This is a genomic window from Nocardiopsis sp. NRRL B-16309 (assembly GCF_001279585.1).
Taxonomy (GTDB): Bacteria; Actinomycetota; Actinomycetes; order Streptosporangiales; family Streptosporangiaceae; genus Nocardiopsis.
This window is the reverse complement of the sequence record NZ_LGEC01000004.1, coordinates 1-57,671: the sequence shown is the minus strand read 5'-3', so window position 1 is coordinate 57,671 and position 57,671 is coordinate 1. Positions and strand designations below refer to the sequence as shown.

Genomic DNA, 57,671 nt, shown 5'->3' with positions numbered 1-57,671 from the left:
TTTTACGGCCCCGGATATGACGCGTTGACGTCACAACCCGGTCACCGGGTGCGGAACGAGCTCTTTCGCCGCCACAGCAGCCAGAGCAGCACGAGCACCAGGCCCGCGCCGACCGACCGGACCAGCGTCGCACGGTCCATCGGCCAGCCGAGTGCCGCGGACCGCTCGGTGACCCGCACGGTGTCGCTCGCGCACGCCGCGGGCTCGGCGTCGCGGTCCAGCAGCAGGCAGGCCGTGCTCGTCAGGCGCTCGTCCACGGCCGCGTCCTCGGTGACGCGCACCCGCACGGTGTGGACGGACTCGCCGCCGGCGTGGACGCCGACCCCCCAGTTGGCGATGCCCTCCTCCACCATGCCGCCCTGGCCCACCTCCAGGACCTCCATCCCCTCCGGGACGTGCTGGGCCAGCAGGGCTCCCTCCACCGGCGCGTCGCCGTCGTTGGCCACGGTCGTGCGCAGGACCACCTCCTCCCCCGGGGCCGCCCCGTCCTGCCCCGACACCGACAGGCCCACCGGTGCCCCCTGCGCGTCGGCCGCGGCTCCGGTCGCGGCCAGGACCACCGCCCCGGCCGCGACCGCGCCGATCCACACCGGTACCGCACGGCACCGGGTCCCCCCGAGTACTCGCGCCATCACGCACCTCCTGTACGTCCACACTGTCAGGCCCTAGACAACTACGAGTGGCCGCACATGTGCCCCTGGTGACACACCTTCGGTCCGTGCCCGTCCACCGGCCCTGCTCCGGGACCGTCTCAGACCCGCCGCCCGGGGGTCTTAGACCGACCGCGCCGATCCGGGCGCCGGGGGCGGCCAGGACTGGGCATCCTCCCCATGCGCCGGGCGGGGTCTTAGACCGATCGTTGTACTCAGACGGCGGGGACACGGAGTCTCCGCCCACGGGGGAAGGCCCACCATGTACCACCCTGACCTGTTCGGCTCGAACGCCCAGTACGTCAGCCGCGAGCGCGTGCGCGAGGCGGAGCACGTCCGCGCGATCAAGCGGGCCCGCACCGAGGAGCGCGCCGCGCGCCGCGCCGCGAGGAAGGAGGAGCGGCGCCGCGGCCAGGAGGACGGCGCACCGGGCCCCGACGCCCGTGCACGCTTCGGCCGCGCCGCCTGACCCGGTGCGCTGGACAGCGGGAACCTCCGGCGCAGCGGCCCGCGGCCCGGCCGGTCCGCACGCCGGTTCGCCGCGGACCCGTCGGCACCCGGCCCCCGCGCTCGTGGACCCGCCCACCGCCGCGCACCGCACGCGACCGCAGGGGAGCCCCGCCGTGCTCGACCTCATGGACGACGTGTCCCTCCTCTCCGACACCGGCCCGTCGCTCGTCGGCCGCGCGGACGAACTGCGCCTTCTGGGCGAGCACGCCCACCGGGCCCGCACCGAGGCGTCGGGGACGATGATCATCGGAGGGGACGCGGGTGTCGGCAAGACCCGCCTGGTCGCGGAGTTCACCGCGACCAGGCCCGTCGGCACCGTCTTCGCCGGCGGCTGTCTGGAGCTGGGCGTGGACGGCCTGGCCTACGCCCCCTTCACCGCGGTCCTGCGCCAGGTCCTGCGCGAGCGCGGTCGCGAGGCGTTCGAGGCCGCCGCGCCCGGCGGCACCGGCGAGTTCGCCCGGCTGCTGCCCGAGCTCGGCGCGCTCCCGCGGGGCCGCCACGAGGCGCGCGGCCCGCTCTTCGGGCAGATCCTGCGGCTGATCCAGGCGGCCTCGGGCGGCGAGGGCGTCACCCTGGTGCTGGAGGACCTGCACTGGGCCGACGGCGCCACCCGCGACCTCCTCGTCCACCTGGTGCGCGACCTGGACCTGCCCGGCGTGCAGATCATCGCCACCTACCGCGCCGACGACCTGCACCGCGCCCACCCGCTGCGCCGCCTGCTGCCCGAGCTGGAGCGGCTGCCCGAGGTCACCCGGATGGGCCTGGCGCCGCTCACCCGCGACCAGGTCGCCGCGCAGGCCCGCGCCCTCACGGGCCACCCGCTGTCCGCCGCCCGGTTGGACGACCTCCACCTGCGCAGTGACGGCATCCCCCTGTTCGTCGAGGCCCTGGCCGCCGACGGCGGCGCGGACACCGACGCGGCGCCCGACCACTCCCGCGAACTGCTGCTCGGCTCGGCGCACCGGTTGGACGAGACCGCCGTGGCCGTCCTGCGCGCGGCCTCGGTGGGCGCGGTGTCCGACGTGGTCGAGCACGCGACCCTCGCCCGCGCCGCCGAGCTGCCCGAAGCCGGCCTGGACCGCGCGCTGCGCACCCTGGTCGAGGCCGGTCTGCTCCGGGTGAGCGGCACGGGCTACCGCTTCCGCCACGCGCTGCTGCGCGAGGCGGTCCACGACGGCCTGCTCCCCGGTCCGCACGCCCGCCTGCACCTGCGCTTCGCCCAGCTCATCGACGAATACCCCGACGCCGTCCCCGCCGACCGCAGGGCCGCCGAGCAGGCACACCACTTCCAGGCCGCGCACGACCTGCCCCGAGCACTCCAGGCCGCCTGGCGGGCGGCGGTCCGGGCCGGCGAGGCCCTGGCCCCCCACGAGGAGCTGGCGATGCTGGAGCGCGTCCTGGGCCTGTGGGACCGGGTCCCCGACGCCGACGAGCGCGTCGGCGGCCGGAGCCGCGCCGAGGTCCTGTCCGCGGGCGCCGCCGCCGCGCTGGAGGCGGGCCGCCCGCGCCGCGCCCGGGAGATGTGTGACGAGGGCCTGGCCGCGCTGGACGAGGGCCCGCGGGCCGACGACCACACCCTGGCAGTCCGGGCGACGCTGCTGAGCCGCCGCGGGCGGGCGCTCCCCAGCGAACTCGGCCGCACCTGAACGGGTGCGGGAAAAAACCTGAGGCGGTCCACGTGGTCAACGGCATAATGGCCCCTATGCCCCAACTTGTTCAGACCTGTCCCGTGTTCGTGGGACGCGAGCGACCGCTGCGGATCCTGGGCGAGCACGCCGAGCGCTCGCATACGGAGCTCTCCGGCATGGTCCTGGTCGGCGGTGACGCGGGGGTCGGCAAGAGCCGTCTGGTGGGAGAGTTCACCGCCGCCCTGGCCACGGGGGCGGTGTACACGGGCGGCTGCCTCCAGCTGGGCGTGGAGGGGCTCTCCTACGCACCCTTCACCGCGGTCCTGCGCCAGGTCCTGCGCGAGCGCGGACGGAAGGCCTTCGAGGCCGCGGCCCCGGGCGGCGTGGGCGAGTTCGCCCGGCTGCTGCCCGAGCTGGGCGAGGCGCCCGAGGACCGCCGGGAGAACCGGGGCATCCTCTTCGAGCAGGTCCTGCGCCTGTTCACCCAGGCCGCCCAGGACACGCCCCTGACCGTGGTGCTGGAGGACCTGCACTGGGCGGACGGCGCCACCCGCGACCTCCTGGTGTTCCTGGTGCGCAACCTGGACCTGCCCGGGATACTCGTCATCGGTACCTACCGCAGCGACGACCTGCACCGCACCCACCCCCTGCGGCGGCTTCTGCCGGAGCTGGAGCGGGCCCCCAACGTGCTGGGACTGCGCCTGGAGCCGCTCACGCGCGAGGAGGTGGGCCGCCAGGCCGCGGCCATCAGGGGCACGGAGCTGCCTCCGGAGAAGCTGGACGCGCTCTACCGCCGCACCGACGGCATCCCGCTGTTCGTGGAGTCCCTGGCGGCGGACGACGCCTGTGGCGGCGGCGAGAACCCCGACGTGCCCGAACAGTTCCGCGACCTGCTGCTGGAGCCGCTGCACCGGTTCGACGACACCGCGCTCTCGGTGCTGCGGGTGGCGTCGGTGGGCGCGGTCTCCGAGAGCATCGAGCACGAGATCCTCTACCACGCGGCGGGTCTGCCCGAACGCGAGCTGGAACACGCCCTGCACACGCTCGTGGACGCCAACGTGCTGCGGGCCGGCCGCACCGACTACCGGTTCCGGCACGCCCTGCTGCGCGACGCGGTGCACGAGGAGATCCTGCCGGGCCCGCACTCGCGGCTGCACCTGCGCTTCGCCCATCTCATCGACGAGTACCCCGACGCCGTCCCCGCCGACCGCAGGGCCGCCGAGCAGGCGCACCACTTCCTGGCGGCGCAGGACCTGCCGAGAGCGCTCCAGGCGGCGTGGTGGGCGGCGGCCCGGGCCGGCGACACCCTGGCCTTCAGCGAGGAGCTGGACATGCTGGAGCGGGTGCTGAACATGTGGGACCGGGTGCCCGACGCCGAGGAGCGGGTCCAGGGGCGCACGTGGGCCCAGGTGGTCAGCGCGGCCGCCGGGGCGGCGCTGGAGGCGGGCCGGTCCAAGCGGGCCCGGGAGCTGGCCGACGAGGCGCTGGCGACCCTGACCGGGGACGCCGACGACGACGACCACACCCTCACGGTACGCGCCGAACTGCTGCGCCGGCGGGGCCAGGCACGAGCCCAGCTGCTCAGCCGCGGCGGTGTCGAGGACCTGGTGCGCGCCCTGGAGCTGCATCCTCCGCACATGCCCGGGTACGGCCTGCTGCTGTCGATCCTGGCCAAGGAGAGCCTGCTGCACCGAATGGACCGCGAGCCGTCCCCGGACCAGCTCCAGCTGCGGGAACTGGCCGAGCGCGGACTGACCGCGCGCCGGCTGGCGGAGTCGGCCGTGGAGATCTCCGCCTCCGGACGCGGGGGCGACGTCTGCGCCGCCGCGGACGCCCGCATCACCCTGGGCGGGATCAGCATGGCCGAGGGCGACCTGGAGACCGGGCGCCCCCTGTTCCTGGAGGGAATCGCGCGCACGCGCCTGACCAACGACCCGAACCTGGAGGCGCGCGGGGTCGGCAACATGGCGCACTTCCTGCGCGAGCTGGGCCGGCACGAGGAGGGCCTGGTGGTGCTGGAGGACGCCCTGGAGCGGCACCGGGCCCTGGGATGGGCGTCCGTGCACAGCCACTTCAACCACCAGAACCGCGCCGAGATCCACTTCGAGCTGGGCGACCTGGCCACCGCCCGCGAGATCGTCGACGGGGTGCTGCGCACCCGCCCCTCGGACAAGCAGCGCGTGTACATCGCGAGTGTGCTGATGCGCGTCGCCGTGGCCCAGGGCGACACCGCGACCGCCCGGGACTGGGTCCGGCCCATGCTGGAGCAGGGGACCCTGCGTGCGCACCGGATGAACATCGTGCAGCTGGCGGCGCTGGGCATCCTGGACACCCGGCTGGCCGAGGACCGGCTGGACACCGCGCTGGAGCTGGCGCGGCGACTGCTGGAGGAGCTGGAGCTGGAGGCCGCCCCGGGGTACTCCTGGCCGATGGCCGACCTGATGTCGGAGGCCGTCCGGCGCGGGGCGGCGCCCGGGCGGGCGCCGGAGACCGCCGAGCAGGCGGCACGGGTGCGCGCCCTCACGGTGAAGGTCGCCGACCAGATGCCGGTCCACGGCCCCGTCCAGCACGCCCACCGCGCCGCAGTCACGGCGCGGACGGCGGAGGCGGAGGGCGCGGACCGGGCGGCTCTGCTGGAGTCCTGGTCGGCGGCGGTGCGGGCGTGGGAGCACACGCCCCTGCGGCTGCACCTGGCGGAGGCGCGCCTGCGGGCCGCGGAGGCGGCGGTCGCGGCGGGCGAGCGGGAGTGCGCCGCGGCGTGGACGCGCCAGGTGTTCGAGACGGCCTCCGCGTGCGGGGCGGCACCGCTGGCGGGCGCCGCCGCCGACCTGGCGCGCCGGCTGGGCACCGGGCTGGGTGAGGGCTCGGCTCCGCCGCCGTCCCCGGCCGGTCTGACCGCACGAGAGATGGAGGTCACGCGGCTGCTGGCGTCGGGGCGCACCAACGCCCAGATCGCGGCGGAGCTGTTCATCAGCCCCAAGACCGCGAGCGTGCACGTGTCCAACATCCTGGCGAAGCTGGAGGTGGCCAACCGCGCCGCCGCCGGGGCGCGCGCCCGCGAACTCGGCCTGGTCTGAGCGAACGGACCCCCGGTACCGGGCCCAGGCCCGGCGCCCGGGTCCGGCGCGCTCGACTAAACACTACATTTCTAGTACTTTGAGCGAAGCACTTCAATCGTAGTGGTCAATGGCCGCACAAGGAGGACCATGCGCACGCTCACCTACGTCGTCGCGGTGTCGCTGGACGGCTTCGTCTGCGCGCCCGACGGCTCCTTCGACTTCTTCCCGCACTCGCAGGAGTCGGGGGCCTACCACGCGCGCGAGATCCCCGAGCTGATCCCGACCCACGTCCGCGAGCGGCTCGGCGTCGACGCCCCCAACCGGAGGTTCGACACGATGATCCAGGGCCGGAGGTCGTACCAGGTCGCCCTGGACGAGGGCGTCACCAGCCCCTACGCGCACATGCGCCAGTACGTCCTCTCCCGGTCCCTGCCGCACGACACCGACCCGGACGTGACGGTCGTCGGCACCGACCCCCTCGCGCTGGTCCGCGCGCTCAAACGGGAGGAGGGCGCACTGGGCCTGTGCCTGGTCGGCGGCCCGACCGCCGCCGGGGTCCTGCTGCCGGAGATCGACGAACTGATGATCAAGCGGTACCCGGTGATCGCCGGAGCCGGGCGGCCGTTCTTCGACGGCGCCGCCTTCACCCCGGCCGCCTTCGAGCGCGTGCGCGGCACCGTCCTCGACGACGGAGCCGACTACACGCTCTTCCGCCGCACCGCGCCCGCGCCGGAGTGAGCACGGCCCGGCCCCCGCGGGGCGTCCCGGGGCCCCGAGCCCCCCGGTACGCCGGGCGTCGCCGCTCCCCTCCCCGTTAACCCCGCCCACCAGCGGGAACGCCTGTCATACGGGCGGCCGAGGAGGAGAGCGCGATGGCGGTCCCCACGGAGGGTCCCGGGACGGTTCTGCGCGAGGCGTCCCCGGACGCGGTGCTCCTGGACACCGACGGGGTCATCACCGACACCGCACGCGTGCACGCGGCCGCGTGGAAGCGCGTCTTCGACGACTTCCTGCGCCGCCGCGCCCGGGAGCGCGGCGAGGAGTTCCGCCCCTTCGACCCGGGCGCCGACTACCTGCTCCACGTGGACGGGCGGCCGCGCGCCGACGGCGTCCGCGCCTTCCTCGCCTCGCGCGGCATCGACCTGCCCGAGGAGGCCGCCGCGAACGCCGAGACCACCGGGGAGACCGGAGAGGCCGGAGAGTCCGGGGGCGCCGGGGACGCCGGGGAGGTCTCCGTCGCCGCGCTGGCCGACGCCAAGGACGCCGCGTTCCTCGCGGCACTGGACCGTGACGGCGTCACAGCCTTCCCCTCCACCGTGGCGCTGGTCCGCCGGCTGCGCCGGGACGGCATCGGCGTCGCGGCCGTCTCGGCGAGCCGCAACTGCGCCCGCGTCCTGGCCGCGGCGGGCGTGGACGCCCTCTTCGACGTGCGGGTGGACGGCGTGGACGCGGCACGCCTGGACCTGGCGGGCAAGCCGGCGCCCGACCTCTTCCTGGAGGCCGCTCGGCGCCTGGGGGCGCGGCCCGGGCGCACGGCGGTGGTCGAGGACTCCCTCGCCGGTGTCGAGGCGGGGCGCCGGGGCGGCTTCGCCCTGGTGGTGGGCGTGGACCGGGCAGGGCAGGCCGCCGCCCTCGCCGAGCGCGGCGCCGACGTCGTGGTCTCGGACCTGGCCGAGCTGGAACCCGCTCCGGAGGTGGGGCCGCGATGAGCCGGTGGAGGCTGGAATGGGACAGCCGTGGGCCCCGGACCGACGACGAGGGGCACCGCGAGGCGCTGTGCACCCTGGGCAACGGCCGCTTCGCCACGCGGGGGGCCGCACCGGAGGCGGCGGACGACGGCACGCACTATCCCGGAACCTACGTCGCGGGCTGCTACGACCGGCTGGTCTCGGTGGTGGACGGCCACGAGGTCGACAACGAGGACCTGGTGAACGTCCCCAACTGGCTGCCGTTCACCTTCCGCATCGGCCAGGGGCCGTGGTTCGGCTCCGGGGCCGCGGAGATGCCCGTCGAGAACGCCGAGGAGGGCCCGGCTCCCCCCGCCGTGCGCGGGCCGCGGTGGCAGCGCTGGGAACTGGACCTGCGCCGGGGCGTGCTCACCCGGGAACTGGAGGTGCGGGACGACCGGGGACGGCGGACACGCCTGGTCCAGCGGCGGTTCGTGTCGATGTCCGACCCCTCCCTGGCCGCCCTGGAGACCACCTTCGTGCCGCTGGACTGGAGCGGGGTGCTCACCGTGCGCTCGGCGCTGGACGGGCGGGTGGCCAACCGGGGGGTGGAACGCTACCGGGCCCTGCGCGGCGACCACCTGCGGGCAGCGGGCGCGGGATCCGACGGCGACGACGTCGCCTGGCTGCGCGCCGAGACGGCGACCTCGCGGATCCGGTTGGCACTGGCGGCGCGGACCACCTGCGGCAAACCCGCCGACAGCACCTTCACGCGTGACGGCGACGGAGCATGGATCGGCCACGACCTGCACCGCACGGTCACCGAGGGGGACGCGGTGACCTTCGCCAAGGTGGTGTCGGTGCGCACCTCGCGCGACGCCGCGATCGAGGAGCCCCTGGCCGCCGCGCTGCGCGACGTCGACCGCGCGGCCGACTTCGACACGCTGCTGGCCCAGCACGAGGCGGCCTGGCGGCGGATATGGGACACCTGCGCCATCGGCCTCACCGACGAGGACACCCAGCGCGTGCTCGACCTGCACGTGTTCCACCTGGTGCAGACCCTGTCACCGCACACGGCCGACCTGGACGCCGGAGCGCCCGCGCGAGGGCTCCACGGGGAGGCCTACCGCGGCCACGTGTTCTGGGACGAGCTGTTCATCTTCCCCTTCCTGAACATGAACTTCCCCGAGACCGCGCGGGCGCTGCTGCGCTACCGGTGGCGGCGGCTTCCGGCGGCGCGGGCGGCCGCGGCGGAGGCCGGGCTGCCCGGGGCGATGTTCCCCTGGCAGAGCGCCAGCGACGGGCGCGAGCAGACCCAGCGCCTCCACCTGAACCCGCGCTCGGGCCACTGGCTGGAGGACCGCTCGCACCGCCAGCGGCACGTGGGCATCGCCGTCGCGCACAACGTCTGGCAGTACTACCAGTACACGGGCGACCGGGAGTTCCTCTTCGGCCAGGGCGCCGAACTGCTCGTGGAGATCGCGCGCTTCCTCGCCGGGCTCGCCGAGTACGACAAGGCCCTGGACCGGTACGTGATCCGCGGTGTGATGGGTCCCGACGAGTACCACGACGGCTACGTCGGGCGCGCCGAACCGGGGCTGGACGACAACGCCTACACCAACGTGATGACGGTGTGGGTGCTGATGCGGGCGATGGAGACCCTGGACCTGCTGCCGGAGTCGCGGCGCAGGGAGCTGGAGGAGAGCACGGGGATGGCGCCGCACGAGATCGACCTGTTCGCCGACGTCAGCCGCAGGATGCGGGTGCCCTTCCACGACGGGGTGATCAGCCAGTTCGACGGCTACGGGGATCTGGAGGAACTGGACTGGGACCGCTACCGGGCCGCCTACGGCGACATCCGGCGCCTGGACCGGATCCTGGAGGCGGAGGGCGACACCTGCAACCGGTACAAGGCCTCCAAGCAGGCCGACGTGCTGATGCTGTTCTTCCTGCTGTCGGAGCAGGAGGTCGTCGACCTGCTGCTCCGCCTGGGCTACCCGTGCGAACCGGACATCCTCGCCGCCACCGCCGACTACTACCAGGAGCGGACCTCGCACGGATCGACCCTCAGCGAGGTGGTGCACACCTGGGTGCTCGCGCGCACCGACCTGTCGTCGGCCTGGCGGTTCTTCCGGCGGGCCCTGCGCGCCGACGTCGACGACCTGCACACGGGGACCACGGCCGAGGGCATCCACCTGGGCGCGATGTCGGGGACGGTGGACATCCTCACCCGCTGCTTCAGCGGGCTGGAGGCCGAGGCCGGGGCGCTGCGGCTGGCGCCCCGGCTGCCCGCCGAGCTGGACCGCCTGTCCTTCACCTTCCGCTACCACGGGAACTGGGACGTGCGGGTGGTGGTGACGACGGACCGGGTCCGGGTGGAGGTGCCGCCGTCCTCGGCACCCCCGATCCTGGTGGCGGTGGGCGGCCGGGAGACGGTGGTGGCGCCCGGGTCGGCCTGCGAGCTGGCCTACTGACGACCGGGGAAGACGGGTCAGACCGTCCAGCGGTTGGTGATGGGCACGCGCCGGTCGCGGCTGAGGTTGCGGGAGCTGATCTTGGTGCCCGGAGCGGACTGGCGGCGCTTGTACTCGGCGCGGTCGACCAGGCGGATGACGCGGCGCACCAGCTCGGGCTCGTACCCGGCGAAGACCAGCTCGGCCTCGCCCTTGTCGGTGCCGATGTAGGCGTCCAGGACGGCGTCGAGCAGCACGTAGTCGGGCAGCGAGTCGGAGTCCAGCTGATCCGGGGACAGTTCGGCGCTGGGCGGCTTGGTGATGGAGTTCTCCGGGATGGGCGGGATCCGGCCCTGGCGTGCCGCCTCGTCGTTGCGCCAGCGCGCGAGCTCCCACACGAGGGTCTTCCAGCAGTCCTTGATGGGCGCGAACCCGCCGACGGAGTCGCCGTAGAGGGTGGAGTAGCCGGTGGCGGCCTCGCTCTTGTTGCCGGTGGCCAGCACCAGGTGTCCCTCCTGGTTGGACAGGCCCATGAGCAGGGTGCCGCGCACGCGGGCCTGGAGGTTCTCCGCGGCCAGTCCGGTGAGCGGGGCGCCGGTGTCGGCGGCGGCCCGCTCGAAGGCCTCGACCATCGGGCCGATGGCGGCCGTGCGCGCGGAGAACCCCTGGCGTTCGGCCAGGTCCTCGGCGTCGCTGACCGAGTGCTCACTGGAGTGCTCGCTGGGCAGCAGGAGTCCGTGGACGCTGTCGGGCCCCAGGGCGTCGACGGCGATGGTGGCGGTCAGGGCGGAGTCGATGCCGCCGGAGACCGCCACGAGCACCGAGCGGAAGCCGTTCTTGACCACGTAGTCGCGCAGGCCCGTCACCAGGGCCTGGTACACCTCGCCGGTGTCGGAGAGCGGGTCCGGGCGGGGGGTGACCGTGTTCTCGTGCGGCGGGTAGGGGGCGACCGGGGCGGCGGTCAGCGTGCGGCGGACGATGCGCAGCCCGTCGGCCCGGTCGGGGTCCTCGGGGCGGTCGACGGCCTCGGGCAGTTCGAGGTCGGCGACCAGGAGCGTGTCGGTGAACTGGGGCGCGCGGGCCACGAGTTCGCCCTCGGCGTCGACCACCAGCGAGTCGCCCTCGAAGACCAGGTCGTCCTGGCCGCCGACCATGTTCACGTAGGCCAGGGCGGCGCCGATCTCACGGGCTCGCCGCTGGCACAGTTCGAGGCGCACGTCGTCCTTGTGGCGCTCGTAGGGCGAGCCGTTGAGCGAGACCAGGAGCCCGGCCCGGGCGGCGCGGGTGGCGGTGACGGGGCCGCCCTCCTGCCACAGGTCCTCGCAGACGGCCAGGGCGACGTCGATCCCGCGCACGCGCACGACGGGCAGGGTGTCGCCCGGGACGAAGTTGCGGAACTCGTCGAAGACGCCGTAGTTGGGCAGGTGGTGCTTGGCGGAGGTGATCGCCACACTGCCCTGGTGCAGGACGGCGACCGCGTTCTGCGGGGCGCCGGCGGGCAGGCCCGGCGAGGCGCCGGGCGCCGACTGGTCCTCCCGGCGCGAGAGGTAGCCGACGACGGTCGGGAGTTCGCCCAGGCCCGCCTCGGCGAGGTCGGCGGCCAGGCCGCGGGTGGCCTTGATGGAGGCCGACACGAAGGACTTGCGCAGGGCGAGGTCCTCCACGGGATAGCCGGTGACGACCATCTCCGGGAGCACGACGAGGTGCGCTCCGGCGTCCGCGGCCTCGCGGGCGGCAGCGACCACGAGCCGGCGGTTGCCGTCGAGGTCGCCGACGGTGGGATTGATCTGGGCGAGTGCGATTCTCAGCTGTGCCACGCCTCCGAGCCTAGCCAATGCGGGCACGCGCGGCGCGGCGCGGCGGAGGCGGCCGGGGCGCCTCGCGCACGGCGAGGACACGGCCAGGTGGACAGGGCCGGGGTGGGGCGCGGCATACTGCGGGTGCGGGCGGGAGACGCAGCGCACGGCTTGACTTGGGCCTGCGGAAATACTCCGGAAATATCCGCGGGGCAGACTGGGTCTGGGACACTGTGTCCGGCCTGGCTCCACGAGCGAGGATCCGGGTCCGGAACTGACCGGCATCGAGGAAGGTTGATCGTGAATCGACAGCAGGAATTCGTGCTCCGCACATTGGAGGAGCGCGACATCCGGTTCGTGAGGCTGTGGTTCACCGACGTGCTCGGGTACCTCAAGTCCGTGGCGGTGGCTCCCGCCGAACTGGAGGCGGCCTTCTCCGAGGGCATCGGTTTCGACGGCTCGGCGATCGAGGGCTTCGCCCGCGTGTACGAGGCCGACATGCTGGCCCAGCCGGATCCGTCGACGTTCCAGGTCCTGCCCTGGCGCAACGAGCCGCACGGCACCGCGCGCATGTACTGCGACATCCTGATGCCGGACGGCTCGCCCTCCCCGGCCGACCCCCGCCACGTGCTCAAGCGGCAGCTGAGCAAGGCCTCCGATCTGGGCTTCACGTTCTACACGCACCCGGAGATCGAGTTCTACCTGCTCAAGAAGATGCCGGAGCACGGGGAGTTCCCCGAGCCCAACGACTCGGGCGGCTACTTCGACCACACGCCGCACAACTCGGCGCACGACTTCCGGCGCAACGCGATCAACATGCTGGAGGCTATGGGCATCTCGGTGGAGTTCAGCCACCACGAGGGCGGCCCGGGCCAGCAGGAGATCGACCTGCGCTACGCGGACGCGCTGACCACGGCCGACAACATCATGACCTTCCGGCTCGTGATGAAGGAGGTGGCGATGGAGCAGGACGTCTACGCCACCTTCATGCCGAAGCCGTTCACGCAGTACCCGGGTTCGGGCATGCACACGCACCTGTCGCTGTTCGAGGGTGACCGCAACGCCTTCTACGAGCCGGGCGCGGACTTCCAGCTGTCCAAGGTGGGCCGCGGGTTCATCGCGGGCCTGCTGCGGCACGCGGACGAGATCACCGCCGTCACCAACCAGTGGGTGAACTCCTACAAGCGGCTGTGGGACGACCCGGCGGCCTCGGCCGGGATGGGCGGCGAGGCGCCCGCCTACATCTGCTGGGGCCACAACAACCGGTCGGCGCTGGTCCGGGTGCCGATGTACAAGCCGGGCAAGTCCAACTCCAGCCGGATCGAGATCCGCTCGATGGACACCGCCTGCAACCCGTACCTGGCCTACGCCGTGGTGCTGGCCGCGGGGCTGAAGGGCATCGAGGAGGGGTACGAGCTGCCCCCGGGTGCCGAGGACGACGTGTGGGCGCTCACCGACGCCGAGCGCCGCGCGCTGGGCATCCGCCCGCTGCCGCAGAGCCTGGACGAGGCGCTGCGGATCATGGAGAACAGCGAGCTGGTCGCCGAGACGCTGGGCGAGCACGTGTTCGACTTCTTCCTGCGCAACAAGAAGGCGGAGTGGAACTCCTACCGCCGCCAGGTGACGCCCTACGAGCTCCAGCGCTACCTACCGACGCTCTAGCCACCCCAGACCCGCACACGATGCCCCGCCGGTCGGTGACCGGCGGGGCCGCGTTCTGCCCTGTCAGCGCGCGAACCGTTTGAGCGCTTCGGTGTCCAGAGTGACTCCCTGCCCGGGAACCTGGACGGCCTCGCCATAGGGGTGTTCGCTGCGGTCCATGTACTGGCCGCGGAAGGGTCGGCTGTGGATCACGACGGCGTTGGCGTCCCGGTCCACCAGCAGGTACACGGGAATGCCGGTCGCGGCGTAGGCGGCGGGCTTCTCCACACGGTCACGGGCGTGGGTGTCGGCGTCCCAGGAGGTCACCTCGGCGACGGCGAGGACACCGTCGGGGTCGGCCCACTCACCCGCCTGGTCGAAATGGCCGACCGGAGCGAGGATCCCATCGGGTCGGGCACGCCCGTTGCGGTAGGTGTCGATCTTGAGCCCCAGTCCGCTGGTGATGAGGTCCAGATCAGGTCGATGCGCGATGAACTCGCGCATCAGCCATGTGAGGATGCCCGCGTGCGCCCCATCGGTCACCGTGTGGACCCAGACCTTCCCGTTGAACATCTCCATGCGAACGCGGTCGGCCTCGAACGCCTGCGCTGCGAGGCGCTCGAACAGATCGATGTCCATGGGCGGTTCTGTTGTACGCGGCGTGCGGTGTTCGGCGACGGTCATCGGACCCCCTGGACAGCGTTGGTGACGTTGAGGGAGTGGATGGCGGCTTCCCCGGGCACCTCCCCACCCCCGTCGAATCTGTTGGCCACTCTGAAGCCCACTCTAGCCTTCCCGAACGCCCAGGAGAGGGGGTACTCCACGGTGACAGCCAGTCGCGGCCCCGGCGGTGGATGGACCGCCGGAGCCGAACCGGTCTAGCGCCCTCCTCAGCCCGCCAGAGAGACCCTCAAGAGAGCGGACCACTCGCCAGCAGGGAAGGACAGGTGACCGGCCTCCCGGTTCTGGGTGTCGCGCACGTCCGCACCACGCGCGGTCTCCTTGACCTCGACACAGTGCGAACCGTTCTCGGAGTAGGTGGACTTGTGCCAGGTGTTCACAGCATCTCCCGGAGCAACAGGATCGTGTGGTCCACAGGAAGCGACTTGCTCAACGCATCCCGGACCTTCCTCTCCATTCTGACAGTTGACGAAGGCGTCTGGTGCATGATGTTGCCGTCTCCATGATCCGAAGACGCAACCGTCGACCCATCCTGCAACCGATACACCTGTACGGGCGCGACGGACGCAAGGTACAGAGACCCGTTGGGTATCAGGTGAATCATGGTGCGTCCGCGTTCGAGCATACGTAGAAGAGCTTGCGCCTGCTCCTTGCGGATTGTCTCCGGCATCCATTCGATCGCAAACTGAGGAAACACCGCAGTGATGAGAGGATTGTTCCTCTGAAGCAGGTTCTCGTATCGATTCACCCTCAACTGGGACAAACGCTCGATTTCATCATCGGACGCCGTCGGCCTTCCAGCCCGGAACACTTCACGAGCATAGGACAGGCACTGCACCAGTCCCGGGACGTTCGACACGGTCACCGTATCGATGGACAAGGCGTCATCCTCCATGTCCCCGATCGAGCGCATGAACGGCGGTAACACGGACCCCGACGTCTCCAGACGCCACTCCCGCATCAGTAGGCCGTTCCCACCCAGGATGTCACTCAACTGCTTGACCCGGTCCTGGCGCGGGCGAACCTGACCACTCTCCCACCTGGACAGGGTCGACGCGGCGACCCCTGACCCCAGTCTCTTCGCCAGCTGTCGTTGGGTGTAGCCATTCAGTTCGCGTGCTTTACGCAGAGATGTCCCAAAACCGTTTGCACCCATGGTGCACATGCAACCACGGAAATGCGCACCGGACCATAGCCATACGGAGAGATTCACCCTGCTGGCGCAACAGAGGGCACCCGGCGAATGCTGGGGGCATGGAAAAGCGAACGCAGCCGGCGGCTGCCAATCGGAACAGTCCCTTCTCCGAAGCCCGGGACGCCTTCCTCTCCTCCCGGGGACTCGTCTTCACCTGTGAGTGGCGGCGCTTCCCCTGGACGTTCGGCGCCGACGTCGAACCGGCCCTGATCGGTCCCTCCTACCTCGGACACGTGGCGATCGGCCTCAAGGACGGGTGGCGGTGGGGCTACCAGGACCGGGACGGCCGGTGGCGCTACGTCCAGCGGGACCGGCTCGACGTGCTGGTGGAGAGCGTCATCGAGGACCGGGCCGGATTCACGCCCCCGCTCCCCCGCCGCAGCCAACGGCGAGGTGGTGCGTGATCGGAACCGGCAACGGCAGACCACAGGGCGCCATCGGCCTCCCAGGGGCCGACGGCGCCCTGGTTCGTCACGCGGGGCACTCGGCGGCCGGGAGACCGGAGGAGCGCTACGGCACCGGCCCCGGGGCACGTCCCGAGCGGCCCGCCGAGGGCTCGCGCCACCGGTCGGGAAGCCGCCGTCACACCGCTCGGTCAGCCCGTGCTCTCCTCCGGTTTCGGCTCCGGCTCCGGCTCCCGGGGAGCACCCTCGTCGGACTGGTGGCGGCCGATCTCGCGCGGCATCCAGATCAGGACGACGACCAGCCCCACCACGGCGAAGCACAGCGACACCGTCGCCCCCAGGTGGAGTCCGTCGAGGAAGGACTCCTTGGCCGGTTCGACCAGGGCCCGCCCCTGCTCCCCCAGCCCCCTGGCCAGCGCCATGGTGGCCTCGACCGACTCACCGGCCTCGTGCAGCTCGGCGGGCGCGAGGTCGGGTGTCTCCTCGCTCTGCGCGACCCGTTCCAGCTCGGGCGTGATCCCGGCGCGGTACCGGAACGAGATCAGCGCGCCCAGGACCGCCACTCCCATCGCGGTCGCGACCTGGCGGACCGTGTTCTGCACGGCGGAGGCGGCCCCGGCCTTGCCGGGTGGGACGGAGGACATGATGGCGTCGGTCGCGGGCGTCAGGACGATCGCCATGGACGAGGCCTGGACGAAGGTCATGACGATGATGAGCACCAGCGGGGTCGCCACCTGGAGCTGGGTGAAGAAGGCGAAGGTCGCGCACACCCCCAGCACGCCCGCCGCCGCGACCCGGCGGGGCCCTGCCCACCGCACCAGCGTGGGGCTCAGGGGCGCCAGGATCATCTGCCCCGCGGCGGCGGGCAGCACCAGCAGCCCCGCCACGAACGGGGTGAACTCGCGCACGCTCTGCCAGTAGAAGCTGAGGAAGAAGATCAGCCCCGACATGCTGAAGAAGAGCACCATCATGACGGCGATGGAGACGCTGAACCTGGGGTTGCGGAAGAAACGTACGTCCAGGGAGGGGTCGGTGGTGCGCGATTCGTGGAGCAGGAAAAGTGTGATGACCACCACACCCGCGATCAGGGCGCCGTACACGTCCCAGTCGGCCAGCGACGCACGCTCGCCCGCGGTGATGATCCCGTAGATCAGCAGCACCAGCCCCGGCACGGACAGCAGGACCCCGACGACGTCCGGGCGCCCCGGGTTCGGGTCGCGCGACTCCGGGATCAGGAAGAACACCAGGGCCAGCCCGATCAGCACGAAGGGCACGTTGATCAGGAAGATCGATCCCCACCAGAAGTTCACCAGCAGCAGGCCGCCCGCCGACGGGCCGATCGCCAGCGCCAGACCGACCGATCCGGCCCAGATCCCGATGGCCCGGCCGCGCTGCTCGGGCGGGAACACGTTGGTGATGATCGACAGGGTCTGCGGCATCACCATCGACGCGCCGAATCCCATGACGGCACGGGCCAGGATCAGCTGCTCGGGGCTCTGCGCGTAGGCCGACAGGGCCGAGGCCGTCCCGAACACCACCAACCCCGCCACCAGCAGGCGTCGGCGCCCCCACCGGTCCCCCAGCACACCGAACGTGAACAGCAGCCCCGCGAACACGAGGGTGTAGGAGTTGATCGCCCAGGCGAGCTGGGACTGGCTCGCCCCCAGGCCGAGTTCGGGGTCGGAGAGCACCCTCAGGGCCACGTTGAGGATCGTGTTGTCGGCGACGATCACCAACAGGCAGATGATGAGCACCGCCAGTCCGCCCCACCTGCGCCGATACGCCGTCTGCCGATCCACGGACACCTCCGATGTGAGCTGGGGCTCCGCGCCCCGTGACCCTCAGGGCTATCGGGAATGCGGCGCCCGCGCAAACGGGTTGTATCCCAAGGAATTCGGCGTCGGGACGCCGTGCGATGATGCTGTCGTGCGGCGCGCCGCACACCCTTGGCCCCCCGTGGGCCCCTCGCGCCCGAGCGCGACCACTCGTCCATACGTCCGGAGACACCCCCGAGGTGCTTCGAGACAACGGAGGAACGCACACATGAACACCACAGCCAAGGCTTCCACCGGCGGGAACACCCTGTACGGCGGAGTGACCTCCCGACGCGTCACGGTCCGCGACCTGGCCGCCGCCAAGCGGCGCGGCGAGCGCTGGCCGATGCTCACCGCCTACGACGCCCTGACCGCCCGCGTCTTCGACGAGGCGGGTATCCCCGTCCTGCTGGTCGGCGACTCCGCGGCCAACGTCGTCTACGGCTACGACACCACCGTTCCCGTCACCATGGACGAGCTCGTCCCGCTGACGGCCGCCGTCGCGCGTTCCACCCAGCGCGCGCTGGTCGTGGCGGACCTGCCGTTCGGCTCCTACCAGGGCTCGCCCCAGCAGGCGCTGGAGGCGGCCAGCCGCTTCATGAAGGAGGGCCGGGCCCAGGCGGTCAAGCTGGAGGGCGGCCACACGGTGGCCCACCAGGTCGAACTGCTGGTCTCCGCGGGCATCCCGGTCATGGGCCACGTCGGCCTGACCCCGCAGTCGGTCAACACGCTGGGCGGCTACCGGGTCCAGGGACGCGGCGAGGCCGCGGCCGACCTGCTGAAGGACGCCAAGGAGCTGGAGCGCGCGGGCGCGTTCTCGCTCGTGCTGGAGTGCGTGCCCTCGGAGCTGGCGGCCGAGGTCACCGCGCAGCTGTCCATCCCCACGATCGGTATCGGCGCGGGCCCGTCCACGGACGCCCAGGTGCTGGTGTGGCAGGACATGGCGGGGCTCAGCCCCAAGGTGGCCAAGTTCGTCAAGGCCTACGCCAACCTCAACGAGACCCTGCGCGAGGCCGCGTCGAGCTTCGCCGACGACGTCGTGCAGGGCGCCTTCCCCGAGGAGCGCCACTCCTACTCGGCCTGATCCGGTCGCGGCCGCTCCCGGCCGCGCCACCGCGTCAGCACCGCCGGCCGGGTCCGTCCCGGCCGGCGGTGCCGTGTCTCCGGTGTCCCGTGCCCGACCCGACCGCGACCCGTGCCGGTGTCCCGTGCCCGACCGCGTCCCGTGCCCCAGGCGCCGACCGTCCCGCCCACGGACGCTCCGGCTCCGCCACGGAACGGACCCACCCCAGGACCCACCCGAGGCCCCATCCGAGGCCCCGCCCGAAGCCTCACCCGCGGACCGCCCCGGAGGCGGACGACAACCCGAACGGTACTCGGGAGTAGAGTCGCACCGTACCGAGCACCGACACGGGCCGGGGTCCGGCCCTCCGGGAGGACACATGCGCATCTCGATGCCGCTCCAGTACGCGGGCGAGCCCAAGGCCGCCGTCGACCTGGTCGCCGAGTTGGAGAAGGCCGGACTCGACACCGTGTGGGTCGCGGAGGTCTACGGCTTCGACAGCCCCACCCTGATGGGCTACATCGCCGCGCGCACCGAGACGGTGGCCATCGGCTCGGCCATCCTGCCGCTGTACAGCCGCACGCCCAGCCTGGTCGCGATGACCGCGGCGGGACTGGACGACCTCTCCGGCGGGCGCGCGATCCTCGGGCTGGGGGCCAGCGGACCGCAGGTCATCGAGGGCTGGCACGGCGTGCCCTACACCAAGCCGCTGACGCGCACCCGCGAGACCGTCGAGATCTGCCGCAAGATCTGGGCCCGGGAGGAGCGGCTGACCCACGACGGCTCGGTCTTCCAGCTGCCCCTGCCGCCCGAGCACGGCACGGGGCTGGGCAAGCCGCTCAAGCTCGTCAACCACCCGCGGCGCGCCGACATCCCGATCTACCTGGCCTCCCTCGGCGAGAAGAACGTGGCGATGACCGCGGAGATCGCCGACGGCTGGCTGCCGCACCTGTTCATCCCCGAGAAGGCGGAGAGCGTGTGGGGCGCGTCGCTCGCGGCGGGCAGGGCCAAGCGCGACCCGGCCCTGGGCGAGCTGGAGATCTCTGCGGGCGGGCTGCTCGCCATCGGCGAGGGCGAGGACACCAAGAAGCTGCTCGACTTCGTCCGTCCGATGATCGCCCTGTACGTGGGCGGCATGGGCGCCAAGGGCAAGAACTTCTACAACACCGTGGCCCGCAGGTACGGGTACGAGGAGGCCGCGGAGAAGATCCAGGACCTGTACCTGGACGGACGCAAGGATGAGGCGGCCGCGGCGGTGCCCGAGGAGTTCGTGGAACTGACCAACATGGTCGGCCCGGAGTCGTACGTGCGCGAGCGCGTCGAGGCCTTCCGCGCGGCCGGGGTCACACAACTCAACGTGACACCCGTGGGCGACAACCCGGCCAAGCTGGTGGAGAAGGTCAAGGGCTGGATCTCCTGACCCACCCGTCACACCAGGTCGCGTGCCCCGTGCTCCCGTGGGGCACGCGGCCTCGTGCGCGCCCAGAATTTTCTTTTCGGCGCGAAGGCGCAGCGCACCCCGACACCACTACTCTCCGTGCCCGAATCTCCACTCATTGCCCTGTTAACATGCGTTAAGTAACGTCCCGCCCCCGGACGAACACGGAGAACGCATGCCCCCTGCACCCCACCGACTCGGCGCGAGCACCCTCCTCACGGCGGCCGCCCTCGGCTCGGTCCTGCTCTCCCCCCTGCCCGCGGCCGCCGCCCCCGCGCAGCACTGCGTCGGCGACATCGACGGCGGCGGCCAGGAGTGCTTCGACAGCTACGAACAGGCGATCGGCGCGGCGCAGGACCGCGTCGGACGCACCCTGGCCGAACAGGAACGCGCACTGGCCGCGCGGGAACGCGCCCTGTCCGGCTCCGCGCCCGGCACCCTCGCCGCCGCGAGCGACTTCGACGTCATCATCGGCACCTACTTCGAACACGCGAACTACGGCGGCGCCACGTTCACCCTCTACGGGGACAACACCTGCCAGGGCGGTGACGACATCGAGTTCACCTACACCTTCCCCTCGGGGTGGCGGAACATCATCTCCTCCGCCCAGCCCTGGGCCCGGTGCTCGCTGTGGCTGCACGCGGGACCGGACGGGACCGGCGACCGCGACGGCCCCTACCGCGAGAACACCCCCGACATCGGTGGCTACATGAACGACCGGACCGTCTCCACCACGCTGGGCTGACGTCCGGCCCGCTTTCGACTCCCCGCCCCCGCCCGATGGGAGAACCGACATGAGACGCACGCACGCCGTGCTCACCGCCGCCGCGGTCGCCGTGGCGACCGCGGTCACCACGGCACCGACCCCCGCCCACGCCGGCCACGAGGACACGCCCACGGTGCGCGAGCTGCTGGAGCGCTGCAACGTGTCGACCGACCTGTGCGAGTTCCACCCGAGCGGACCGCCGGAGCTGTTCGCCACCGGCGCCCGCGTCGTGGGATCGGAGGTGTTCAACTGCACCTCGGGCCGCCAGAACATGGCCGTGCAGTGGTCCGACACCACCTCGCAGAGCAACAGCGTCGGCCTGGCCCTGACCACCGAGGCCGGATTCGGCGAGGTCTTCTCGGTGTCCTACGAACAGTCCTTCGAGCACACCTGGACGACCTCGCACACCGAGTCGCAGACCACCTTCGTCAACACCGGCCCGGGCGAGGTGGGCTGGGTCGAGCGCCGACCGCAGAGGCAGCGCGTCCACGGCACCTACGAGCTGCACTTCGGCAGCCGCCAGTGGGGCCACTACATCTGGTACGCGCCCTTCACCGCCGAGGGACCCGTCCCCGGCTCGCCGGACGAGGTGGTCACGCAGAACGTGCGGCCGATGACCGACGCGGAGGAGGCGGCATGCCCGTGATCCCCATCCGAAGCCGCACGGCGATGAGAGCCCTCGCGGCGGGAGCCGTGGCGGCGGCCCTGGCGCTGTCCCCCGCGCCGGCCGCGGCCGACCACGAGGACACCCCGACGGTCCGGGAACTGCTGGAGAGGTGCGGTGAGAGCACCGACCTGTGCGAGTTCCACCCCTCGGGTCCCCCGGAGTACTTCCAGAACACCGCGGAGCGGGTCGGTTCGCCGGTCTACAACTGCACCGACCACGAGCAGCTGTCCCAGGTGTCCTGGTCCAAGACCACGGGCGAGTCCAACAGCGTGAACCTGTCGATGACCGCCACCTTCGGCGCGATCTTCAAGCAGAGCTTCACGGTCTCCTACGGCCACGAGTGGAGTTCCTCGCACACGCAGACCCAGCGCACACAGATCACCGCGCAGCCGGGCGAGGTGGCCACCGTGTACTACGGGCCCCGGATGCAGCGGGTCCACGGCACCTACGAGCTGCACTTCGGCAGCCGCCAGTGGGGCCACTACATCTGGTACGCGCCCTTCACGGCCGAGGGGCCCGCGGACGACCAGGGCAGCACCGTCACCCAGTCCACGAGGCCGATGACGGACCAGGAGCGCGCCGCCTTCTGCGGCTGACGCGGACCTCCCGGGCGTGCCGCGCCCCCCGGTTCCCCGACCGGCGCGGCACCGCCCGGGACCCCGAGCCCGAGCCCCGTGACCCCGGGCCCGGGCTCGCCGGGCCCGGTAGCGGCCCGACGGCCGCACCGCCCATCACGGGCCCGGGCGACGGCTTCCGCGCGGACCCGGGCGACGGCTTCCGCGCGGACCGCGGGTCACAGACCCGTGATGCGCAGCCCCGCGTGGGTCTTGTAGCGGCGGTTGACCGCGATGAGGTTGGCGGTCAGCGCCTCGACCTGGTGGGCGTTGCGCAGCCGTCCGCCGAACACGCCCCGCACCCCGGGGATCAGGTCGGCCAGCGCGCGCACGACGTCGGTAGCCGCGCGGTCCTCGCCCAGCACCAGGACGTCGAGCTCGACCTCGGAGACCTCCGGGTCCAGCAGCACCACAGCCGACACGTGGTGGAACGCCGCGGTGACCCGGCTCCGGGGCAGGACCTCGGCGGCCTGCTGCGCGGCGCTGCCCTCCGGCACGTCCAGCGCGAAGGGTCCGCGCTTGTCGAAGCCCAGCGGGTTGACGCAGTCGACGACGATCTTGTCGGCGAGCTCGTCGGCCAGCCCCGCCAGCAGGTCGCGGTGGCCCTCCCACGGCACCGCGACGATGACGATGTCGCCCTCCGCGGCGGCCGCGGCGTTGTCCAGGCCCCGCACGTCGACGGGTGCGTCCTCGGCGTCGGCCAGCTCCTTGGCGACCGAGGCCGCGCGGTCGGCACTGCGCGACCCGATGATCACGGTCTGCCCGGCCAGGGCGAACCGGCGGGCGAGCCCGCGTCCCTGGTCGCCCGTACCGCCCAGGACGGCGATGGTCTGACCGGCGATGTCCACGCCCTCCGGCGTGCTCTGTTCACTCATGCACCGATCCTGTCAGAGCGCCCCCGCCGCGACCGCACCCAGGTCACCAGTCCTCCTTGTCCTGCTCCTCCCAGGCCGAGTTGCGCTCGGCCGCGGTGGTCAGGGCGCGGGAGGCCGCCTCCTCGCTGTCGTAGGGGCCCATGCGCTTTTTGTTGGGGCAGCCCGCGCCGTGTTCGACCCGCTGGTGCACGAGGCAGTACCACCAGCGGTCCTGGTCCGTTCTCTCGTCCATTCCGACCCCTCGTCAGTCGTCTCCGTCGTGGGGCACCTACCCGTGGTGGGACCGCCCTCACACCCGTGCGGGACCGGTGCTCGGCGAGGGCGTCCGGGGGGCGCCACGAACTACAATCGGATTTCATGACTACTCCGCTGGTTCCTGGGCGCATATCGCCCCAACGCTCGGTCCCCTCCCACATCGTCCGACCCGAGTACGTCGGTCAGAAGTACCCCGTGGAGGGTGTCCTGGGCGACGTGCAGACCCCGGAGACCATCGAGAAGCTCAGGGCCACCTCGCAGATCGCCGCACGGGCGCTGCAGGAGGTCGGCAAGAACGTCGAGCCCGGCGTGACCACGGACGAGCTGGACAGGATCGGCCACGAGTTCCTGCTCGACCACGGCGCCTACCCCAGCACGCTGGGGTACAAGGGCTATCCGAAGTCGCTGTGCTCCTCGCTCAACGAGGTCATCTGCCACGGCATCCCCGACGACACCGTCATCTCCGACGGCGACATCGTCAACATCGACATCACCGCCTTCAAGGACGGGGTGCACGGCGACACGAACGCCACCTTCCTGGCGGGGGACGTCACCGAGGAGCACCGGCTCCTGGTGGAGCGTACCCACGAGGCGACGATGCGCGCGATCAAGGCCTGCCGCCCGGGGCGGCGGATCAACGTGATCGGCCGGGTCATCGAGTCCTACGCCAAGCGGTTCGGCTACGGGGTCGTGCGCGACTTCACCGGCCACGGCGTGGGTCCGGAGTTCCACTCGGGCCTGGTGATCCCGCACTACGACGACCCGCGCGCGGACACCGTCATGGAGCCGGGGATGACCTTCACCATCGAGCCGATGATCACCCTCGGCGCGGTGGAGTACGACATGTGGGACGACGGCTGGACCGCCGTCACCGCCGACCGCCGCTGGACCGCGCAGTTCGAGCACACCCTGGTCATCACCGACTCCGGCGCGGAGATCCTCACCCTGCCCTGAGGCGGGCGCCCGCCCGCGGGCGGCCACGGGAACGGGTGGCGCCCCGCCCCGGACCGGCCTGCTCCGCCCCCGCACGCGCCACCGCGAACAGGTTCGCCGGGGCGGCGGCCACCGCCGCGGGCCGGGTCCGCGGCGCGAGGCGGTGCGGGTCCCGGCGGCGCGTGGGCCGACCGGCCCGTTGGGCGACCGCTCCGCCCTGTGGATAACCGGGGGGCGGGCGGCTAGGGTCACCGGATGAGGATCCTCATCTCCGCCGACATGGAGGGGGCCACGGGCGTCACCTGGCCCGCCGACGTCGAACCCGGCACCGAGCAGTGGCAGCGCTGCCGCACGATGTTCACCGGCGACGTGAACGCGGCCGTGACGGGCCTGTTCGAGGGCGGGGCCGACGAGGTCCTGGTCAACGAGGCGCACTCCACCATGCGCAACCTCCTCCTGGAGGACCTGCACCAGGACGCGACCATGATCACCGGGCGCCACAAGGACCTGTCCATGGTCGAGGGCGTCCAGACGGGCGACCGCGACGGAGTGGTCTTCCTCGGCTACCACTGCGGAGCCGGGGACGAGGGAGTGCTCGCCCACACCTACCTGCCCAACGCCCTCACCGGCGTGTGGCTGGACGGGGAGCCCGCGAGCGAGGGCCGGCTGAACGCCGCCGTGGTCGCCGAGTACGGCACGCCCGTGATCCTCGTCACCGGGGACGACCGGGCCTGCGAGGACGCGGCCGGCTACGCCCCCTTCGCGCGGACCGTCGCGGTCAAGGAGCACGTGAGCCGTTACGCCGCCCGCTGCCGGCCGCCCGCGCGCACCGCGGAGGACATCCGGGCCGGAGCGCGCGCCGCGATGCTGCTGGCCGGACGCCTGGAGCCCGCCGAGCCGCGTCCGCGCGCGGTGGAGGTGGAGGTCGACGCCGCCCACCTCGCCCAGGCCGCCGCGCTGGTGCCCGGGGTGACCCGCGTGGGCGCGCGGCGCGTCCGCTTCACCTCGCCCGACGCCTACGAGATGATCCGCTGCTTCAAGACCGTGACTACTCTCGTTTCACAGGCAATGGAAGCGCACTACGGGTAAGACTGGGGCGTGGGGGGTTCTCCCCGTTCTGGCACCCACTGACCGGAGAGCGAGGCCGCGCACGTGGTCCACACCGTCACGTCCCCCGAATCCGGTCTCCACGCGGCGGGGGAGGACGCGATCCGCCTGGCCCGCGAACTCGTGCGCCGGGACTCCACCAACCACGGCGGCGGCCAGGGCGACGAGCGCGCCGCCGCCGAGTACGCCGCGGAGGCGCTCGGCGAGGCCGGGCTGGACCCGCTCGTCCTGGAGTCGGCGCCCCGCCGCGCGAACGTGGTCGTGCGCGTGCCCGGCACCGACCCCTCCGCCTCGGCCCTGCTCGTGCACGGCCATCTGGACGTGGTCGCGGCCGACGCCGCCGACTGGACTCTGCCGCCCTTCGCCGGTGAGATCGCCGACTGTCCGGTCACGGGCGTCCCCGCCCTGTGGGGGCGCGGCACCGTGGACATGAAGAACACGGTCGCGATGGTCGCCGCCGTGGTGCGCCACTGGTCCCGCCACGGCCTGCGGCCGCGCCGCGACCTCGTCCTGGCGTTCGTCGCCGACGAGGAGGACAGCGCCGCCTACGGGGCCGACTGGCTGGCGCGCGAGCACGCCGACCTGTTCGAGGGCTGTTCCGTGGGGATCGGCGAGGGCGGCGGGGAGACCGTCCACGCGCGCGGAACCGACGGCCGCCCGGTCCGGCTCTACCCGGTGGGCGCCGCCGAGCGGGGCAGCGCCTGGCTGACGCTGCGTGCCCGCGGCACGGCCGGGCACGGGTCGCGCCCCCCGCGCGACAACGCCGTGGGGGCGCTCGCGGACGCGGTCGCCCGGGTCGGGCGGCACGCGTGGCCGTCGCACCTGACGCCGGTGACCCTCGACGCGATCGACGCGGTCGCCAAGGCCCTGGGGGTGGAACGCTCCCCCGGCGACACCGCCACGGACGAGGCCGTCGACGCCCTGGTCGCCCGGTTGGGGGAGGCCGCGCCGCTGATCGCTCCCGCGGTGCGCAACAGCGCCACGCCCACCATGCTCTCGGCGGGGTACAAGGTGAACGTGGTGCCCGGGGAGGCGACCGCGGGCGTGGACGGGCGCGTGCTGCCGGGCGCCGAGGCGGCCTTCGAGTCCACCATGGACGCGCTGACCGGTGGCCGCGTGGACTGGGAGTACGCGCACCGGTCGCCGGCGGTGTCGGCTCCCGTCGACGGCGCCGCGTTCGCGGCGATCGGCGCCGCCCTGCGCGCGCACGATCCCGACGCCCACGTGGTGCCGATGTGCCTGTCGGGAGGCACGGACGCCAAGGTCTTCTCCCGGTTGGGCATCGACTGCTACGGCTTCTCCCCGATGAGCCAGCCCGAGGGGCTGGACTACTCGGCGCTGCTGCACGGGGTGGACGAGCGGGTGCCGCTGGACGGGCTCAGGTTCGGGGTGCGCGTGCTGGACACGTTCCTGCGGAGCTGACCGGGGCGGCGCACGCCGGAACGGTGCGGACGCGAGGGGCGTCGAACGAGTGGGCCGACGAGGGAAGGACGACATGCGCGAGGCTGCACCGGAGGCGTCGGTCGGGGGCGGCGACGGACGACGGGCGAATCAGGCCGCGGCGGAGACCGCCACCGGAGTCGGCCAGCGACGGGCGGGCGGGACCGCGCCGGAGGCGTCCGCCGGGGTCGACGGACGACGGGCGGACAGGGCCGCGCCCGAGGCCGCCACCGGTATCGGCGGGCGACGCGCGGGCGGGTCGGCGGCCCCGGTCGGCGGCCCGCGCCGGGGCCCCGCCGGCCAGTCCGTCCCCGCGCGCGGGGTGCCCGCGCTGGTCCGCCCGCCCCGGCTGCGCACCGGGGACCGGGTGCGGCTGGTCACGCCGTGCAGCCCGGTCCCGGCCGCCCAGCTGGAGGCCTCGGTGGCGGTGCTGCGCGAGTGGGGCCTGCGCGTGGACCTGGCACCGCACGTGCGCGAGCGCCACCCGCGCCTGCCCTACCTGGCCGGGGAGGACGCCGTGCGCGCCGCCGACCTCCAGTCGGCCTGGTGCGACCCGGACGTGGCCGCGGTGTTCTGCGTGCGCGGCGGCGACGGCGCGCACCGGACCCTGGACCTGCTGGACTTCGACGCGATGCGGCGGGCCGAGCCCAAGGCGCTGATCGGGTTCAGCGACGTGACCGCGCTGCACGAGGCCTTCGCGGTCGAACTCGGGGTCGCGACGGTGCACGGACCGGTCGTGGGCACGCGCTACTTCGTGGGCGACCCGCGGGCCCAGCACGAGCTGCACACGACACTGTTCACCCCGGAGAAGCGGATGGTGCTGACGTCGCCGGGCGCGCACGCGCTGGTGCCCGGACGCGCCCGCGGCGTGACGTTCGGCGGGAACCTCAGCCTCCTCAACGACGGCCTCGCCACCCCCCACAGCCGCCTGTCCGCCGACCGCGGGCTCCTGGTGCTGGAGGACATCGGGGAGGACGTCGCCCGGATCGACCGGATGCTCACGCACCTGCTGCGCACCGGGTGGATGTCCGGGGTGTCGGGGATCGTGCTGGGCACGTGGACGGACTGCCCGCCCGACCTCGGCGTGATCGCCGACCTGATGCGCGAGCGCCTGGAGCCGCTCGGCGTCCCCGTGCTGTGGGGCCTGGAGTTCGGGCACTGCCCGGCCCAGCTCACGATCCCCCTGGGCGTGCCCGCCGAGCTCGACGCCGAGCGCGGCACTCTCGAACTGGCCGTGCCGGGCCTGGTGTGAGCGTGGCCGGGCGCGCACCGGTTCCCTCCCGGCCGCCCCCTTGACCTCGATCTTGCTTGAGGTTCCATCATCGGCGTATGGACGCGCACAGCACCACACTCCTGTTCCACAACACCATGCGGATCACCGACGGCCACCTGGAGGAGTTCCGGGCGGCCGTCCGGCGGGCCGTCGACTTCACCCGGGAGCACGGCCCCCAGCTGATGGTCGAGGTCTTCCTCGACGAGGAGCGCATGCTCGCGCACAGCTTCCAGCTCTACGCCGGCTCGGAGTCGGTCCTGCTGCACTGGAAGCTCTCCGACCCCTACATCCAGGGCGTGATGGAGCACTGCCGGGTACGGGCGTTCGAGGTGTACGGGGAGCCCTCCCAGGCGGTGCTGGACGGGCTCGGCCCGGCCCGCGCGGACTTCCCGGTGTCCGTCCACCCGCGCATGGCGGGCTTCACCCGGCCGCTGGGCACGCGCTGAGGCGGGAGCGGGACCGGCGGGACGGACACGGCCGCTCCAGGGCCCGCGGCCCCCACGACCGCCGGAACCGGTCCCGCGATCACCCGCCCGCCGGAGGAGGACCCGGTTAGACTCGTCGCATGGTTCGAGAACCGCTGACCCCCGAGCAGCTCGCCCGCGGCCACCAGCTGGGGCGACTGCTCCGCGAGGCCCGGGGCCGGCGCACGATGGTCGACGTCGCCCACCAGGCCGGAATCTCGGTCGAGACCCTGCGCAAGATCGAGGGCGGCCGCATCCCCACCCCCGCCTTCTTCACCGTCGCGGCGATCGCCGACGCCCTGGACCTGTCGCTGGACGACCTGCTGCGCCGCCTGCACGAGACTCCCGCCATCGCCGTCTGAGACCGCCGCCGTCGCCCAGCAGTGCCTCGGCGAGCAGGCCGTTCAGCGTCCCGGCGGGGGCGCGCGCCCGTGCCCGCGCCTGCGTGCGACCGTCGGCCAGGCACCACCGCCAGAGCCGCTCCAGGCGGTCGGCGTCGGGTTCGGCGTCCGGCCCGTCCAGCGTGATGACGGGCCAGTCCCACACCCGGCCCTGGGCCGCGACCTTGGCACCCCCGACGACGGGGTCCACCGCGACCGCCGGGACACCGTTGCGCAGCGCGAGGACCAGCCCGTGCAGACGCGTGGTCACCACCAGGTCCATCCGCCCCACGAGTGCGTCGAACTGGCCCGGCCGAGAGCAGTGCAGCCAGTCGACCGCGTCCAGCCGGGTGTCGAGCGGCACCCGGGCGCAGTCCTTGGCCACCAGCCAGCCCGCCAGGGCCCGGTGTGCGCGCGCGTGGGCGCCGCGGTCCCCGTACTCGGGCTGGCCGGGTGCCGCGGTCACCCCGACCACCGGCACCGGCGCGGGGGCCGGAGCGTCCGCGGCCAGGTCCCGGCTCGGCTCGATGCCCTGCCCGTCGCGGGCCAGGACCGTGTGGAAGCCGCGCAGCGCGGGATCGGCCCGGTCGACGGCGGACACCCCGACCGCGATCCTCGTGCAGTCCGCGAAGCGCCGGTGCAGGTCGGCGACCTGCTCCCCCGCCGCGGGCCCGCACACGAAGACCAGGTGCGAGTAGGCGGCCGGGTCCACCTCCTCCAGCGTCGGCCCCCGCGAACGGAAGTGCGGGCTCCACACGGTGTCGTGGTCGATGCCGTGTCCGCCGAGCCCGGCGGACACCGCCTCCGCGGCGCCGACGTCCCCGGCCGTCGCCTCGCCGTGCCGGAACGAGAACCAGCCGACGAGCACGACACGGATCGGTGTACGGGTCCCCATGGTCCATCCCCTCACTGCACGCCTATCGTGTGTCTCGTACCCGTGGCCAGGGCGTGTTCCCCCGCTCCGCCGGGACCGCGGAGTGGTAGGCACGTGGGAGCCGCGTCGAATCGCAGGGGGAGAGCATGACGGATCAGGCACTGAAGGTGGACGAGGCCGAGCTGCGCGGCCTGCTGGACGGGCGCTGGGCCAGCGTGCGCGAACGCGCCCGCGACCTCCTGCGGGGCGAGGAGTTCGCTCCCGTCTCCGGTCTGTCGGTGGAGGACCACCGCGCGCGCGTACTGACCCAGCTCAAGGCGCTGGCCGGGACCGAGGTGCCCGGTTACGGGTTCCCCGAGTCCGTGGGCGGGTCCGACGACATCGGCGCCTCGGTCGTGGCCTTCGAGATGCTCGTGTGCGACATGTCGCTCATGGTGAAGGTGGGCGTGCAGTGGGGCCTGTTCGGCGGCGCCATCCGCGCCCTGGGCACCGAGCCGCACCACGCCGAGTACCTGCCCGGTGTGATGTCGGTGGACCTGCCCGGCTGCTTCGCGATGACCGAGACCGGCCACGGATCGGACGTCCAGCACCTGCGCACCACCGCCACCTACGACCCCGCAACCGAGGAGTTCGTGGTCCACACGCCCGACGAGTCGGCGCGCAAGGACTACATCGGCAACGCCGCCCGGGACGGCCGGATGGCGGTGGTCTTCGCCCAGCTGAGCGCCGACGGCGCCGAGCACGGCGTCCACGCCCTCATGGTGCCCGTCCGCGACGCCGAGGGGCGCCCGATGCCGGGCGTGCGGATCGAGGACTGCGGGACCAAGGCGGGGCTCAACGGCGTCGACAACGGCCGCCTGTGGTTCGACCGCGTCCGGGTCCCGCGCACGAACCTGCTCAACCGGTACGGGGACGTGGCCGCCGACGGCACCTACACGAGCCCCATCGAGAACAAGAACCGCCGCTTCTTCACCATGCTCGGCACCCTGATCCGCGGCCGGGTCAGCGTGGCCGGGGGCGCGGGGACCGCCACGAAGGCCGCGCTGGCGATCGCGGTGCGCTACGCCGACACCCGCCGCCAGTTCACCCGCCCCGCCGCCGACGGCCGGCCGGAGCAGGAGGTGCGGATCCTGGACTACCTCGCCCACCAGCGCAAGCTGCTGCCCGCGCTGGCGCGCACCTACGGCCTGCACTTCGCCCAGGAGGAACTGGTCACCCGGCTGCACGAACTGTACGGCGCCCAGGAGCGCGGTGAGCGCGACGAGCACGCCCAGCGCGAGCTGGAGTCGCGCGCGGCGGGGCTGAAGGCGATCGCGACCTGGCACGCCACCGACACCATCCAGACCTGCCGCGAGGCCTGCGGCGGCGCCGGGTACCTGGCCGAGAACCGCATCCCGCAGCTCAAGGCCGACTCCGACATCTTCACCACGTTCGAGGGCGACAACACCGTCCTGCTCCAGCAGCTCACCAAGGGTCTGCTGACCAACTTCCAGGACTACTTCGGCGACCTCGACCAGCTCGGACTGGTCAAGTTCGTCGCCGGCCGGTTCGTGGAGACGGTCATCGAGCGCACCGCCGCGACCCCGCTGATCGAACGGCTGGTGGCCGCCGCCCCGGGCCGGGGCACCGAGACGAGCCTGTACAACCGCGGCTGGCAGCTGGAGCTGCTGGAGGACCGCGAGCAGCACGTCATCGAGGGGCTGGCCGGGCGCCTGCGCCGCGCCCGCAAGGACGGCAGCGACGCCTTCGACGTGTTCAACCAGGCCCAGGACCACGTGCTCACCGCCGGACGCGCGCACATGGACCGCGTGGTGCTGGAGGCTTTCGTGGCGGGCATCGACCGCTGCGGCGACCAGTCCACGGCCAAGCTGCTCAACCGCCTGTGCGACCTGTACGTGCTCTCCGTCGTGGAGGAGGACCGCGCGTGGTTCCTGGAGCACGAGCGCCTGTCCACGTCCCGGGCCAAGGCGGTGACCCAGGCGGTCAACGACCTGTGCCGGGGACTGCGCCCCTACGCGGTCATGCTGGCGGACGCCTTCGGCCTGCGCGACGAGTGGCTGGCCGCGCCCATCGCGCTGGGCGCCGAGCACGCCCGCCAGGGCGACGGCGCGGCGGTGGCCACGGGCTGACGGGGCTCGTCGGCGTCGGCGGGATGTAGGCGTGACGGGCGGAAGACCACGGGTCGACGTCGACCAGCGGCCGGGAAGGCCGACCGCGCCCAGGGCTTCCGCTCACCGCTTCCACTGCCTAACATGAAGCAAATTCATGTTAGGCAGGTCACACGTGCGCACGCCCCCCGCGCCCCAGCCCACGCCCGAACCCCCGGCCCGCGACCCCGCCCCCGTCGCCGCACTCGCCGAGCCCCAGCGACCCGTGCGCGCCCTGTGGGTGACCGGCCTCAGCCTGGCCAACCTCGGCATGTGGATGGCCTTCTTCGGCCCCCTCCAGGTCCTGCTGCCCGAACAGGTCGGCCTGGCCGCGCCCGAGGACAAGGAGACGGCCCTGGCCTGGGTGACCGGGGTCGGCGCCGCCCTGGCCATGGTCGCCACACCCCTGGCCGGAGCGCTCTCGGACCGCACCACCGGCCGCTTCGGGCGCCGGCGCCCCTGGGTGGTGGCGGGCGCCGTCCTCGGCGGGGCCGGCCTGGTGGTCCTGGGCCGCCAGGACACCGTCGTCGGCGTGATGGTCGGCTGGTCGCTCGTCCAGACCGCGCTGTCCTGCCTGAACGCGACCCTGCTCGCCGCCGTCCCCGACCACGTGCCGGTCCGACAGCGCGGCGCGGTCTCCGGATGGATCGGCATCCCCCAGTCGGCGGGCGTGGTGGCCGCCGTCCTGCTGGTCACGGTCGTCACGACCGGGATCGCGCCGGGCTACACGCTGATCGGCGTCCTGACCGCGGCCTGCGCACTGCCCTTCGCCCTGGCCTCGCCCGACCCGCCGCTGCCGCGCCAGGCCCGGCCGCCGTGGCGTGAGTTCACCCGCGGGTTCTGGGTGTCGCCGCGCCGCCACCCCGACTTCGGGTGGGCCTGGCTGACCCGGTTCCTCATGCAGACCGGCAACGCCATGTTCGTGCTGTACCTGCTGTACTTCCTGCGCGACGGGGTGGGCTACGAGGAGCTGTTCCCCGGTTCGTCGGCCGCCGACGGGCTGCTGGTGCTGATCCTGGTCTACACGGCGGCGGTCGTGGCGACGACCGTGGTGGCGGGGGCCGTCTCGGACCGGCTCGGCCGCCGGCGGGCGCTGGTGTGCCTGTCCGGGGTGGTCATGGCCGTACCCGCGTTCCTGCTGGCCCTGGCCCCCACCTGGACGATGAGCCTGGTGTGCGCCGTGGTGCTGGGGATGGGCTTCGGCGTCTACCTGTCCGTGGACAACGCCCTGGTCACCGAAGTGCTCCCGACCGCCCTGGGCCGGGCCAAGGACCTGGGAATCGTCAACATCGCCAGCGCCGGACCCCAGGTGATCGCGCCCGCGCTGGCCGGACCGATCGTGGTGTACCTGGGCGGCTACCCGGTGCTGTACACCGCCTGCGGCGTGGTCACCCTGCTCGGGGCCGCGCTGGTCTGGAAGATCCGCGGGGTCGCCTGACCCCGCTCGACACGAAGGAGTCGACCGTGCCGTCACCGTTCCTGTGGGGAGTGGCCTCGTCCGCGTTCCAGGTCGAGGGCGCCCTGGCCGAGGACGGGCGCGCCCCGTCCGTGTGGGACGTCTTCAGCGCGCGGCCCGGCGCCGTCCGCGACGGGCACAGTCCCGCCACGGCCTGCGACCACTACCACCGCTGGGCCGAGGACGTGGACCTGCTCGCCCGTCTGGGCGTGAACGCCTACCGGTTCTCGCTCTCGTGGCCGCGGGTGGTGCCCCAGGGCCGCGGCGCGGTCAACAAGGCGGGGCTGGACTTCTACGACCGCCTGGTCGACGCCCTGGCCGAACGCGGGATCGAGCCGGTGCCGACCCTGTTCCACTGGGACCTGCCGCAGGCGCTGGAGGAGGCGGGCGGGTGGTCCTCGCGCGCGACCGCCCACGCCTTCGCCGACTACGCCGCCGCGGTCGCCGACCGCCTCGGCGACCGGGTGCGCCGGTGGATCACGCTGAACGAGCCGGTCGTGCACATGGCCTACGGGCACGCGTTCGGCGTCCACGCGCCCGGCAAGGCGCTGGAGGTGCCGGACGTGCTGACGGTGGCCCACCACCAGCTGCTCGCGCACGGGCTGGCGGCCGGGGAACTGCGCTCGCGGGGACTGGAGGTACTGCTCACCAACAACTACTCCCCCGTGGGCCCGGCCACCGACAGCGAGGCCGACGCGGTCGCGGCCCGCGCCTACGACGCCCTGCACAACCGCCTGTTCACCGACCCCGTCCTCACCGGCGCCTATCCGGACCTGAGCGCGTTCGGCGCGGACGGGATCGACGCCGTGCGCGAGGGCGACATGGCCGTGATCGCGGGCAGTGTGGACGGGCTCGGCGTGAACTACTACAACCCCTCGCTCGTGGCCGCTCCCGCGGAGGGCTCGCAGCTGCCCTTCGACTTCGCCGAGATGACGGGCGTGCCCACGACCGCGTTCGGTTGGCCTGTGGTACCCGAGGGGCTCGAACGCCTGCTGCTCCTGCTCGGCGAGCGGTACGGGGACGCGCTGCCGCCGATGTACGTCACCGAGAACGGCTGCTCCCGGAAGGATGAACCCGCCCCGGACGGCCGCGTGGCCGATCCCGACCGGATCGCCTACCTGGCCGGGCACGTCGCCGCCGTGGACGCCGCACGCGAGCGCGGCGCGGACGTGCGGGGATACTTCGTGTGGACGCTGACCGACAACTTCGAGTGGGCGGAGGGCTACCACCAGCGGTTCGGCCTGGTCCACGTCGACCACGCGACCCAGCGGCGCCGCCCCAAGGACTCCTTCGACTGGTACCGGTCCCTGATCGCCGACCGCACCGGCTCCGCGGAGGACGCCGTACCCGGCCGGTGAGCCGCGCCGACGCGGTGCCGACGGCGTCAACGGCCGAGACCTTCCGTGACCTGACGGTGGTAATTTGCGTGCGCGCCGCGGGGCGCCGGCGGGACGACATCCTCAGGAGGCGCTGTGGTCTGGATCGTGGGCGGACTGGTCGGACTGGCCGTGGCGGGGCTGTGCGGGTTCCTGACCCGCCGCGCGAAGACCCGCATCCGCGCGATGGAATCGACCGAGACCCTGGCCGTCGCCGAACTCGGGGAGCTGCACCGGGCGGCGGTGGGCGCCGCGGGAGAAGGCGTGTTCCGGCAGAGGTGCGAGGTGGCGGGCGTGGTCCGTCCGCACAGGAGGGGGGCTCTGTCCTCCGAGCTGGCGAAGGTCTCCTGCGTCTGGCACCAGCACAGGGTCACGCGCGAGTACGAGAAGGTCGAACGGGACGGCGACGGCGACCGGCGCACCGTCACCCGCAACCAGGTGGTCGCCCGCCACACCACGGACACCGCCTTCTTCCTGGAGGACGACACAGGCACGCTGGTGGTCCGGCCCGGCGGCCACGACGTCGAGAACGCCGAGAAGGTCACTGACCGCTTCCGGCCACACCGCGGCGGTGGTTCGGTCTCGATCGGCCCGGTGACGCTGCGCTCGGACGGCGGCACGGTCGGCTTCAAGGAGGAGGAGTGGGTGCTGCGTCCCGGCACCCGGCTCTTCGTCCACGGCGAGGCCTTCGACACCGCCGACGGCCGGCTGGAGATCGGCGCGCCGGCCGAGGGCGGCACGTTCATCATGTCCACCAGGAGCGAAGCGGAGCTGCTGCGCGGCGAGAACGGCAAGCTGCGGGGCTTCGGCATCGCCACGGGCGCGGCCGCGCTGGTCGGGGTGGTCCTGCTGGCCATCGGCGCCGTCTCGGCCCTCATGTGACCTCGCGCGGGCGGCGGCGGTCCGGTCGGGCCAACAGGGCCTCCCGGACCGTCCGTGCCCGCGCAGACCGGCGTAGGGGCCGATGCCGGGGCGACGGGCGGCCGTCGCGCTAGTCCCCCGCCACGGCGTCCAGGGGGCCGCTGTCGGCGCGGGCGGGGGCGTCCTCGCCGCGCTGGCGCGCGGGCTCCCACCACCACCAGTGCGACTCCGGCACCCAGGCGGGCACCTCCTCGCCGCTGACCGGGCTGGCCTCGGCCGCCACCTCGACCAGGGCGTCGTCGATCCGCGGCAGGGCCTCCAGGTCGCCCGGACGCAGGAAGGCCTCCCAGGGAACGAACTCCTCGCCCAGGATCTGCAGCATCGACCGCCGCCAGCAGGCGGGCCGGTAGCCCTCGTGCCGACCGTTCTCCGCGGCGGTCTGCGTTCGCACCACGTACAGGCCGAGCCGGTCGGGGTTGTTGCCCGACACCAGGAGCCGGGCGAGCGCGGCGCTGAGGTTCTGTCCTGCCGGTGACCGCCGCTCGGCGTCCGACGTCGCCCTGTACAGCTCGAAGAGCGCCGCGAACGCGTTGTCCATCAGCGCGTCGCGGTCCCGGCGACGGGTCGCGCTCTCCTCGAACGCCGCCGTCACACGCCTGGCCAGGCCGGACAGGTCCCTGCCCGCATCCGCACTCACCGACACACCGTCCCGTCCGCACCATTCGCCATGGACGCCCTTCACCGCGCGGGTTTCGCCCCGCCTCTGCGATGATAATCAACCGCCCGACCGCGACGACTCGCGGTGGCCGGTCGACTCGTCTCGGTGCGGGTCCTCGCCGACCGCCGTGGTCCCGCACCGCCACCCGACCGCTCCGTTCGGCCGCCGGTGCCCGGTCGCCCCGAGCGCCGCCGCGACAACCGCCGCCGCCCCCTCCCGCGCCCCGCGCGCCCTGCCGCGCGGAACGTGCGCCCTGCCGCGCGCGTGCCGCTACACCGGGTCGGGCGGCGCGGCCGACCCGACCGGGGGCCGGGCCAGGACGCCGTCCAGGGTCAGCGCCCACTGGCGCACGATCCGGGCCCGCCGGGGGCCGTCGTCGGTGAGCAGGTTGGCCAGCCCCAGGCCGCGGGCCAGGTCAAGGGTGGCCTGCACCGTCTCGCGCACGCCCGGCACGGACTCGTCCGCGCCGAGCAGGTCCACCGCGGCCCGGTGCACCTCCCGCCCCATCTGTTCCTCCAACGGCAGGATCCGCTCGCGCAGGGCGGGGTCGTTGGCGGCGGCCGCCCACAGCTGGAGGGCGGCGCGGAAGTCCTCGCCGCTGAAGGCGTCCACGACCATCCGCACCACGGCCTCGGTGCGCCCGGCCCCTTCGGGAACGGCGGCCACCCCGCGCCTGAGCTCCTCCCCGCGCCGGTCCAGCATGTGCCGCAGAGCCGCCAGCGACAGGTCCTCGCGGGTGGGGAAGTGGTGCTGGGCGGCCCCACGCGACACTCCGGCCTCCTCGGCCACCGCACCCACGGTGGCACCGGCGGCTCCGCGCTCGGCCAGGACGCGCACGGCCGCGTCGAGCAGTCGGGCGCGGGTGGCCCTGCTGCGTTCCTGCTGTGGTTCGCGCCCGGCGTCCACGTCGGCGCCCCTTCCCGTCCTCGTCTCAGTACGACTTGGGCAGGCCGAGGGACTGCTGGGCCACGTAGTTGAGCACCATCTCCCGGCTGACCGGGGCGATGCGCGCCAAACGCGCGGCGGCGATCGCCGCGCCGAGCCCGTACTCACTGGCCAGGCCGTTGCCCCCGAGGGTCTGGACGGCCTGGTCCACCGCGCGCACGCACGCCTCGGCGGCGGCGTACTTGGCCATGTTGGCCGCCTCGCCCGCTCCCGGGTCGTCGCCGGAATCGTAGCGGAGGGCCGCGTGCTGGGTCATCAGGCGGGCCTGCTCCAGCTCGATCTTCACCTGGGCGAGGGGGTGGGACAGCCCCTGGTGGGCACCGATCGGCGTGTCACGCCAGACCCTGCGGTCCTTGGCGTAGGCCACCGCGCGGTCCAGGGCGTGCAGGGCCGAGCCGGTGGCCAGGGAGGCGGCCATGATGCGTTCGGGGTTGAGTCCGGCGAAGAGCTGGAGCAGCCCCGCGTCCGGGTCGCCGACCAGGGCGTCGCCCGGCAGTCGCACGTCGTCCATGAACAGCTGGAACTGGTGGTCGGGGCTGACCAGGTCCATCTCGATGGGCCGGGCCTCGAAACCGGGGGCGTCGGTGGGGACGGTGAACAGCGCGGCGCCGAGCCGGCCGGTGGACTCGTCCTGGATCCGGCCCACGACCAGGACCGCGTCGGCCACGTCGACGCCGGAGATGAAGGTCTTGCGCCCGTTCAGCACCCAGTCGCCGCCGTCGCGCCGGGCGGTGGTGGTGATGTTGTGGGCGTTGGATCCGGCGTCGGGCTCGGTGATGGCGAAGGCCATGATGGTCTCGCCGGTGGCCAGGCCGGGAAGCCACCGGCGGCGCTGGTCGCCCGTGCCGAACCGGGACAGCACCGTGCCGCAGATGGCGGGTGAGACGACCATCATCAGGGTGGGGCACCCGGCGGCGCTGAGCTCCTCCAGGACGGCGGCCAGGTCGCCGATGCCCCCGCCGCCTCCGCCGTACTCCTCGGGGATGTTGACGCCCAGGTAGCCCAGGCCGCCGGCCGCCCGCCACAGGTCGGTGAGGTAGGCGCCCTCCCTGGCCCTGGCTCTGTAGTAGTCGGAGCCGTACTCGGCGGCCAGTGCGGCGACGGCCGAACGCAGTGCGACGCGTTCGGCCGGCTCGTTGAAGGTCATGGCAGCGGTCACGGATTCGGCCCTTCGTGGTCGAGGACGTCGTGGTCGAGGACGGCGAGGAGCGCCCCGGCGGGCACCCGCTGCCCGGCCGCCACCGGGAGTTCCCGGACGGCGCCGGCCGCGGGCGCGGTGACGCGGTGCTCCATCTTCATGGCCTCCAGGCGCAGGAGGGTCTGGCCCTCGCGCACCTTCTCCCCCACGGACACGTCCACGGCGATGACGGTGCCGGGCATGGGCGCGGGCAGGGCGCCGGGAGTGACGGCGGGCTCGGGGACCGGAAGCGGGTCGACGGGGGTGAGGGTGACCGAGCCCAGGGGCGAGTCGACGTACACCTCGCCGCCCGCGCGGTGGACGGTGAAGGCGTGGCGCAGGCCGTCGGCCTCCAGCACCACGTGGCCGGCGGCGGCGGAGACCACCCGCACGCCGGGCAGGTCGGGGACGTGGGCCCCGCGTGCGGTGCGGTAGGAGGTGGTGGTGGTCAGCCCGTCGGCGGCGCGGTCGCCCGCAGCGCGCCCTCCGCTGGCGCCGAGGCTCCCGCTGGCGCCCTGCCCGCCCTTCCCGACGGCACGACGATCGCCGTCACGCCCGTTCGCCCCCACGGCACGGGCTTCGGCGCCGTGCCCGCCCGCCGCATCGCCGGTACCGCGCCCTCCGGTTCCGTTCGTGCGGGACGCTCCCCCGGCGACACGGCCGCCCGCGGCGTCCCCCGCGGAGGCGTCGGGGCTCCCGCCGGTGACGGCGTACCGGCGCGTGTGCGGCTGCGACGGCAGGTTGCGCCATCCGGCGGGCACGCCCGCGGGGACGGTGGCGCCGGTGCGGGTGGCCTCCGCCTCGGCCAGGGTGGCCGCGAGCGCGGCCAGGCTGCGGGCCGCGGGGTCGGCCAGCGGCTGGGCGAGCGCGGTGAGCCGGTCCCCGGACAGGTGTCCGGTGTGCAGCCGCGCGGGTTCGGTGTGGGCGTCGGCGAACGCGGGGTGGCGCAGGGCCCTCACGAGCAGATCGCGGTTGGTGCCCACGCCGTGGATCCGGGCGGTGGCCAGTGCGGCGACCAGGCGGCGCACGGCGTCGCGGCGGTCGCGCCCGAACGCCACGACCTTGGCGAGCAGGGGGTCGAAGTCGGTGCCGACGGTGTCGCCGGGCTCGACGCCGCTGTCCAGGCGCACGCCGGGCACGGTGAGCGGGGCGCGGCGGACGGTGGCGGCGGGCACGTCGAAGGCGTGCAGGGTCCCGGTGCGCGGGCGCCAGTCGTCGAGGGGGTCCTCGGCGTACAGGCGCGCCTCGACGGCGTGCCCGCGCGGGGCGGGCGGGCCGCCCGGCGGCAGGGGCTCCCCTTCGGCGATCCGGATCTGCCACTCGACCAGGTCCACGCCCGTGACGCACTCGGTGACGGGGTGCTCGACCTGCAGGCGGGTGTTCATCTCCAGGAAGACGGGCTCGCCCAGGGGGTCGGCGCCCTCGCCGACGGGCACGAGGAACTCGGCGGTCCCGGCGCCCGTGTAGCCGATGGAACGGGCCAGGCCGCGGGCGGCCTCGTGCAGGCGCGTGCGCAGGGCGTCGGGCAGGCCGGGGGCGGGGGTCTCCTCGATCACCTTCTGGTGGCGGCGCTGCACCGAGCAGTCGCGCTCGCCCAGGGCCCAGACGGTGCCGTGGGCGTCGGCCAGGATCTGCACCTCGATGTGGCGCCCGCGTTCGACGTAGGGCTCACAGAAGACGGCCGGGTCGCCGAAGGCCGAGGCGGCCTCGGTGCGGGCGGCGGCGGCCTCGGCGGGCAGGTCGGCGAGGTCGCGGACCACGCGCATGCCGCGGCCCCCGCCCCCGGAGACCGCCTTGACCAGGACCGGCAGGTGCTCGGGGCGCACGTCGTCGGGGTCCAGCGCGGCGGCGACGGGTACCCCGGCCTCACGGGCGAGGGCCTTGGCGCGGGTCTTGGCGCCCATCCGCTCGATGGCCTCGGCCGTGGGCCCCACCCAGGTGAGTCCGGCCGCGGTGACGGCGCGGGCCAGGGCGGGGCTCTCGGACAGGAACCCGTACCCGGGGTGGACGGCGTCGGCACCGGCGGTGCGGGCCGCCGCGACCAGGGCGTCGGGGTCCAGGTAGGCGGCGACCGGCCCCCGGCCGGCGGGGACGGGCAGGCGGACCGCGGTGTCGGCCTCGGCCACGTGCGCGGCGGCGGCCTCCTCGGGGGTGTCGGCGTGGACGGCGACGGTGGCGATGCCCAGGGCCCGGCACGTGCTCAGGATCCGGCGGGCGATCTCGCCGCGGTTGGCGACGAGCAGGGTGGTGACGGTGGCGGTGGCGGGCACGGGCCCGGGTAGGTCGTTCACTCTGGCCTCACATGCGGAAGACGCCGAAGCGGTCGGTGCCGGTCACGGGTGCGTTGTGGGCGAAGGACAGGCACAGGCCCAGGACGGTGCGGGTGTCGCGCGGGTCGATGACGCCGTCGTCGTAGACCCGGCCGGACAGGAACAGGGGCAGCGACTCGGCCTCGATCTGCCGTTCGACCATCTCGCGCAGGGCCGCGTCCTGGTCCTCGTCGAAGGGCTCGCCCCGGCGGGCCGCGGACTGGCGGGCCACGATCGACAGGACCTCGGCGAGCTGGCGCGGCCCCATGACGGCCGAGCGCGCGCTGGGCCAGGCGAACAGGAAGCGGGGGTCGTAGGCGCGCCCGCACATGCCGTAGTGGCCGGCGCCGTAGGAGGCGCCGATGAGCACGGAGAAGTGCGGGACGGTGCTGTTGGAGACGGCGTTGATCATCATCGCGCCGTGCTTGATGATGCCGCCCTGCTCGTACTCGCGGCCGACCATGTAGCCGGTCGTGTTGTGCAGGAAGACCAGCGGGGTGTCGGCGCGGTTGGCGAGCTGGATGAACTGGGCGGCCTTGTGCGCCTCGGCGCTGAACAGAACGCCGTGGTCGTTGGCCAGGACGCCGACCGGGTAGCCGTGCAGGTCGGCCCAGCCGGTGACGAGGCCGCGGCCGTAGGAGGGCTTGAACTCGTCGAACGCCGAGCCGTCGACGATCCGTGCGATGACCTCGCGCGGATCGACCGGCACCCGCAGGTCGGGCGGCATCACGCCGAGGAGTTCCTCGGCGGGGTGGAGGGGTTCGGGTGCGGGGCCGCGGGGGCGCGGGGCGCCCGCGGGTCTTCGGTGGTTCAGCCGGGCGACGATCCGGCGGCCGATGCGCAGGGCGTCGCGCTCGTCCTCGGCCAGGTGGTCGGCGAGCCCGGACACCTCGGCGTGCATCCGCGCCCCGCCCAGGGACTCGTCGTCGCTGTCCTCGCCCGTGGCCGCCCGGACCAGCGGCGGTCCGCCCAGGAACACCTTGGAGCGGTCCCGCACCATGACCACGTGGTCGCTCATACCGGGGATGTAGGCGCCCCCGGCGGTGGAGTTGCCGAAGACCAGGGCGATGGTGGGCACCCCGGCGGCGGAGAGCCTGGTCAGGTCGCGGAAGGTGCGTCCGCCGGGGACGAAGATCTCCTTCTGGGTGGGCAGGTCGGCGCCGCCCGACTCCACCAGGCTGATCAGCGGCATCCGGTTGGCCCCGGCGATCTCGGCGGCCCGGGCCGACTTGCGCAGGGTCCACGGGTTGCTGGAGCCGCCGCGCACGGTGGGGTCGTTGGCGACGACGACGCACTCGACGCCGGAGACGACACCGACGCCGGTGACCACGCTCGCGCCGACGTGGAAGTCGGAGCCCCAGGCGGCCAGGGGCGAGAGTTCGAGGAAGGGGCTGCCCGGGTCCAGGAGCAGTTCGATCCGTTCGCGGGCCAGCAGGCCGCCGCGGGCGCGGTGGCGTTCGACGTAGCGCTCTCCGCCGCCGGCCAGGGCCTTGGCGTGCTCGGCGTCGATCTCCGCGAGCTGGGCGAGCATGGACTCCCGGGCCTCGGCGTAGGCGGGCGCCGAGGTGTCCAAGCGGCTGGTGATCACTGGGGCCATGGGCTCTCCGGGGGTGGGAGGGGCGGTCACGGCCGACGCACCTCGCCTTCGGGGGGCGGCGGTGGCGGCAGTAGGTCCTCGGGGATCAGGACGCGCCGGGCGCGCAGCCACTCCCCCAGCCCCTTGGCCTGGGGGTCCGGTCCCTCGCGCCGTGCGCTTCCCGGCGCCAGCAGCCCCTCGATCCAGAAGTTGGCGGCGTGCAGGTTCGGCAGCAGGTGACGGGTGATCTTCAGGTCGGCGGTCTCGGGCAGGAGGTCGCGCAGGAGGTCGGTGGTGAGGGTGTGGGCCAGCCAGGGCCAGGCGCTTTCGTCGCGCGCCCACACGCCCAGGTTGGCGTCGGCGCCCTTGTCGCCGCTGCGCGCGCCCAGGACCGCGCCCAGGGGTGCCTCGCGCAGTGGCGACGCGGCGGGCGGGGGCGGCGGCAGCGGCGGTTCGGGGAGTTCGGTGAGGATCCGTGTGCGGACCGGGTGCGGCACGGCGGCCTGGTCCCCGTCGGGCAGCACCACGGTGTGCTCGACCTCGGCGGCGGGCACGAGGGCGTGGGTGACGGCGACCCCGTCGGGCCGGGCCTCGCGCGGCGGCGCGGTGAGGTGGAAGCCCGCGTAGCTCGCCAGCGCCAGTTCGACCGCGGCGGCACCGAAGGAGCGGCCGACGGTGGCGGGGTCGTGGTCGCGGGCGACCACGCGCAGGCGGGCGGTCGCCGCGTCCTGGGTGGCTCCGTGCGGGTCCTCGGCGGGCACGAACTCGAAGCTCAGGTCGCCCGGGCGGCGGTGGTCCAGCGCCGCGCGCAGCTGGGCCTCGGCGAGGTCCGCCTTGGCACGGGCGTCCAGCCCGGTGATGAGGAACTCGACCTCGTTGCGGAAGCCCGTGAGGCCGGTCAGGCCCACCTTGAGGTCGGGCGGCGGCGCTTCCCCGCGCGTGCCGCTGATCCGGACCCGGTCGCGCCCCTCCTGGGTGAGGCGGACGGTGTCCAGGCGCGCGGTGACGTCGGGCCCGGGGTAGCGGGGGCCGGCGACCTCGTAGACGAGCTGGGCCGTGACGGTTCCGGTGGTGACCGCGCCGCCGGTGCCCGGGTGCTTGGTGATGACGGACGTGCCGTCGGCGTGGATCTCGGCGACGGGGAAGCCCGGGTGGTCGAGGCGGTGTCCGGCGCCCAGCAGGTCGTCGGCCAGCGCGTAGTTGCCGCCGGTGGCCTGGGCGCCGCACTCGATGACGTGTCCGGCGACCGTGGCTCCGGCCAGGGCGTCCAGGTCGGCGCCCGTCCAGCCGAAGTGGGAGATGGCGGGCCCCACCGCCAGGGAGGCGTCGGTGACGCGTCCGGTGACCACGATGTCGGCGCCCGCGTCGAGGCAGGCCGCGATGCCGAAGGCCCCCAGGTAGGCGTTGGCGGTCAGGGGCGATCCCAGGTGCAGCTCCTCCGCGCGGTGCAGGAGGTCGTCGCCCGTGACGCAGGCGATGCGGGGGTCGAAGCCGAGCCCTTCGGCGAGCTCGGTGAGCCGTTCGGCGAGTCCGCGGGGGTTGAGGCCGCCCGCGTTGGCGACCACTCTGATCCGGCGCTCCATGACGAACGCGAGGCACTCGCCCATCTGGCGCAGGAACGTCCGGGCGTAGCCGCGGGAGGGGTCGGCGAGCTGGTCGCGGCCGAGGATGGCCATCGTCAGTTCGGCCAGGTAGTCGCCGGTGACGACGTCGACCGGTCCGCCCTGGAGCATCTCGCGGACGGCGGCGAGGCGGTCTCCGTAGAAGCCGGAGGCGTTCCCGACCCGCAGCGGGGGCGCTGGTGTCGCAGTCATGGAGATGAGAGTGACACCGGACACACCAAAAAACAAGCATCCGTGATTGTTTTGCCCGGAGTGATCACGTTATGGCCGAATGTGGCCACACAGAGTGGGTTGCTCCCCTCGGGCGAGGGGAGGGCGGCACGGTAGTTTGGCGCCGTGAGTACCTCCAAGGAAGACACGAGCACCCCCGGTGAGGCTGACGGCTCTCCCGCCTCCCCCGGTGAGGCCTCCGCCTCTTCCGCTTCCCCCGATTCCCCCGACACGTCCGACGGCGCCTCCACCTCGTCCGGCGAAGCTCCCGCTCCCTCCGCCGCGTCCTCCTCCACCGACGCGCCGGACGCGAGCGGAGCCTTCGTCTCGGGCGCGCCGTTCTCCCCCGCACCCGCCCTGGGCGGGGTGTTCTCCGCGGAGAGCTTCAGCGGGCTGGGACTGCTCCTGCTGGGACCCGTGATCGTGAACTCGCGCCTGTTCACGCTGTTCGCCTGGTTCGGGCTGACCGACGCCGGAACGGCCACGGCCGAGGAGGTCGCACTCTTCAACGCCGAGATCACCGTGGCGGGCGGGCTGAGCGCTCTCGCCGTGCTGGTCGGCGCGCTCTCCTTGTTCATGGGCAACACACGGACCCGGGCCTGGGCCCGGTGGGGCGCCTCGGCGACGGTGCTGGCGGGCACGGTGTTCGTCATCCTCGCCGTCGTGACCCTGGTGAGCGTCCCCGCCGCCGGTTAGCGGGCCCGGGTTCCCGGGAGCCGTGGCCCTGTGGTTCCGCGCCGCGGAACCGGACGGACCCGTGGCCGGTGAGCGCGTGACCCTCGGCGAAAGACCCTCACTCTGGGTCATCAGGCGATTCTTAGGCGTGGTTTATCCAAGGTCGTAGGTACGTTGGCGGCGTGAGCACCTCACCGGATAACAACAGGCCCACCGACAACACGCCACAGCCCGACGCGGACGCGGCGACCGCCAACGGCCCGACCTTCGAGCCCGAGCCGGCCACCGAGGAGGAGGTGACCGCGGAGGAGACGGAAGTGATCGAGGAGCCCGCGCCCGAACCGGCGGGGCCCGCGGTCGCGCCCATGGCCGATCCCCGCCCCGGCGGCGCGTTCTCCACGGAGACCTTCAGCCTGGTCGCGGCCTTCCTGCTCGTGCTGACCATGCTCTCGGGCCGACTCGTCGAGCTCTTCGCCACCGTGGTCTCCATCGGTGAGCAGCAGGTCGCCGCCGCCCAGGTGGCCCAGCTGAACACGCAGATCGTGACCAGCGGCGCGATGGCCCTGATCACCGTGCTCTTCGCGGTGCTCGCCCTCGTGCTGGCGGGCCCGGGCACCCGTGACTGGTCCCGGTGGACGGCGACGGCGACGCTGATCACCGGTCTGCTGTTCCTCGCCGTCGCGGTCGCGACCTACGTCATGGTCCCGGTCGGCGTGCAGCAGCCGCCGATGCTGCCGACGGGCTGACACCGACATCACGGGCCCGGCTCGGTCGAGCCGGGCCCGTCGTGTCCCCCGCGACACCCGCGCGGGGCCGCACGTCCGCCCCCAAGAGGGTCGCACCTGCTACAACCGGAACCGTGCAGGCGGTGCGACGGCACCGGAAACGGCTCCGAAAGGGACACCCATGTCGACGCGGACGAGCGCATCCCTTCGTGTGAACCGCGCCTCCTGGCTGCACAGGATCCGGCAGGCGGCGCGCCATCCGGACCGGGTCCTGCCCTACGTGCGACGCGGGGCGCGCGATCTGCGGCTGCGGTTCCTCCACCGCGACCACGTCGCCTACTACCGGGCGGTGATGGCCTCCGACACCGCGCGCGACCCCAGAGCCGCCGTGGGCAGCCGGAACGAGGAGCGGTGGCTCGCACTCGGCCGAATGCAGTTCGACTACCTCGTCGAGCACGGACTGCGGCCGGAACACCGGTTCCTGGACATCGGCTGCGGAAACCTGCGGGCCGGCTGGCACGTCATCTCCTACCTGGACGCCAACCACTACTACGGGATCGACATCTCGCCCGACATCGTGATCGAGGCCAAGAAGGAGCTGGTCGCACGAGGGCTCCAGGACAAGCTGCCCCACCTGACCGTCACCCGCGACCTCACCTTCGACTTCCTCCCCGAACATCACTTCGACGTGATCCACGCGCACAGCGTCTTCTCGCACTCGCCCATCGAGGTGATCGACGAGTGCCTGGCCCACGTCGGCCGCGTCCTCGCCCCCGGCGGGTTCTTCGACTTCACCTTCGACCGCACGGAGGGCAAGGAGCACCACGTCCTGCGGGAGGACTTCTACTACCGGACGAGCACGCTGGTGTCCCTCGCCGAGCGGCACGGGCTCGCCGCCCGGTTCATGGCGGACTGGGAGGAACGGCCGCACGGCCAGTCGAAGATCCGGGTCACCGCAGGCGCCTGACGCCCGCCACCGGGCCCGCCGGAGCCGGAGCGCGCGAGGCCGTCGAGGCCGGCCGCCGGCTCTCGCGAGCGGCCGACCCGACGGCCCGAGTCTGACGCCTGGCAGGCCCCGGCGCCCCGGCAGTGACGGCCGGATCCGGCGCCCTGCCGCGGTGGCAGGCGACGACCCGGGCCTGGGGCCCGGCGGGCGGGGCCTCAGGCGATGCGGTCGATGACCAGGGGGCGCTCCTCGACGGGGACGTCGGCCCCGATGTCGAAGGCGCCCTCCAGGGCCTGGGCGGCGCGGTCGAAGCGCTCGGGCTCGTCGGCGTGCAGGGTGAACAGCGGTTCGCCCGCCGCCACCCCCTCGCCGGGCTTGGCGTGCAGGGTCACCCCGGCGCCGAAGGACACCGCGTCCTCCTTGCGGGCCCGGCCCGCGCCCAGGCGCCAGGCGGCCAGCCCGACCTGGTAGGCGTCCAGCCGGGTGAGCGTGCCCGAGGCGGGGGCGAGCACCACCCGGCGCTCGGCCGCCACCGGCAGCGGCGCCGCCGGGTCGCCGCCCTGGGCCCGCACCAGCGCCTCCCAGGAGGCGAGCGCGCTGCCGTCGCGCAGGGCCTCGGCCGGGTCCTTCACGCCGTTCTCGCCGGGGGTGAGCCCCGCCGCGGCGAGCATCTCGCGCGCCAGCTCCACGGTCAGCTCCACGACGTCGGCCGGGCCGCCGCCGGAGAGCACCTCCACGGCCTCGGCCACCTCCAGCGCGTTGCCCACCGCGCGGCCCAGCGGGGTGCCCATCTCGGTGAGCAGGGCGACCGTGCGCACCCCGTTGTCGTTGCCGATGTCCACCATCGTGCGGGCCAGTTCGCGGGCCGAGGCGACGTCCTTCATGAACGCGCCCGACCCCACCTTGACGTCGAGCACCAGCGAACCGGTGCCCTCGGCGAGCTTCTTGCTCATGATGGAGGCCGCGATCAGCGGGATGGACTCCACGGTGCCCGTGACGTCGCGCAGCGCGTAGAGCCTGCGGTCCGCCGGGGCGAGCCCCGGACCGGCCGCGCAGATCACTCCGCCGGTGGCGTCCAGGACCCCGCGCATCTCCTCGGGCGAGAGCTCCGCCCGCCACCCGGGGATGGACTCCAGTTTGTCCAGCGTGCCGCCGGTGTGGCCGAGCCCGCGCCCCGACAGCTGCGGCACGGCCGCCCCGCAGGCGGCGACGGTCGGGGTGAGCGGCAGCGTGATCTTGTCCCCGACGCCGCCGGTCGAGTGCTTGTCGGTCGTGGGCCGGTCCAGGTCGGAGAAGTCCAGCCGGTCGCCGGAGGCCAGCATCGCCAGGGTCCAGCGGCTGACCTCGGCCCGGTTCATCCCCCGCAGGTAGATCGCCATGGCCAGCGCCGACATCTGCTCCTCGGCGACCTCGCCGCGGGTGTAGGCGCCGATCACCCAGTCGATCTGCTCCGGGCTCAGCTCCGCCCCGTCGCGCTTGGCGCGGATGACCTCGATGACGTCCATGTCAGTGCCCTTCGTGAACGAAAGAAGGGCGTCTCCCCGGCACCGCCGGGGAGACGCCCAGTAGGGATCAGGCGAGGTTGTGCGGTCCGAAGGCCTGCGGCAGGACCCGGTCCAGGGTCCAGACCCCCTCGGGTGTGTCGATCAGCAGGTCCGGACCGCCGTGCTCGAAGAGCAGCTGGCGGCAGCGCCCGCACGGCATCAGGGCCTCGCCCCGCCCGTCGACGCAGGCGAACGCGGTCAGCCGCCCGCCGCCGGTCGCGTGCAACGCGCTGACCAGTCCGCACTCGGCGCACAGGCCCACCCCGTAGGAGGCGTTCTCCACGTTGCAGCCGGTGACCACCCGGCCGTCGTCGACCAGCGCCGCCGCACCCACCGGGTACCGCGAGTAGGGCGCGTAGGCGCGTCCCATGGCCTCCCGGGCTGCCTCGCGCAGCCCGGCCCAGTCCACGGAGCCGGGCTCCGGCGACGTGTCGGTCATGAGCGGCTCGCCCTCCACTGCTTGCCGATGGCCGCCGGCGGCCGCAGCCGCTGGGAGGCCAGCGACAGCACCAGCAGCGTGGTGATGTGCGGGCTGTAGGTCGCCAGCTCGCGCGGCAGCGAGTCGGTGGTGAAGTACCAGACCAGCAGCAGCACACCGGCCACCACACTGGCGACGGCGATGCCCTTGCGGTCCTTGCGCACCTGCCAGACCGCCACGAGCAGCAGCACCGCCGCCAGGAGCAGCAGCAGCGCGTGGATGGCCTCGCCTCCGCCGCGCAGCTGAAGCGCGTCGGTGTAGCCGAACAGGCCGGCGCCCATGGCGACGCCGCCGGGGCGCCAGTTGCCGAAGATCATCGCGGCCAGACCGATGAACCCGCGTCCGCCCGTCTGCCCCTCCTGGTAGATGTTGGAGGCCACCAGCGCCAGGAACACGCCGCCCATGCCCGCCAGGCCGCCGGACACCACGACCGCGACGTACTTGAGGCTGTAGACCCGGACACCGAGGGACTCCGAGGCGTCGGGGTTCTCACCCACCGAGCGCAGCCGCAGACCGAACGCGGTCCGCCACAGCACCAGGTAGGTCAGCGGGATCATCAGGAGCGCCACGAGCGTCAGCGCCGACATCCGGGTGGTCAGGCCGACCACCAGCGAGGCGAGGTCGCTGACCAGGAACCAGCCGCGGTCCGCGAGCGGTCCGAACGCCTCGCCCACGAACGGCAGGCCCAGCGTCGGGAAGCCCGGGGTGGTCGGCGACTGGGCCGCGCCCGCGCCGGGCACGTCCGAGTACAGCAGGATCGACATGTAGCGCATCGCGCCGAGCGCGAGGATGTTGATCGCCACGCCGGAGACGATGTGGTCGACGGCGAAGGTCACCGTGGCCACGGCGTGCAGCAGGCCGCCCGCCATGCCGCCCAGGATGCCCGCGAGCAGGCCGATCCACGGGTTGTCGAAGGCCCACGCGAAGTAGGCGCCGAACCAGGTGCCCAGGATCATCATGCCTTCGAGGCCGATGTTGATGATGCCCGCGCGCTCGGCCCAGAGACCGCCCAGACCGGCCAGGCCGATGGGCACCGCGAAGGTGAGCGTGGTGTTGATCGTGCCCGCGTCGGTGAGCATGTCCTGGCCGGTGATGACCCGCAGCCCCGCCAGGGACACGAACACCGCTCCCACCAGGGACAGCAGGCGCCAACGGCCCCATCCTGAGGGCCGGCCCGCGGGCCTGCGCACCGGTTCCATCACGTCGAGTTCCTGGCTCACTTCGCCTCACCGCCACCCGTGGTCTCGACGGTGCCGCCGAGCTGTCGACCGATCTGCTGCTGCTGGTAGCGCCGGCCCCAACGGTGCACGACCTCGTAGACGACCACGACGGTGAGCACGATGGTGGCCTGCGCGATGACCGCGATCTCCTGCGGGATGGCGTCGAAGGGCAGGATGCCCGCCGCCTGGTTCAGGAAGGACCAGAACAGGGCGGCGAAGACGATGCCGACCGGGTGGTTGCGGCCCAGCAGCGCGATCGCGATGCCGATGAAGCCGATCCCGGTCGGGAAGTCCAGCGCGTAGTAGTGCGAGCTCCCGAGCAGCTGGGGCAGGCCCACCAGCCCGGCGACCATGCCCGAGAAGAGCATGGACAGGAACACCATCTTCTTGACGTTGACGCCGCTGGCCTCGGCGGCCGACTGCGACTGGCCGGTGGCCCGCAGCTCGAAGCCGAAGCGCGTGCGGTTCAGCATCACCGAGTAGGCGACACCGACCGCGGCGGCCAGGAACACCAGACCGAAGATCTCGTTGTCCGAGCCGAGGAAGCCCGCGGGGATGCCGGGCACCCACGCGGACTCCTCCATCGGCGGGGTGCCGATGTTGTTGGTGCTGATCTGGACCGCGAGGCGGTCGGTGCTGAGCAGGTAGGCGGTGATACCGGTGGCGATGGCGTTGAGCATGATCGTGGAGATCACCTCGGACACGCCCCGCGCCACCTTCAGGTACCCGGCGATCCCCGCCCAGGCGCCGCCCACGGCCACGGCCGTGGCGATGACGACGATCTGGCTGATGACCGGCGGCAGGATCAGGTAGCCGCCGACGGCCGCCGCGAGCAGGGCCGCGAGCCGGTACTGGCCGTCCACACCGATGTTGAACAGCTTCATCTTGAAGCCGATCGCCACGGCGACGGCGGCCAGGTAGTACGTGGTGCTGTCGTTGATGATCTGCACCATGCTGTCGGGCCGGGTCCCGTACTCCAGCATGCGGGCGAAGGTCGCCGTCGGGGGGATCCCGCTGAAGAACAGGACGGCGGCGGTGACGCCCGTGGCGATCACGCCGGCGACCAGGACCGCCGCGAAGGACAGGGCGAGCATCGCGCCCAGCCGGTGGAACAGCACGAACGCCAGGGCGGAGCCGATGAGGCCGCCCAGGGCGGCCGCGACCGGTTCGATGAGCTGCAGGTCCAGCAGCCAGGCGGACAGCAGGCCGCCGGCCAGGGACAGCACCAGGACCATCGGGACGACCAGGGTGTTGTGGAGGGCGGTGCCCTCCTCCCGGGTGCCGTCGGCTCCGGCCCGGAACTCCTCCGGCACCATGTCGCGCGTCAGGACCACGAAGGCGAAGGCCACGACGACGCCGATGATGAGGGCGGCCCACCAGAGCAGCCCCATGTCGACGACGAAGGTGACCGCCGTGCCCAGCACGGCGGCGATGGCCAGGGCGGCGGGGCCCGGCAGGGTCCGGGTGGGACGGTCAGCGTCGGTCATGCTCCGCCCCCGTTCTCGCGTCGGTCGGCACCGTCTGCACCGTCAGCACCGCTGTCACCTTCTGTCGGACCGTCCTCCCCGTGCAGGCCGGCGCCGGTCATGGCCGAGCCCAGCTGTTCGGGGGTGACGGTGGTCGGGTCGGCCTGGGCGACCAGGCGGCCGCGCAGGATCACGTGGAGGGTGTCGGACATGCCGATCAGCTCGTCGAGGTCGGCCGAGACCAGCAGGACGGCCAGCCCGGCGGCGCGGGCCTCGCGCAGCTGCTCCCAGATGGCGGACTGGGCCCCCACGTCCACACCCCGGGTGGGGTGCGCGGCGACCAGGAAGCGCGGCGCGCCGCTCATCTCCCGGCCGATGATGAACTTCTGCTGGTTGCCGCCGGAGAGCGCGTCGGCGATCACGTCGATGTTGGGCGTGCGCACGTCGTACTCCTCGACGATGCGCTCGGAGTCGGCGCGCGCCCCGGCCCTGTTGATCCAGCGCCCGCGCACACTGGGCGCCTTGGTCTGGTGGCCCAGGATGCGGTTCTCCCACAGCGGGGACTCCAGCAGCACGCCGTGCCGGTGGCGGTCCTCGGGGATGTAGCCGACCCCCGCCTCGCGCACCTTGAGCGTGGACCAGCCGGTGATGTCCCGGCCCTCCAGGGCGATGGAGCCGGAGGCGACCGGGCGCATGCCCATGATCGCCGCGATCAGCTCCGACTGGCCGTTGCCCTCGACGCCGGCGATGCCGACGATCTCGCCCTTGTGGATGTCGACGCTGACGCCGTCCACCACGGGCCGGCCGTCGGGGGCGGCGACGGTGACCCCGTCCAGGGACAGGACCACGTGGTCGGTGACCGTGGACTCGCGCAGCTCGGGGACGGGGAGCTCGCCGCCGACCATCAGCGTGGCCAGCTCGCGGGCGGTCGTGGAGCCGGGATCGGCGGTGGCCACGGTGGTGCCCCGCCGGATGACGGTGATCTCGTCCGCCACGGACAGGACCTCGTCGAGCTTGTGCGAGATGAAGATGACGGTCAGGCCCTCGCGCTTGAGCTCGCGCAGGTTGTCGAAGAGCTCGTCGACCTCCTGCGGGACCAGCACCGCGGTGGGCTCGTCGAGGATGATGGTCTTCGCGCCGCGGTAGAGGACCTTGAGGATCTCCACGCGCTGGCGGTCGCCGACGCCCAGATCCTCCATCAGGCGGTCGGGGTCGACACCTAGCCCGTACTGGTCGGACAGCTCCTGGATGCGGGCCCGGGCGCGGCGGCCGATGCCGTACTCGCGCTCGGCCCCCAGGACCACGTTCTCCAGCACGGTGAGGTTGTCGGCCAGCATGAAGTGCTGGTGCACCATGCCGATGCCGTGCCGGATGGCGTCGGAGGGCGAGTGGAAGCGCACCTCCTGGCCCCGGATGAGGATGCGTCCCTCGTCCGGGCGGTGCATGCCGTAGAGGGTCTTCATCAGGGTGGACTTGCCCGCCCCGTTCTCGCCGACGATGGCGTGCACGGTACCGGGAGCCACGGTGATGTCGATGTCGTGGTTGGCCACGACGCCGGGAAAACGCTTGGTGATCCCGTGCAGCTCAACGGCGGGAGGACCGGAGGTCTCCACGCCCGATGGCGTGCTGCTCATCTGTCTCCTTGTGGGAATCGCGGCGGGGCGGGGCCTGCTCCGGGCGTGCCCGCCGCCGGCGCGGAACGGCGACCGGGGCGGCACCGGCCGCGGGATCCCTCCCGTGCCCGGTGCCGCCCTCGGGTGCGCGACGGCCCGCGCGGGGGTGTCCCCCCTGGTGCGGGCCGCGCACGGTTCACGCTACGGCGTGGACGAGACCTCGATCTCGCCGTCGATGATCTCCTGCTTGAGTCCGTCCAGCTCCTCCTGGATCGGGCTGATCAGCTCCTCGTTGGAGGTGGTGTAGTCCACACCGCCGTCCGCGAGGTCGAAGCGCTGGATGCCCGACTGCGGCTCGCCCTCCACGACGGACTCGATCATCTCGAAGACGGCCACGTCCACCTGCTTGATGGCGGAGGTGAGGACGTAGGGCTTCTGGGACTCCTCGGCGTTCTCGTACTGGTCGCTGTCGACGCCGACGAAGAGGAAGTCGTTCTCCTCGGCGGCCTGCAGGACACCGTTGCCGGAGGCGCCGGCCGCGTGGTAGATGACGTCGGCACCGCGGTCGTACTGGGCCTGCGCGGCCTCGCGGCCCTGGGCCGGGTCGGAGAAGCCGCTGAAGTCCGGCGGCTGGCTCAGGTAGTCGATCTCGACGTCGACGTCGGAGTCGACGTGCTCGACGCCCTGGACGAACCCGGCCTCGAACTTCTGGATCAGCGGGGTCTCGACGCCGCCGATGAAGCCGACGTGGTCCTCCTCGGTGGACAGCGCCGCGGCGGCACCGGCCAGGAAGGAGGCCTGCTCCTCGGCGAAGACCAGGCTGGTGACGTTGTCGATGTCCTCGATCTCGGAGTCCACGATCGCGAAGTGGACGTCCGGGTAGTCGGCGGCCACGGACTCGACGGACTCGGCGTAGGCGAACCCGACGGCGATGACGACGTCGAAGCCCTCCTCGGCCATGGTGGCCAGGCGCTCGGCCTTGGCGGACTCGGCCTCGCCGTCGCTCGGCTCGAAGTCGCGGGTCTCCACGCCCAGCTCATCGGCCGCGCGCTCCAGACCGCGGTAGGCGGAGTCGTTGAACGAGCGGTCCCCTCGACCGCCCACGTCGTAGGCCAGACCCACACGGACGTCGGAGGACTCCTCGCCCTCCGCCTCGGAGCCGCTCTCCTCGGCCGGGCTGTCGCATGCGGTGAGGGCCAGCACACTCGCTGCCGCGATCGCGGCGAACTTGGCTGCGTTGCTGCGCTTCACTTCGGTAACTCTCCCCTTCGCCCTCTCAGCGGCCCACATTCGCGCGGAACCGACCTGAGTTCTGCTGCCGGACAATATCCGCTGGCCGAAAGTACACCTAACCAACGGGCGGAGTTGTTATGAAGGCGAGAGCAGAGCGACACGGGTCCTTACTCGGAAGTTACCAAGAGCACACTCAGGCGGGCCAACCTGGATTCGGGACACCGTTTTCGACCTCCTGTTCCCCCTTCCTGGCAGCCATTACCACCCCGCGCGCCCGGCAGGTCACCGAACGTGCCGAGACGCATGTCACGGCGACCGGTCTAGACCGGACTACCCAACCGGTGGAGCCGTGCCGGGCCCCCGCGCGGGGGCCCGCTCCCCCAGGAATTCCACGACGGACCGCTTGAAGGCCCGCGAGGAGACCGCGTTGGCGTGGTCCCTCCCCGGGATCTCCACGTACGTCCCGCCGCAGTGCGACGCCAGGTCCTCCGCGCCCGCGGCGAGGGTATCCCGGGCCCCGGCGGCCAGGAGGACGGGCGCGCCGACGGGGGGCGGATCGGCGCTGAAGGGGCGCGCGGCCTGGCCCCGGGCGCAGGCGGCCAGGGCCGCCGGATCGTTGCCCGGGAGCGCGGCGACCGTGCGGAACACGTGGTCGAAGGGAGTGTCGCCCGAGCCCGGATCGGACAGGTCGGTGCCGGCGAAGGCGTCGCGTGGACCGAAGCCGCCCAGGACGAGGGAGCGCACCCGCGCGGGGTGCCGCAGGGCCAGCTCCCAGGCCAGGCGCGCGCCCATGGAGTAGCCGACCGCGTCCACCCGGTCCGCGCCCAGCTCGTCGAGCATCGACACCAGGTCGGCGACGAAGCGTTCGGGCAGGTAGGAGCCGCTGTCGGTGGGCTTGTCAGTGGCGCCGTGGCCCCGCAGGTCGGGCCCCAGGACACGGCGGCCGGCGTCCGCCAGGGCCTGCGTCCAGCCCGTGGCACGCCAATTCATGTCGAAGGTGGTGCCGAAACCGTGCAGGAGAAGGACGGGGACCGCCTCACCCGGCTCCTCCGGCCGCAAATCCACATAGCGCATTGTTACGTCTCCGGCGAGATTCGCGGTCATGTTTCCTTCTGTCCTTTGCCGGGGTTGGGGAATGATCCGAAAAATCCGCCGGGCCATTCAGACGTTCCTACAAAAGCATGGACGGGGAAGGCCGCCCGGTTTGTGGACACGTCCAGCCCGGGCGGCCGCCGAAAATGTCAGTCCGCGGGCGGCCTGAGCCGGACGCGGCGGGCCGGCCTGGCCTCCTCGGTGGGCACGCGCCCCACGATCCCCGCCTGCGGCGCGTCCGCCGCGACGGCGAAGGTGACCAGGGGCGCGCCCACGGCCACGACCTCGTCCTCGGCGGCGTGCAGTTCCACGATGCGCCCCTCCTTGGGCGAGGGGATGACCACGGCCGACTTGGTCGTCTCCACCTCCACCAGCGGGGCGTTGCGCTCGACGCGGTCGCCCACGGCGACCTGCCACTCCAGGACGGTCGCCTCGACCAGGCCCTCGCCCAGGTCCGGAAGCGTGAAGGTGACGTTCTCTTCTGCCATGGTCGGTCTAGTACTCCAGGGTCCGTTGGACCGCGAACAGGACGCGGTCGATGGTCGGAAGGTACTGCGGTTCCAGGGGTCCGGCGGGGTAGGGCACGTCGAATCCGGTGACGCGCTGGACCGGCGCGGCCAGGTCGCGGAAGCAGTTCTCGGTGACCAGCGCGGCCACCTCGGCGCCCAGTCCGGCGGTGAGCGGGGCCTCGTGCACGACCACCGCCCGCCTGGTCCGGGAGACGGAGGCGGCGAGCCCGGCGGCGTCGATGGGCTTGAGCCAGCGCAGGTCCAGCACCTCCAGGTCGACGCCGTCCTCGGCGGCCAGTTCGGCCACCTTCAGGCACCGGTGCACCATCGCGCCCCAGGCGATGAGCGTGGCGTGGCGTCCGTGGCGCACGATGCGGCTGGTGCCGATGGGATCAGTGGGTTCGCGCAGCTCGACCGGCCCGCGGTCCCAGTAGCGCGCCTTGGGCTCCATGTAGACGACCGGGTCGTCGCTGCGCACCGACTGCAGCAGGAGGCTGTAGGCCTCGGCGGCGTCGGAGGGCGCGGCGACCTTGAGCCCGGGCGTGTGCGCGAAGAGCGCCTCCAGGCTCTCCCCGTGGTGCTCGGGGGCCTGGATCCCGCCGAAGGAGGGCAGGCGCAGGGTGATCGGCATGGGCGCGGCCCCGCGGGTCCGGTAGTTCATCCGTGCGACCTGGTTGACGATCTGGTCGACGGCCGGATAGGCGAAGCCGTCGAACTGGAGCTCGGGGACGGGCCGCCAGCCGTTCATGGCCAGGCCGACCGCCATCCCCATGATGGCGGACTCGGCCAGGGGCGTGTCGAAGACGCGCTGGTCGCCGAACTCCTTCTGCAGGCCGTCGGTGACGCGGAAGACGCCGCCGAGGGCGCCGACGTCCTCGCCGAAGACGAGGGTGGCGGGGTCCTCGGCCAGCAGGACGCGCAGGGCGCGGTTGATCGCCTGCTGCATGGACAGTTCGACCGTCGGGGGCTCGGTGGCGGCGTCGTCGCGCTCGATCAGCTCGGTCACAGCTCGACCTCTTCCTTCCAGGTGCGGCGCTGCCGGGACAGCTCCTCGGTGGTCTCCCGGAAGACGTGGGTGAACAGGTCGGACCCGTCCGGTTCGGGTGCGGCGGCCACGCCGTCGCGGATGCGCGCCGCCTGCTCGCGGGCGCGGGCGTCGTCCTCGGCCAGGTCCTCCTCAGCGGCGTGCCCGGCGGCGAGCAGGGCCCGGCGCAGGAGTTCAACGGGGTCGCGCTCGCGCCAGCGGGCGGTCTCGGCGCCGTCGCGGTAGCGGGAGGGGTCGTCGGACGTCGAGTGCGGCTCGACGCGGTAGGTGAGCGCCTCGATGACGGTGGGCCCGTCCCCCCGGCGCGCACGGGCCACGGCCTCGGCGGTGGCCTCGTAGACGGCTCCGGCGTCGTTGCCGTCGACCAGGACGCCGGGCAGTCCGTAGCCGTCAGCGCGCGCGGCGACCGAGCCGCCCGCGACCTGGCGGTCGTTCGGGACCGAGAGCGCCCACTGGTTGTTCTGGCAGAAGAAGACGACCGGGGCCCGGAAGACGCCGGCGAAGTTCATCGACTCGTGGACGTCGCCCTCGGAGCTGGCGCCGTCGCCGAAGTAGGCCAGGGCCACGCCGTCGTCGCCGCGCAGCCGCTCGCCCACCGCCCAGCCGACCGCGTGCGGGACGGGACCGCCCACCACGGCGTTGACGGCTCCGAAGCGGGAGGCCATGACGTCGTAGAGGCCGCCGTGCCAGAGGGCGCGGTGGCTGGCCATGTAGCCGACCATCTCGACGCCGTAGGCGAGGGCGGAGGCCATCTCGCGGTAGGTCGGGAAGACGAAGTCGCGGGTGGAGTCCAGGGCGGTGGCGCTGGCCACCTGGGCGGCCTCCTGCCCCCGGACCGAGACGTAGGCGGGGAAGACGCCCTGGCGCTGCAGGGCGATGGCCTCGGTGTCGAGGTCGCGTGCGGTCCGCATGTGGCGGTAGAGCGCGCGGGTGAGGTCGGCCGGCAGGTGGTCCACGGTGATGCGTCCGTCGCCGCCGGGCGCCTGGGGCGATGGCGGGCGACGGTCAGGGGCGTCCGGACGCGCAGCGTCTCCGTTGAGGGGGGAAGCCCCACTCCCCCCGGAAGGGCCCTGGGGCGATG

At 73.1% G+C, this 57,671-nt stretch carries 51 protein-coding genes; 26 read left to right on the top strand and 25 right to left on the bottom strand.

Annotation, left to right across the window (positions count from 1 at the left end):
• Positions 1-41: 41 nt before the first annotated feature.
• Positions 42-632, bottom strand: a complete 591-nt coding sequence (locus tag ADL05_RS02575; RefSeq protein WP_053615223.1) for a hypothetical protein — start codon at positions 630-632, stop codon at positions 42-44.
• Between the two features lie 280 nt (positions 633-912).
• On the opposite strand from ADL05_RS02575, the gene ADL05_RS02570 reads away from it, so the two are divergent.
• The 6 genes from ADL05_RS02570 (at position 913) to ADL05_RS02545 (ending at position 9,988) form a co-directional block, all read left to right on the top strand.
• On the top strand, positions 913-1,119 hold the full coding sequence (locus ADL05_RS02570; protein ID WP_053615222.1) for a hypothetical protein: 207 nt from the start codon (positions 913-915) through the stop codon (positions 1,117-1,119).
• Positions 1,120-1,285: 166 nt separating this feature from the next.
• Entirely contained in the window at positions 1,286-2,806 is a 1,521-nt protein-coding gene (locus tag ADL05_RS02565; RefSeq protein WP_082376059.1) for an AAA family ATPase, read from the top strand.
• Positions 2,807-2,853: 47 nt separating this feature from the next.
• Positions 2,854-5,865, top strand: coding sequence for an AAA family ATPase (locus ADL05_RS02560; RefSeq protein ID WP_053615220.1), 3,012 nt, complete (start codon positions 2,854-2,856; stop codon positions 5,863-5,865).
• Between the two features lie 129 nt (positions 5,866-5,994).
• Positions 5,995-6,585: a dihydrofolate reductase family protein gene (locus ADL05_RS02555; protein WP_053615219.1), complete on the top strand. Its 591-nt coding sequence runs from the start codon at positions 5,995-5,997 to the stop codon at positions 6,583-6,585.
• Positions 6,586-6,719: 134 nt separating this feature from the next.
• Positions 6,720-7,556: an HAD family phosphatase gene (locus tag ADL05_RS02550; protein ID WP_053615218.1), complete on the top strand. Its 837-nt coding sequence runs from the start codon at positions 6,720-6,722 to the stop codon at positions 7,554-7,556.
• Positions 7,553-9,988, top strand: coding sequence for a glycoside hydrolase family 65 protein (locus tag ADL05_RS02545; protein WP_053615217.1), 2,436 nt, complete (start codon positions 7,553-7,555; stop codon positions 9,986-9,988). Before ADL05_RS02550 ends, ADL05_RS02545 begins: the two co-directional genes overlap by 4 nt.
• A 17-nt stretch (positions 9,989-10,005) precedes the next feature.
• Here the strand turns inward: ADL05_RS02545 and ADL05_RS02540 are convergent, their stop codons facing one another.
• On the bottom strand, positions 10,006-11,784 hold the full coding sequence (locus ADL05_RS02540) for an NAD+ synthase (protein WP_053615216.1): 1,779 nt from the start codon (positions 11,782-11,784) through the stop codon (positions 10,006-10,008).
• A gap of 279 nt (positions 11,785-12,063) precedes the next feature.
• On the opposite strand from ADL05_RS02540, the gene ADL05_RS02535 reads away from it, so the two are divergent.
• Positions 12,064-13,425: a glutamine synthetase family protein gene (locus tag ADL05_RS02535; protein WP_197285661.1), complete on the top strand. Its 1,362-nt coding sequence runs from the start codon at positions 12,064-12,066 to the stop codon at positions 13,423-13,425.
• 63 nt (positions 13,426-13,488) lie between these two features.
• Here ADL05_RS02535 and ADL05_RS02530 read toward each other — a convergent pair whose 3' ends face one another.
• From ADL05_RS02530 to ADL05_RS02525, 3 genes are all read right to left on the bottom strand, one after another.
• Complete coding sequence (locus ADL05_RS02530) at positions 13,489-14,088, bottom strand: Uma2 family endonuclease (protein ID WP_053615214.1); 600 nt, start codon at positions 14,086-14,088, stop codon at positions 13,489-13,491.
• A 206-nt stretch (positions 14,089-14,294) separates the two neighbouring features.
• Positions 14,295-14,465, bottom strand: a complete 171-nt coding sequence (locus ADL05_RS29260) for a DUF397 domain-containing protein (protein ID WP_082376051.1) — start codon at positions 14,463-14,465, stop codon at positions 14,295-14,297.
• On the bottom strand, positions 14,462-15,241 hold the full coding sequence (locus ADL05_RS02525; RefSeq protein ID WP_197285660.1) for a helix-turn-helix transcriptional regulator: 780 nt from the start codon (positions 15,239-15,241) through the stop codon (positions 14,462-14,464). Before ADL05_RS02525 ends, ADL05_RS29260 begins: the two co-directional genes overlap by 4 nt.
• 98 nt (positions 15,242-15,339) lie before the next feature.
• Here ADL05_RS02525 and ADL05_RS02520 point away from each other — a divergent pair, with 98 nt between their 5' ends.
• A complete protein-coding gene (locus ADL05_RS02520; protein WP_053615212.1) occupies positions 15,340-15,684 on the top strand; it encodes a hypothetical protein in 345 nt (114 codons plus the stop codon).
• 191 nt (positions 15,685-15,875) lie between these two features.
• Here the strand turns inward: ADL05_RS02520 and ADL05_RS02515 are convergent, their stop codons facing one another.
• Positions 15,876-17,483: an MFS transporter gene (locus tag ADL05_RS02515; protein ID WP_053615254.1), complete on the bottom strand. Its 1,608-nt coding sequence runs from the start codon at positions 17,481-17,483 to the stop codon at positions 15,876-15,878.
• A 244-nt stretch (positions 17,484-17,727) separates the two neighbouring features.
• Between ADL05_RS02515 and panB the strand changes: the two genes are divergently transcribed.
• The 5 genes from panB to ADL05_RS02490 all read left to right on the top strand — a co-directional run bounded on the left by panB (position 17,728) and on the right by ADL05_RS02490 (position 22,028).
• Positions 17,728-18,582, top strand: a complete 855-nt coding sequence (gene panB, locus ADL05_RS02510; protein ID WP_053615211.1) for a 3-methyl-2-oxobutanoate hydroxymethyltransferase — start codon at positions 17,728-17,730, stop codon at positions 18,580-18,582.
• Positions 18,583-18,940: 358 nt separating this feature from the next.
• A complete protein-coding gene (locus ADL05_RS02505; protein ID WP_053615210.1) occupies positions 18,941-19,981 on the top strand; it encodes an LLM class F420-dependent oxidoreductase in 1,041 nt (346 codons plus the stop codon).
• 193 nt (positions 19,982-20,174) lie between these two features.
• A complete protein-coding gene (locus ADL05_RS02500) occupies positions 20,175-20,744 on the top strand; it encodes a hypothetical protein (protein ID WP_053615209.1) in 570 nt (189 codons plus the stop codon).
• Positions 20,745-20,793: 49 nt separating this feature from the next.
• Positions 20,794-21,411 (top strand): hypothetical protein, encoded by a 618-nt coding sequence (locus ADL05_RS02495; RefSeq protein WP_053615208.1) that lies wholly within the window; start codon positions 20,794-20,796, stop codon positions 21,409-21,411.
• Positions 21,402-22,028 (top strand): hypothetical protein, encoded by a 627-nt coding sequence (locus ADL05_RS02490; protein ID WP_053615207.1) that lies wholly within the window; start codon positions 21,402-21,404, stop codon positions 22,026-22,028. Before ADL05_RS02495 ends, ADL05_RS02490 begins: the two co-directional genes overlap by 10 nt.
• 197 nt (positions 22,029-22,225) lie before the next feature.
• Here ADL05_RS02490 and npdG read toward each other — a convergent pair whose 3' ends face one another.
• Both npdG and ADL05_RS02480 read right to left on the bottom strand, forming a co-directional pair.
• A complete protein-coding gene (gene npdG, locus ADL05_RS02485; protein ID WP_053615206.1) occupies positions 22,226-22,921 on the bottom strand; it encodes an NADPH-dependent F420 reductase in 696 nt (231 codons plus the stop codon).
• 43 nt (positions 22,922-22,964) lie between these two features.
• A complete protein-coding gene (locus tag ADL05_RS02480) occupies positions 22,965-23,153 on the bottom strand; it encodes a hypothetical protein (RefSeq protein WP_053615205.1) in 189 nt (62 codons plus the stop codon).
• 125 nt (positions 23,154-23,278) lie between these two features.
• On the opposite strand from ADL05_RS02480, the gene map reads away from it, so the two are divergent.
• The 6 genes from map (at position 23,279) to ADL05_RS02450 (ending at position 28,755) form a co-directional block, all read left to right on the top strand.
• The gene (map, locus tag ADL05_RS02475) at positions 23,279-24,130 is read left to right on the top strand and encodes a type I methionyl aminopeptidase (RefSeq protein ID WP_197285659.1); all 852 of its coding nucleotides are present in this window, start codon (positions 23,279-23,281) and stop codon (positions 24,128-24,130) included.
• A 234-nt stretch (positions 24,131-24,364) separates the two neighbouring features.
• Positions 24,365-25,198, top strand: coding sequence for a M55 family metallopeptidase (locus ADL05_RS02470; RefSeq protein WP_053615203.1), 834 nt, complete (start codon positions 24,365-24,367; stop codon positions 25,196-25,198).
• 63 nt (positions 25,199-25,261) lie between these two features.
• On the top strand, positions 25,262-26,638 hold the full coding sequence (locus tag ADL05_RS02465) for a M20/M25/M40 family metallo-hydrolase (protein WP_053615202.1): 1,377 nt from the start codon (positions 25,262-25,264) through the stop codon (positions 26,636-26,638).
• 340 nt (positions 26,639-26,978) lie between these two features.
• Positions 26,979-27,908 (top strand): LD-carboxypeptidase, encoded by a 930-nt coding sequence (locus tag ADL05_RS02460; RefSeq protein ID WP_053615253.1) that lies wholly within the window; start codon positions 26,979-26,981, stop codon positions 27,906-27,908.
• 77 nt (positions 27,909-27,985) lie between these two features.
• Positions 27,986-28,375 (top strand): hypothetical protein, encoded by a 390-nt coding sequence (locus ADL05_RS02455; protein ID WP_053615201.1) that lies wholly within the window; start codon positions 27,986-27,988, stop codon positions 28,373-28,375.
• Positions 28,376-28,494: 119 nt separating this feature from the next.
• Complete coding sequence (locus tag ADL05_RS02450) at positions 28,495-28,755, top strand: helix-turn-helix transcriptional regulator (protein WP_053615200.1); 261 nt, start codon at positions 28,495-28,497, stop codon at positions 28,753-28,755.
• Here ADL05_RS02450 and ADL05_RS02445 read toward each other — a convergent pair.
• Positions 28,667-29,668 carry a polysaccharide pyruvyl transferase family protein gene (locus ADL05_RS02445; RefSeq protein WP_082376049.1) on the bottom strand — a complete coding sequence of 334 codons (1,002 nt, stop codon included), beginning with the start codon at positions 29,666-29,668 and terminating at the stop codon, positions 28,667-28,669. The two genes, ADL05_RS02450 and ADL05_RS02445, sit on opposite strands and share 89 nt — an antisense overlap.
• A 125-nt stretch (positions 29,669-29,793) precedes the next feature.
• Between ADL05_RS02445 and ADL05_RS02440 the strand changes: the two genes are divergently transcribed.
• From ADL05_RS02440 to ADL05_RS02425, 4 genes are all read left to right on the top strand, one after another.
• Positions 29,794-31,776 carry an acyl-CoA dehydrogenase gene (locus ADL05_RS02440; RefSeq protein WP_053615199.1) on the top strand — a complete coding sequence of 661 codons (1,983 nt, stop codon included), beginning with the start codon at positions 29,794-29,796 and terminating at the stop codon, positions 31,774-31,776.
• A gap of 154 nt (positions 31,777-31,930) precedes the next feature.
• A complete protein-coding gene (locus tag ADL05_RS02435) occupies positions 31,931-33,232 on the top strand; it encodes an MFS transporter (RefSeq protein ID WP_053615198.1) in 1,302 nt (433 codons plus the stop codon).
• A gap of 26 nt (positions 33,233-33,258) precedes the next feature.
• Positions 33,259-34,608, top strand: coding sequence for a GH1 family beta-glucosidase (locus ADL05_RS02430; protein ID WP_053615197.1), 1,350 nt, complete (start codon positions 33,259-33,261; stop codon positions 34,606-34,608).
• Positions 34,609-34,722: 114 nt separating this feature from the next.
• Entirely contained in the window at positions 34,723-35,508 is a 786-nt protein-coding gene (locus ADL05_RS02425) for a GIDE domain-containing protein (protein WP_053615196.1), read from the top strand.
• A gap of 109 nt (positions 35,509-35,617) precedes the next feature.
• On the opposite strand, the gene ADL05_RS02420 is transcribed toward ADL05_RS02425, so the two are convergent.
• From ADL05_RS02420 to ADL05_RS02395, 6 genes are all read right to left on the bottom strand, one after another.
• Positions 35,618-36,190, bottom strand: a complete 573-nt coding sequence (locus tag ADL05_RS02420) for a hypothetical protein (protein WP_053615195.1) — start codon at positions 36,188-36,190, stop codon at positions 35,618-35,620.
• A gap of 285 nt (positions 36,191-36,475) precedes the next feature.
• Entirely contained in the window at positions 36,476-37,111 is a 636-nt protein-coding gene (locus ADL05_RS02415) for a TetR/AcrR family transcriptional regulator (protein WP_053615194.1), read from the bottom strand.
• A 25-nt stretch (positions 37,112-37,136) separates the two neighbouring features.
• Positions 37,137-38,309 carry an acyl-CoA dehydrogenase family protein gene (locus ADL05_RS02410; RefSeq protein WP_053615193.1) on the bottom strand — a complete coding sequence of 391 codons (1,173 nt, stop codon included), beginning with the start codon at positions 38,307-38,309 and terminating at the stop codon, positions 37,137-37,139.
• Positions 38,306-40,618, bottom strand: coding sequence for a biotin carboxylase N-terminal domain-containing protein (locus ADL05_RS02405; RefSeq protein ID WP_053615192.1), 2,313 nt, complete (start codon positions 40,616-40,618; stop codon positions 38,306-38,308). Before ADL05_RS02405 ends, ADL05_RS02410 begins: the two co-directional genes overlap by 4 nt.
• A 7-nt stretch (positions 40,619-40,625) precedes the next feature.
• Positions 40,626-42,233 carry an acyl-CoA carboxylase subunit beta gene (locus ADL05_RS02400; protein WP_053615191.1) on the bottom strand — a complete coding sequence of 536 codons (1,608 nt, stop codon included), beginning with the start codon at positions 42,231-42,233 and terminating at the stop codon, positions 40,626-40,628.
• Between the two features lie 26 nt (positions 42,234-42,259).
• Entirely contained in the window at positions 42,260-44,026 is a 1,767-nt protein-coding gene (locus tag ADL05_RS02395) for an acyclic terpene utilization AtuA family protein (protein ID WP_231640577.1), read from the bottom strand.
• Between the two features lie 144 nt (positions 44,027-44,170).
• Here ADL05_RS02395 and ADL05_RS30235 point away from each other — a divergent pair, with 144 nt between their 5' ends.
• The 3 genes from ADL05_RS30235 (at position 44,171) to ADL05_RS02380 (ending at position 46,411) form a co-directional block, all read left to right on the top strand.
• Positions 44,171-44,740, top strand: a complete 570-nt coding sequence (locus ADL05_RS30235) for a hypothetical protein (RefSeq protein WP_053615189.1) — start codon at positions 44,171-44,173, stop codon at positions 44,738-44,740.
• 161 nt (positions 44,741-44,901) lie between these two features.
• A complete protein-coding gene (locus ADL05_RS02385; protein ID WP_053615188.1) occupies positions 44,902-45,465 on the top strand; it encodes a hypothetical protein in 564 nt (187 codons plus the stop codon).
• Positions 45,466-45,625: 160 nt separating this feature from the next.
• Positions 45,626-46,411 (top strand): class I SAM-dependent methyltransferase, encoded by a 786-nt coding sequence (locus ADL05_RS02380; protein WP_053615187.1) that lies wholly within the window; start codon positions 45,626-45,628, stop codon positions 46,409-46,411.
• Between the two features lie 194 nt (positions 46,412-46,605).
• Here the strand turns inward: ADL05_RS02380 and ADL05_RS02375 are convergent, their stop codons facing one another.
• The 10 genes from ADL05_RS02375 to ADL05_RS02330 all read right to left on the bottom strand — a co-directional run bounded on the left by ADL05_RS02375 (position 46,606) and on the right by ADL05_RS02330 (position 57,546).
• Complete coding sequence (locus tag ADL05_RS02375; protein ID WP_053615186.1) at positions 46,606-47,895, bottom strand: thymidine phosphorylase; 1,290 nt, start codon at positions 47,893-47,895, stop codon at positions 46,606-46,608.
• 67 nt (positions 47,896-47,962) lie between these two features.
• Complete coding sequence (locus ADL05_RS02370) at positions 47,963-48,391, bottom strand: cytidine deaminase (protein WP_053615185.1); 429 nt, start codon at positions 48,389-48,391, stop codon at positions 47,963-47,965.
• Positions 48,370-49,632 (bottom strand): ABC transporter permease, encoded by a 1,263-nt coding sequence (locus tag ADL05_RS02365; RefSeq protein ID WP_053615184.1) that lies wholly within the window; start codon positions 49,630-49,632, stop codon positions 48,370-48,372. The genes ADL05_RS02370 and ADL05_RS02365 overlap by 22 nt, the downstream gene beginning before the upstream one ends.
• Complete coding sequence (locus ADL05_RS02360; RefSeq protein ID WP_053615183.1) at positions 49,629-51,119, bottom strand: ABC transporter permease; 1,491 nt, start codon at positions 51,117-51,119, stop codon at positions 49,629-49,631. The genes ADL05_RS02365 and ADL05_RS02360 overlap by 4 nt, the downstream gene beginning before the upstream one ends.
• Complete coding sequence (locus ADL05_RS02355; RefSeq protein WP_053615182.1) at positions 51,116-52,732, bottom strand: ABC transporter ATP-binding protein; 1,617 nt, start codon at positions 52,730-52,732, stop codon at positions 51,116-51,118. Before ADL05_RS02355 ends, ADL05_RS02360 begins: the two co-directional genes overlap by 4 nt.
• 180 nt (positions 52,733-52,912) lie before the next feature.
• On the bottom strand, positions 52,913-53,962 hold the full coding sequence (locus ADL05_RS02350; RefSeq protein ID WP_053615181.1) for a BMP family protein: 1,050 nt from the start codon (positions 53,960-53,962) through the stop codon (positions 52,913-52,915).
• Between the two features lie 312 nt (positions 53,963-54,274).
• Complete coding sequence (locus ADL05_RS02345; RefSeq protein ID WP_053615180.1) at positions 54,275-55,048, bottom strand: alpha/beta fold hydrolase; 774 nt, start codon at positions 55,046-55,048, stop codon at positions 54,275-54,277.
• Between the two features lie 137 nt (positions 55,049-55,185).
• Positions 55,186-55,524, bottom strand: coding sequence for a biotin/lipoyl-containing protein (locus ADL05_RS02340; RefSeq protein ID WP_053615179.1), 339 nt, complete (start codon positions 55,522-55,524; stop codon positions 55,186-55,188).
• 7 nt (positions 55,525-55,531) lie between these two features.
• Complete coding sequence (locus ADL05_RS02335) at positions 55,532-56,551, bottom strand: alpha-ketoacid dehydrogenase subunit beta (RefSeq protein ID WP_053615178.1); 1,020 nt, start codon at positions 56,549-56,551, stop codon at positions 55,532-55,534.
• Positions 56,548-57,546, bottom strand: coding sequence for a thiamine pyrophosphate-dependent dehydrogenase E1 component subunit alpha (locus tag ADL05_RS02330; RefSeq protein WP_053615177.1), 999 nt, complete (start codon positions 57,544-57,546; stop codon positions 56,548-56,550). The genes ADL05_RS02335 and ADL05_RS02330 overlap by 4 nt, the downstream gene beginning before the upstream one ends.
• Between the last annotated feature and the right edge of the window lie 125 nt (positions 57,547-57,671).

What these genes read in the sequence shown, in the direction of transcription:
- ADL05_RS02375 (WP_053615186.1), bottom strand. Translation starts at nt 47,895, where the DNA reads ATGGACGTCATCGAGGTCATCCGCGCCAAGCGCGACGGGGCGGAGCTG.
- ADL05_RS02400 (WP_053615191.1), bottom strand. Translation starts at nt 42,233, where the DNA reads ATGGCCCCAGTGATCACCAGCCGCTTGGACACCTCGGCGCCCGCCTAC.
- ADL05_RS02555 (WP_053615219.1), top strand. Translation starts at nt 5,995, where the DNA reads ATGCGCACGCTCACCTACGTCGTCGCGGTGTCGCTGGACGGCTTCGTC.
- ADL05_RS02345 (WP_053615180.1), bottom strand. Translation starts at nt 55,048, where the DNA reads ATGACCGCGAATCTCGCCGGAGACGTAACAATGCGCTATGTGGATTTG.
- ADL05_RS02355 (WP_053615182.1), bottom strand. Translation starts at nt 52,732, where the DNA reads ATGAGCAGCACGCCATCGGGCGTGGAGACCTCCGGTCCTCCCGCCGTT.
- panB (WP_053615211.1), top strand. Translation starts at nt 17,728, where the DNA reads ATGAACACCACAGCCAAGGCTTCCACCGGCGGGAACACCCTGTACGGC.
- ADL05_RS02495 (WP_053615208.1), top strand. Translation starts at nt 20,794, where the DNA reads ATGAGACGCACGCACGCCGTGCTCACCGCCGCCGCGGTCGCCGTGGCG.
- ADL05_RS02445 (WP_082376049.1), bottom strand. Translation starts at nt 29,668, where the DNA reads ATGGGGACCCGTACACCGATCCGTGTCGTGCTCGTCGGCTGGTTCTCG.
- ADL05_RS02500 (WP_053615209.1), top strand. Translation starts at nt 20,175, where the DNA reads ATGCCCCCTGCACCCCACCGACTCGGCGCGAGCACCCTCCTCACGGCG.
- ADL05_RS02530 (WP_053615214.1), bottom strand. Translation starts at nt 14,088, where the DNA reads ATGACCGTCGCCGAACACCGCACGCCGCGTACAACAGAACCGCCCATG.
- map (WP_197285659.1), top strand. Translation starts at nt 23,279, where the DNA reads ATGACTACTCCGCTGGTTCCTGGGCGCATATCGCCCCAACGCTCGGTC.
- ADL05_RS02525 (WP_197285660.1), bottom strand. Translation starts at nt 15,241, where the DNA reads ATGGGTGCAAACGGTTTTGGGACATCTCTGCGTAAAGCACGCGAACTG.
- npdG (WP_053615206.1), bottom strand. Translation starts at nt 22,921, where the DNA reads ATGAGTGAACAGAGCACGCCGGAGGGCGTGGACATCGCCGGTCAGACC.
- ADL05_RS02490 (WP_053615207.1), top strand. Translation starts at nt 21,402, where the DNA reads ATGCCCGTGATCCCCATCCGAAGCCGCACGGCGATGAGAGCCCTCGCG.
- ADL05_RS02380 (WP_053615187.1), top strand. Translation starts at nt 45,626, where the DNA reads ATGTCGACGCGGACGAGCGCATCCCTTCGTGTGAACCGCGCCTCCTGG.
- ADL05_RS02570 (WP_053615222.1), top strand. Translation starts at nt 913, where the DNA reads ATGTACCACCCTGACCTGTTCGGCTCGAACGCCCAGTACGTCAGCCGC.
- ADL05_RS02520 (WP_053615212.1), top strand. Translation starts at nt 15,340, where the DNA reads ATGGAAAAGCGAACGCAGCCGGCGGCTGCCAATCGGAACAGTCCCTTC.
- ADL05_RS02575 (WP_053615223.1), bottom strand. Translation starts at nt 632, where the DNA reads ATGGCGCGAGTACTCGGGGGGACCCGGTGCCGTGCGGTACCGGTGTGG.
- ADL05_RS02450 (WP_053615200.1), top strand. Translation starts at nt 28,495, where the DNA reads ATGGTTCGAGAACCGCTGACCCCCGAGCAGCTCGCCCGCGGCCACCAG.
- ADL05_RS02480 (WP_053615205.1), bottom strand. Translation starts at nt 23,153, where the DNA reads ATGGACGAGAGAACGGACCAGGACCGCTGGTGGTACTGCCTCGTGCAC.
- ADL05_RS02340 (WP_053615179.1), bottom strand. Translation starts at nt 55,524, where the DNA reads ATGGCAGAAGAGAACGTCACCTTCACGCTTCCGGACCTGGGCGAGGGC.
- ADL05_RS02455 (WP_053615201.1), top strand. Translation starts at nt 27,986, where the DNA reads ATGGACGCGCACAGCACCACACTCCTGTTCCACAACACCATGCGGATC.
- ADL05_RS02560 (WP_053615220.1), top strand. Translation starts at nt 2,854, where the DNA reads ATGGCCCCTATGCCCCAACTTGTTCAGACCTGTCCCGTGTTCGTGGGA.
- ADL05_RS02360 (WP_053615183.1), bottom strand. Translation starts at nt 51,119, where the DNA reads ATGACCGACGCTGACCGTCCCACCCGGACCCTGCCGGGCCCCGCCGCC.
- ADL05_RS02395 (WP_231640577.1), bottom strand. Translation starts at nt 44,026, where the DNA reads ATGACTGCGACACCAGCGCCCCCGCTGCGGGTCGGGAACGCCTCCGGC.
- ADL05_RS02440 (WP_053615199.1), top strand. Translation starts at nt 29,794, where the DNA reads ATGACGGATCAGGCACTGAAGGTGGACGAGGCCGAGCTGCGCGGCCTG.
- ADL05_RS02505 (WP_053615210.1), top strand. Translation starts at nt 18,941, where the DNA reads ATGCGCATCTCGATGCCGCTCCAGTACGCGGGCGAGCCCAAGGCCGCC.
- ADL05_RS02565 (WP_082376059.1), top strand. Translation starts at nt 1,286, where the DNA reads ATGGACGACGTGTCCCTCCTCTCCGACACCGGCCCGTCGCTCGTCGGC.
- ADL05_RS02545 (WP_053615217.1), top strand. Translation starts at nt 7,553, where the DNA reads ATGAGCCGGTGGAGGCTGGAATGGGACAGCCGTGGGCCCCGGACCGAC.
- ADL05_RS02470 (WP_053615203.1), top strand. Translation starts at nt 24,365, where the DNA reads ATGAGGATCCTCATCTCCGCCGACATGGAGGGGGCCACGGGCGTCACC.
- ADL05_RS02550 (WP_053615218.1), top strand. Translation starts at nt 6,720, where the DNA reads ATGGCGGTCCCCACGGAGGGTCCCGGGACGGTTCTGCGCGAGGCGTCC.